We start from the raw sequence: 57,192 nt of genomic DNA on the forward strand, positions 1-57,192 counted from the left end.
GACGGCAGCAAGCTCTTCGAGACCCTGGTCAAAGATGGCGAGAAAGCTGAAAAGCTCACCAAAAGCGCAGTTGGCAAAAAAGTCGACGCCGCCAAAGACTCCGCCTCCACGGCCAAATCGCGCATCAGCGATGTCAAAGACCGCGCCCTGGGCAAGTGGGATGAGCTGGAAGGGGCTTTCGACAAGCGCCTGAACAGCGCCATCTCGCGTTTGGGCGTTCCTAGCCGCAATGAGGTCAAGGCGCTGCACAGCAAGGTCGATACCCTGACCAAGCAAATCGAAAAACTCACCGGCGCCAAGGTCGCCCCGGTTGCGGCCAAAACCGCAGCGGCCAAACCCGCTGCTGCTACCAAGCCTGCGGCCAAACCGCTGGTTAAAGCCGCGGCCAAACCGGCTGCGAAACCTGCCGCCAAGGCACCTGCCAAACCGGCCGCTAAAACCGCTGCAGCCAAGCCTGCGGCCAAACCGGTCGCCAAGCCGGTGGCAGCCAAACCCACGGCCAAACCTGCAGCCAAGCCAGCAGTGAAAGCCGCAGCGGCCAAACCTGCAGCCAAACCCGCCGCCAAACCGGCAGCGGCGAAAAAGCCCGCAGTGAAAAAACCTGCCGCCGCCAAGCCTGCAGCTGTGGCCAAGCCGGCAACACCCGCAGCGACCAGCCCAGCGAACTCCGCTGCCGCTCCAGCCCCTGCTGTGACCCCGACTGCCGCGCCGGCTCCAACGACGCCAACCAGTCAGTCCTGATTGCTTCAGGGCTAATGAAAACGCCCCGGCCTGCAAAGGTCGGGCGTTTTTTGTTGGTGCCGGTTGCTGATTATTCGTGTTCTTCCAGGTAGCGCAGGGCCATCTGTTCCGTGGCCTGTTTGGCGGCGGGCAGCAGGTGTGGGGCCACCAGCATCATGATCTGGTAGACCACCAGGCGCACTTCGCCTTCCCGGTCGAGAATCCGCTGGTAGTCCAGGGAGAACAGCAGGGTCATGGTGATCTGCTCCACCAGTTGCCCCAGCGCCTGGGTATCACTGACCAATTGCCCCGAGGCCTTGAGGCGGGCCAGCAACGACGCCAGGGTGCGCTTCAGGGCGTTGAGCAGGTTGCGGATGCCCTTGGCCAGTTTCGGCAGGCGCCCGGCCAGGTTGGACAGGTCCTGGAACAGAAAGCGGTAGTGGGCCAGGCGCTCGACGATCAGGTGCAGGAACAGCCAGTAATCTTCCGCGGCCAGGAGCACATCGGCGGGCGGATCCAGCAGCGGCGCCAGCTCATTCTGAAAGCGCTCGAACAACCCGAGGATCAACGGCTCCTTGCCGTGGAAGTGGTAGTACAGGTTGCCGGGGCTGATGCCCATCTCGTTGGCAATTTCCATGGTGGAAACGTTGGGCTCGCCCTTGTGGTTGAACAACTGCAGGGCACATTCGAGAATTCGGTCGCGGGTTTTCATCCGGTCTTCTTGTCGTCCATTGCGGCCACGGCTCCCTTGGAGCCGTGGGGCCAGAGAGGGCGTCAGCGCACGCGCACGTAGGTGCCGGGCGCGCTTCCATCGGTGGATAATTCTGGTTGCCCAGGGTGGTGAGGGTTTCGCGCTGGGCGCCGGAGTGCTCCTGAATCCAGCCCAGCCACTGGCTCCACCAACTGCCCTCGATGTGCTTGGCGTCGTAATACCAGGCCCGTGGGTCGCTACTGAGTTTTGGGTTGTCCACGTAATTGGCCTTGGGGTTGCCCGGCGGGTTGAGAATGCTCTGGATATGCCCGCTGTTGGACAGCACGAAGCGCCGATCCCCGCCCAGCAATAGGGTCGAGCGGTAGACCGCGTCCCACGGCGTGATGTGATCGTTGATCCCGGCGACGTGGAAGCTGTCGACATTGACCTTCTGCAGGTCGATCGGGGTGCCGCAGACTTCCAGGCCCCCGGGATGGCTCAACGGGTTGTGCTTGAAGAAGTCCAGCAGATCGCCGTGCAGGGCGGCGGGCAGGCGGGTGTTGTCGTTGTTCCAGTAGAGGATGTCGAACGCCGGTGGCTCTTTGCCCAGCAGGTAGTTGTTGACCCAGTAGCTCCAGATCAGGTCGTTGGGCCGCATCCAGGCGAAGACCTTGGCCATGTCCCGACCGTCCAGCACGCCCTGCTGGTAGGAGCGGCGTTTGGCGGCTTCCAGGGTCTGCTCGTCGGCGAACAGGGTGGCCGGGCTGTCCATCTGGCTGTCCAGCAGGCTGACCAGGTAGGTGGCGCTGGCGACTCGACGCAACTGGCGCTTGGCCTGTAGATGGCCTTGCAGCGCGGCAATGGTCAGGCCGCCGGCACAGGCACCGACCAGGTTCACTTCACGGCTGCCGGTAATCGCCCGGCAGACGTTCATGGCTTCTTCAGTCGCTTCGACGTAGCTCGATAGGCCCCATTCGCGGTGCCTGATGTCCGGGTTGCGCCAACTGATGATGAACACCTGCAGGCCGTTCTTCAGGGCGTACTGGATGAAGCTCTTGGGCGGGCTGAGGTCGAAGATGTAGTACTTGTTGATTTGTGGCGGCACGATCAGCAGGGGCTTGGCGTACTGCTTTTCACTCATGGGCTTGTACTGGATCAGCTCCAGCAACTCGTTGCGAAACACCACCGAACCCGGGGTGGTGGCAAGGTTACGGCCCACTTCAAAGGCGTGCTTGGTGACCTGGCTCGGCAAGCCGTTGTTGTGCAGCAGGTCATCGAGCAAGTGGCTCATCCCGCGAATCACGCTGTTGCCGCCGGAGTTGAAGAGTTCCTTGATCGCCAGGGGGTTGAGCAGGGTGTTGGACGGTGCCACGGCATCGTTGAGCAAGGCGAAGGCAAAATGCGCCCGGGCCTTGTCATCGCTGTTCATGCTGCTGTCGTCGATCCAGCTGCGGATTTGCTTTTGCCAGCTCAGGTAGGCCTGCAGGCTACGTCGGTAGAACGGGTTCAGGGTCCAGGTGGGGTCGGCGAAGCGATTGTCGTCGGGGTTGTGCTTGTGCAGGGTCTCGCCCAGCAGCACACGACCCAACTGGCCACCCAATGCCAGCGCGTGACGTGCGCTGTGCAGCGGGTTGCGCAGGCTGTGGGCGGCCACGCTGCGCAGCGTCGAGAACAGATCCCGGCCGCGCAGACCGGTGATCGCGCTTTGCGCATTGATGTACGCAGCGGGGGTGGGCAACGAGCCCGCCGCAGGTTTGTCTCGCATGAGTCCACACTCCTTCGTCAAACCAGCCACCAGCAGCCAATCCAAGACAGACAACATAGTCGGTCCTGGCCCTTCTTGCGCGCGACGGTCCTGTCGATGGCGCCTTTCTCTCAGTGTTTGCCGAACGGTGCCGGATGCGGATGCATGACTGCTCGCTGCCGTTCTTCTTCAAGAAATTTCATGATGATGGGGGCGACGGCCTCGGCCCGGGTGATCAGGAACAAATGGCCGTCGTCGATTATGTGTAGCTGGGCGTTGGGAATTCGCCAGGCCAGCAAGCGCATATTGATCAGGGGAATCAGCGGGTCATCGTCGCCCGCCAGCACCAGGGTCGGCTGATGGATCTTGTGCAGCCAGTGGATGCTGGTCCAGCCCATTCCGGCGAACAGTTGCCAGTAGTAGCCCAGCTTGCCGGCCGAACGCACCTTGCCGCGTGTTCAGCGGCCAGGCTTGGGTCGCGACGAAAGGAGCCGCCGTAGATCAGTGGCGCAATACGGATCACATGGGAGGGCTGTATGTAACGCCGAGGGCTGGCCATCAGCATCAGCACCTTGGGTTTGCCCGGCACCATAAACGCGCCGGCAGCCGTGGCGGCCAGCACCAGTTTCTTGCAGCGCTCGGGGTAGTCGTAGGCAAACTGCTGCGCCAGCGCGCCACCCCAGGACACGCCCACCACATTGACCTGACCGTAGTCGAGGTAGTCGAGCATGCGCGCGGTCAATTTGGCCAGGCCGGGGAAGCGATACGGCCGGCTTGGTGTGGATGAGCCGCCGACCCCCGGGACGTCGAAGGCGATCACCTCCAGGTCGGGGTCCAGTGCCTGGACAAAGGGGAACACCAACTCCAGGTTGGCGCCGATGCCGTTGAAAATCAGCAGCGGCGTCAAATGGGGTTTACCGGGCCGGACTGCGGTGCGGATGGTTTGGCCATCCAGGTCGACGGTGCGGAATATGAAAGGTTGAGGCATGCCGTAGCCCTGTGAATTAAACCGCCGGCAAAGCCCTGGGGGCTTCGTCCGGATGACTCGAGGCCGAGCCTCGTTCCGCTAAAAGGGCTGGCGGCACAGCCCTGTGCCGCTTGGTTGAGCGCTGGGTCGACGACTCAGCGCTCGTGTACGTAGGTGCCTGGCGCCGCTTCGGCGGCCGCATGCTTCTTGTTCCCCAAGCTGGTTGGCGAAGGTTTGAGATCCCCCGAACGCTGCGCTTGCCAGGCCTGCCAGTGCAGCCACCAGGAGTCGGTGTGCTTGCTGGAGTTCTCTTGCCAATCTTCGGCCTTGGCCGGCATGTCCTCGCTGGTCATGTAGCGGGATTTCGGATTGCCCGGCGGGTTGAGGATGCTCTGGATATGGCCACTGCTGGACAGCACGAACTCCACGTTGCCACCAAACAGCTGAGCCGATTTGTAGCAGGACTTCCACGGCGTGATGTGGTCGTTGGTGCCGGCCAGGGAAAAGATGTCGGCCGTGACTTGCTTGAGGTCGATTGGCGTGCCGCACACTTCCAGTGCATTGGGCCGGGTCAGTGGGTTGTTCTTGAACATTTCGATCAGGTCGCCGTGGAACGCCGCCGGCAGCCGGGTGGTGTCGTTGTTCCAGAACAGGATGTCGAACACGGGCGGCTCGTTGCCCAGCAGGTAGTTGTTGACCCAGTAGTTCCAGATCAAATCGTTGGGGCGCATCCAGGCGAACACCTTGGCCATGTCGCGTCCTTCCAGGACGCCGGCCTGATAGGAATGGCGCTTGGCCGCTTCCAGGGTCTGCTCGTCGACGAACAGCGCGACCTGGGTATCCAGGGTGGTGTCCAGCACGCTGACCAGCAGGGTCAGGGCGTTGACCTTCTTCTCTCCCAGCGCCGCGTAGTGGCCCAGCAGCGCGGTGCAGGTGATGCCGCCGGAGCAGGCGCCGAGCATGTTTACATCTTTGCTGCCGGTGATCGCGGTGACCACGTCGACCGCTTCCTTGAGGGCTTCGATGTAGGTGGACAGGCCCCACTCGCGCTGAGCCTTGGTCGGGTTGCGCCAGCTGACGATAAAGGTCTGCACGTTGTTGCGCAGGCAGAAGCGCGCCAGGCTTTTATCCGGGCTGAGGTCGAAAACGTAGAATTTGTTGATCTGTGGCGGCACCACCAGCAGGGGGCGCTCGTACACCTGTTCGGTGATGGGGCGGTACTGGATCAGCTCCAGCACATCATTGCGGAACACCACGGCGCCCTCGCTGGTGCCGAGGTTCTTGCCGACTTCGAACGCATCCATGTTGACTTGGCTGGGCATGCCGCCGTTGTGCACCAAGTCCTTGGCCATATGGGAGAGGCCGTCCAGCAGGCTCTTGCCACCGGTTTCGAAGAAGCGTTTGACCGCCGCGGGGTTGGCTGCGCTGTTGGTCGGGGCCATGGCTTCGGTCATCAGGTTGATCACGAAGTGGCCGCGGCTGATGTCCTGGGCAGACAGGCTGCTGTCGTCGATCCAGTCGTGGAGCTCCTTGCGCCACGCCAGGTAGGTTTGCAGGTAGCGTTTGTAGAGCGGGTTCTGGCTCCAGGCCGGGTCGTTGAAACGGCGGTCGTCGCTTTCTGGCTGGAGGGTCGATTTGCCGAAGATCACGTTCTTCAGCTCGATGCCGAAGTGAGCCACGTGCTTGACGCTATGGATGGGTTGTTTGATGGCCTGGGTCAGCACCATTCGAGCAGAAGTCAGCAGATCCTTTCGACGCAAGCCAATGACCGGATTGAGCCCCAGGGTGTTTTCCGAGGCTTGATTTTTCAGGTCATCGTTATTCTTGTTACTCATCTACGACGCTCCATTGTCCTGAGACGAGTACCGGACCTGCTGTGTAGTGACACAGCGCAATGCCAGGTACTACTGCTCGGGTAACCGTTAATTCCGCATCGCTGCTTTTAGTTCAGAAAGCATTGCAGGGAACTTGCCAGCTCCATTGGTTACCCGAGTTTAATTTTTTTCGCAAGCAGGCCAATCGTTGGCTGTGCAGCGGAGCATTCAAGCAGATGGAATTAGAAAATGCGCTCTAAAGGGTCCGAGCCTTGAGCTAGAGCATCAGTTTGACCACGGACTCGTTGGGGTCGCGGGATTTTCCGGCGGCTTTGAGTTCGTCGATATAGTCCTGCCAGAGCGCGTCCTGGCGTAAGGCCAGCTGGTACAAATAGTCCCAGGTGAACAGGCCGCTGTCGTGGCCATCATCGAAGGTCAATTTCAGTGCGTACTGACCGGCTGGTTCCACCTTGCTCAGGCCGACGCCGATCTTGCCAAATTGCAGGATGGGTTTGCCGTGGCCCTGGACCTCGGCGGAAGGAGAATGCACCCGCAGGAATTCGGCAGGCAGGTGATAGACCTCGTCCGGCGCATAAGTCAGCGTCAGGGTTTTCGAGGCTTTGTGCAGGTTGATGGCAGTAGGGAGTCTGGTCATCGCAGCAGATTACAGGTGGGGAGCTGCAAGCTTCAAGCTGCAAGAGGAGCGGCTCCTGCTTGCAGCTTGGCGCTTCAAATGTGCCGCTTACAAAATGTACCGCGACAGGTCTTCGTTCTCTGCCAGTTCGCCGAGGTGGCTGTTGACGTAGTCGGCGTCGATGCGGATCGGCTCTTCGCTGTGGGCGCTGGCCAGGTCGCCAGCGCTGAACGACACCTCTTCCAACAGGCGCTCAAGCAGGGTGTGCAGGCGACGGGCACCGATGTTCTCGGTCTTCTCGTTGACCTGCCAGGCGATCTGCGCCAGGCGCTTGATACCGTCCGGCATGAACTCGATGGCCAGGCCTTCGGTTTTCAGCAGCTCGCGGTACTGCTCGGTCAGGGACGCGTGAGGCTCGCTGAGGATGCGCTCGAAGTCTTCCGGCGAGAGAGCCTTGAGTTCGACGCGGATCGGCAGGCGGCCTTGCAGCTCGGGCACCAGGTCGCTCGGTTTGCTCAGGTGGAAAGCACCGGAGGCGATGAACAGGATGTGGTCGGTCTTGACCATGCCCAGCTTGGTGTTGACGGTGCAGCCTTCGATCAACGGCAGCAGGTCGCGCTGCACGCCTTCGCGGGACACATCGACACCACCGGCGTTACCGCGCTTGGCCACTTTGTCGATTTCGTCGATGAACACGATGCCGTGCTGCTCAACGGCTTCCAGGGCCTTGGCCTTGAGTTCTTCGTCGTTGACCAGGCGGCTGGCCTCTTCGTCGCGCACCAGTTTCAGCGCTTCCTTGACCTTGAGTTTGCGGCTCTTGCGCTTGCCCTTGCCCATGTTGGCAAACAGGCTTTGCAACTGGTTGGTCATTTCTTCCATGCCCGGTGGCGCGGAGATGTCGACGCCGCTGACTTCCGCGACTTCGATTTCGATCTCTTTGTCGTCCAACTGGCCTTCACGCAGGCGCTTGCGGAACAGTTGGCGGGTGTTGGAATCCTGGGAAGGGGCTTCGTCGTTGTTGAAGCCCATGCGTGCTGGTGGCAGCAGGGCATCGAGGATGCGCTCTTCGGCGGCGTCTTCGGCGCGATGGCGAACCTTGACCATTTCCTGTTCGCGCAGCAGCTTCATGGCCGCGTCGGCCAGGTCACGGATGATCGATTCCACGTCACGGCCGACATAGCCGACTTCGGTGAACTTGGTCGCTTCGACCTTGATGAACGGAGCGTTGGCCAACTTGGCCAGGCGGCGGGCAATTTCAGTTTTGCCGACGCCGGTAGGGCCGATCATCAGGATGTTCTTGGGGGTGACTTCAACACGCAGCTCAGCCGGCAGCTGCATGCGGCGCCAGCGGTTGCGCAGGGCGATAGCGACGGCGCGCTTGGCATCGTCCTGGCCGATGATGTGGCGGTTGAGTTCGTGGACGATTTCGCGGGGAGTCATGGACATAGTAGTTGGCGGTCCTCAAGCAAGAATGAATGCCGTGGCGCAGGGGAAATAAACCCTGGCGCCGAAACAGGCTTATTCCGCGAGATCCTGCTCCTCAATGGTTTGGGTGTGGTTGGTGAATACACAGATGTCGCCGGCGATGCCCAGGGCGGTCTCGACGATTTCCCGGGCCGACAAGTCGGTTTTTTTCAGCAGGGCGCTGGCGGCGGCCTGGGCGTAAGCGCCACCGGAACCCATGGCGATCAGGCCGTCTTCGGGCTCAACCACGTCACCGTTGCCAGTGATGATCAGGGAGGCGTCTTTGTTGGCCACGGCAAGCATGGCTTCGAGGCGGCTCAGGGAGCGGTCGGTACGCCATTCTTTGGCCAGTTCGACGGCGGCGCGAACCAAGTGGCCCTGGTGTTTTTCCAGTTGGCCTTCAAAGCGTTCGAAGAGGGTGAAAGCGTCGGCAGTGGCCCCGGCAAAGCCGGCGATCACTTGGCCGTGGTACAGGCGGCGAACTTTTTTCGCGTTGCCTTTCATCACGGTGTTGCCGAGAGAAACCTGGCCGTCGCCGCCCATGACGACTTTGCCGTGGCGACGAACTGAAACGATGGTGGTCAAGGGGGTGTCTCCACGCAGCGGGGCGAAAATGCCCTGATGGAAACTCATATGGGGGTGGCGAGAGGTTTTTCAACCGGGGGGCGTTTTCAGGGACCAGCGGTATTTTCAGGAGGACTGGGGCAAGGGCGTCGCGGGCCAGCCGCTCCTACAAGGCGTTGTGTAGGAGCGGCTGGCACGCGATCAACCGCGCGGCGTTGGGCTCAGCGGCTTTGACGCTGTTGTAACAACAGATTGCTGAAGCCGGCGCCTGATAGTTGCTTCTGGGCCACGGTCAGCTGTTCGCGGTTGCTGAACGGACCGACCAATACCCTGTACCAGGTTTCGTCTTTCACCGTGCCGGATTCCACCGACACCGATTGCCCCAGCAGAATGATCTGCGCTCTTACCTTGTCGGCATCGGCTTCCTTGCGGAACGAGCCGGCCTGGAGGAAGAACTTGGTCACCGGTGCCGCCTTGGCCACGGGGGGCGCTGGCGGCGGCGTGATGCCAGCCAGGGCTGCCTGGGCCCGGGCTGTGTCGATCTTCGCCGCTTCGGCTGGGGTCACGGGCGTGGTGGGAACGTCAGGCACCTGGGGCGTCGGCAGGGTTTTTTCCGGCACGGCTTCTGGCGGCACGATGACCTCCGATTCCGGCAGCAAGGTGTAGAAGTCGTACTTGGGCTTCACTGGTTGCTGCGGGCTTGGCGGGGTCTTGTTGGCCTCGGCGATCTTGCTGGCTTTCTGCTGCTCGATCTTCTCGCGCTTGACGCTGTCGCTGCCTTTGCCCGGCTCCAGCTTCATCAGGAACACGATAAAGGCGCCGACGGTCAGGCCGATGGCGAGCCACAGCCAACCCGGAATCGGTTGTTTGGCTGGGGCTTGGTACCGGCTGGCGCCACGCTTGGGTGCAGGTTTTTTCTTGGCAGCCAACTTACATGCGCTCCAGAGTTTCCAGGCCCAAGAGTTCCAGGCCTTGCTTGAGGGTGCGACCGGTCAGGGCCGCCAGGCGCAAGCGGCTCTGCATCTGGGCCGGAGTGTCGGCACTGATGATCGGGCAGTTTTCGTAGAAGCTGGAGAACAGCCCGGCCACGTCGTACAGGTAGGTGCAGAGGATGTGCGGTGTGCCCTTGTCGGCCACGCTGTTGAGCACTTCGCCGAACTGCGCCAGCTTGGTGGCCAGTTCCTGTTCGTGGGCCGCTTCGAGCACGATCTGCCCTTCGACTTCGCTGAAGTCCTTGCCCAGTTTGCGGAACACACTGGCCACCCGGGTGTAGGCGTAGAGCAGGTACGGCGCAGTGTTGCCGTCGAAGTTCAGCATCAGGTCGAAGTTGAAGCTGTAGTCGCTGGTGCGGTGCTTGGACAGGTCGGCGTACTTGACCGCGCCGATCCCTACCGCGTGGGCGATGGCGCGCAGTTCGGTTTCGGCCACGTCCGGGTTCTTGTCCTTGACCAGGGTATAGGCGCGTTCGCGGGCTTCGGTCAGCAGGTCGATCAGCTTCACGGTGCCGCCGTCGCGGGTCTTGAACGGACGGCCGTCGGCGCCATTCATGGTGCCGAAACCCATGTGCTCCATTTCCATCGGATGGGTCACGAAGCCGGCCTGGCGAGCCACGGCGAACACTTGCTGGAAGTGCAGGGCCTGGCGCTGGTCGACGAAGTACAGGGCGCGATCGGCCTTGAGCACGTTGCTGCGGTAGCGCACGGCAGCGAGGTCGGTGGTGGCGTACAGATAGCCACCGTCCGCCTTGACGATGATCACCGGCAGCGGCTCGCCTTCAGCGTTCTTGAACTCGTCGAGGAATACGCATTGGGCGCCGTTGCTTTCCACCAGCATGCCCTTGGCCTTGAGGTCGTTGACCACATTGATCAGGTCGTCGTTGTAGGCGCTTTCGCCCATCACGTCGGCCATGGTCAGCTTGACGTTCAGCAGCTCGTAGATTTTCTGGCAGTGGGACAGCGAGATGTCCTTGAACTTGGTCCACAGCGCCAGGCAATCCGGGTCGCCGGCTTGCAGCTTGACCACCAGGCCGCGGGCGCGATCGGCGAACTCTTCGGATTCGTCGAAGCGTTGCTTGGCGGCACGGTAAAAGTTCTCCAGGTCCGAGAGTTCTTCGCTGGTGATGGGGTTTTCCTGCAGGTAGGCCATCAGCATGCCGAACTGCGTGCCCCAGTCGCCCACGTGGTTCTGGCGGATCACGGTGTCGCCGAGAAACTCCAGGACCCGCGCCACGCCGTCACCGATGATGGTCGAGCGCAGGTGGCCAACGTGCATTTCCTTGGCCAGGTTGGGGGCCGACAGGTCGACCACGGTGCGTTGGGCCGGGCCGGACTTGCGCACGCCGATATGGGCGTCGGCCAGGGCGGCGTCCAGGCGGCTGGCCAGGGCCTGGGTGTTCTGGAAGAAATTGATAAAACCCGGGCCGGCGATTTCTGCCTTGGTCACGTTGTCGTCAGCGGGCAGGGCGGCGATGATTTTTTCGGCCAGGTCCCGTGGTTTCATGCCGGCAGGCTTGGCCAGCATCATGGCGATGTTGCTGGCGAAGTCGCCGTGGGTCTTGTCGCGGGTGTTTTCTACCTGGATCGCCGGCGTCAGGCCTTCTGGCAACACACCTTCGGCGACGAGTTGGGTGATGGCTTGCTGGATGAGCTGGCGAATGGTGTCTTTCATGGTCTTCTCTTTCGACCGCAGGCGCGGCGGCGCTTCGATGCGCAGGTGGAAAAACTGGGCATTATCCGTTGCCGGAACGGGCTTGCCAACCTTGGCGGGCCGCTTATGGATATGCGGTGGCTATTCGATCATCTTCGTGGGCTGGCCCGGGAAGCACCCAGGCAATCAATACAAATCCACTGGGTCCACATCCAGCGACCAGCGCACCTGGCGCCCGCTGGGCATCTGTTCCAGCACCAACAGCCAGTTGCTCAGCAGCCTGTGCAGGGGCGCCCGGGCATTGGCTTGCAGCAACAATTGAGCGCGATAGCGCCCGGCGCGACGCTCCATCGGCGCGGGTACCGGCCCCAGCAATTCGATGCCGCCCAGGTTTTGCTCGGTCAATAACCGCTCGGCTTCACTGCAAGCTTCATCGAGAAAGGCCTCGGCCTGGCCCGGCTTGTGGGCTTCGGCCCGCAGCAGTGCCAAATGGGCAAAGGGCGGCAGGCCAGCGGCGCGTCGCTCGCTCAGGGCTTGCTCGGCAAAGGCGAAATAACCCTGTTCGGTGAGTTGTACCAGCAGTGGGTGGTCGGCCAGGTGGGTCTGGATGATCACTTTGCCCGGCTCTTCCGCGCGCCCGGCGCGGCCGGCCACCTGGACGATCAGTTGGGCCATGCGCTCGCTGGCGCGGAAGTCGCCGGAGAACAGGCCACCGTCGGCATCCAGGATCGACACCAGGGTGACCCGGGGGAAGTGATGACCTTTGGCGAGCATCTGGGTGCCGACCAGGATGCACGGCTGGCCTTTCTGGATGGTAGCGAACAGCTGGTTCATCGCGTCCTTGCGCGATGTGCTGTCGCGGTCGACCCGCAGTACCGGGTAGTCGGGAAACAGGATGCCCAGGCGCTCTTCGGCGCGTTCGGTGCCGGCCCCCACGGGGCGCAGGTCGACCTTGCCGCATTGCGGGCAGTGCCGAGGCACGCGCTCCACGTGGCCGCAGTGGTGGCAACGCAGTTCGCCGGAGCGCTGATGCACGGTCATGCGGGCGTCGCAGCGGTTGCACTCGGACATCCAGCCACAGTCATGGCACAACAGGGTCGGGGCAAAGCCGCGGCGGTTGAGAAACACCAGGACCTGTTGCCCGGCGGCCAGGGTCTGACCGATGGCTTGCTGCATCGGGCCGGAGATGCCGCTGTCCAGGGGCCGGCTTTTGACGTCCAGGCGCAGGAATCGCGGCTGCTTGGCGCCGCCGGCCCGTTCGTTCAGGCGCAGCAGGCCGTAACGGCCGGTGTAAGCGTTGTGCAGGCTTTCCAGGGACGGCGTGGCCGAGCCGAGGACGATGGGGATGTTCTCCTGGCGCGCCCGCACCAGAGCCAGGTCGCGTGCGTGGTAGCGCAGGCCTTCCTGCTGTTTATAAGAGCCGTCGTGTTCTTCATCGATGATGATCAGCCCGGGATTCTTCATCGGCGTGAACAGCGCCGAGCGGGTGCCGATAATGATATCGGCCTCGCCGTCCCGGGCTGCCAACCAGGCGTCGAGACGCTCCCGATCATTGACCGCCGAATGCACCAGGGCGATGCGTGCGTTGAAGCGCTGCTCGAAGCGGGCCAGGGTTTGCGGGCCGAGGTTGATCTCGGGGATCAGCACCAGGGCCTGCTTGCCGGCTTCGAGGGTTTCGCGGATCAGTTGCAGATACACCTCGGTCTTGCCGCTGCCGGTGACCCCGGCCAGGAGGAAGGCGTGGTAGCTGTCGAAGCCCGAGCGGATGGCCTCGTACGCTGCGCGTTGTTCGCTGTTGAGGGGCAGTTCCGGTTGCGCCAGCCAATGCTCGTGGCGCCCGCTTGGGGCGTGGCGGCGAATTTCCACTTGCACCAGGTCTTTGGCCAGCAGCAGGTCGAGGCTGTCTTTGCTCAGCATCAGCTTACTCAGCAACTGGTGAGCCACGCCGTGGGGGTGCTGGGCCAGGGTCGCCAGGGCTTCCCGTTGCCGAGGCGCGCGGGCGATACGCGGGTCGTCGAGCTTGGCGCCCGGCGTCACCGACCAGAAGCGTTCCTGACGGGCTTCGGCCAACTCGCCCTGGCGCAGCAGCACGGGCAATGCCCAGCTCAGGGTGTCGCCGAGGCTGTGCTGGTAATACTGGGACGTCCACAGGCACAGCTTGAACAGCGCGGGCGGCAGGGGCGGCGTGGCATCTAGCAGGGCCAGGGCCGGCTTGAGCTTTTCCGCCGGGACTTCGCTGTGGTCGGCAACCTCCACCAGAATGCCGATCATCTCGCGGCGGCCGAAAGGCACGCGCAGGCGCATCCCTGGGTGCAACTGGGCGCGCAAGACCCCAACTGGAGCGCGGTAGTCGAACAGGCGACGCAGAGGCGAGGGCAGGGCGAGGCGCAGAATGGCGTCGGGCACGCGGGGAAATCTCAATGAACAGGCGGTAAAGAAGGCCCGGAGCCTAGCAGACGGTCGGTGTAAGGGACAGCTTGCGTGATTGACACGGTCTGGTAGAATTCGCGCCCTAATTCGTGCGGTATTCAACAATAGTGTTGGGTGGCGGCACGCTAGCCTGAGGAAGACACCATGAAAGCCGATATCCATCCAGTATACGAAGCCATTACCGCTACTTGCAGCTGCGGTAACGTCATCGAAACTCGCTCCACCCTGGCCAAGCCTCTGAGCCTGGACGTGTGCAACGAGTGCCACCCGTTCTACACCGGTAAGCAAAAGACCCTGGACGTTGGCGGCCGTGTCGACAAGTTCAAGTCGCGCTTCGGTGCTTTCGGCGCAACGAAAAAGGCCTAAGGCTGATCGTTCTGGAAAGCCGATACAGACTTTCCTCGCTGATCAAAAAGGCGTCCCTGGTGGGCGCCTTTTTTGTGTCTGCGATTTGCCTTACAAGGGCCGAGGCGTTTTGCCCGAAGCCGGGACCGCTGAGTCCGGTGCAGGTGCAGCGGGTGGTGGATGGCGACACCTTGCGCCTCAAGGATGGCCGCAGTGTTCGTTTGATCGGCCTGAATGCGTCTGAGCTGGGCAGGCGAGGTGTGCCGGCCGAGCCCTTTGCCGTCGCTGCCCGCCAACGCTTGCAGGCCCTGGTCAAGGCCAGTGGCGGGCGTGTGGGGTTGCAGTTGGGGCGTGAGCGCCAGGACCGTTATGGGCGAACCCTGGCCCACGTCTATGGGCCGGGCGGCAATAATTTCGCCGCGCAATTGCTGGCTGAAGGCCTGGCGTTTCAGATTGCCATAGCACCGAACGTCGAGCTGATGGCTTGCCAGCAACAGGCTGAACATCGCGCACGAGCTGCCGCGCGGGGGCTCTGGCGTCGTTCGCCGGTGCTGGCAGCGCAGCACATCAAGGCGTCGGGCTTTGCGCTGGTAGGTGGTCGAGTGCGCAAGGTGCAGCGCAATCGTGGCGGGGTTTGGCTCGAGTTGTCGGGCTCACTTGTCGTGCGTATTGCACCCAATGCGCTGAAGCAGTTCGACGTTGCCACGCTCAAGGGGCTCCAGGGGCGCAGAATCGAGGTGCGGGGCTGGGTGCGGGAGCGTTTGCCCGGCGCGGGTGGAAAATCGGCCGCGTCACGCTGGATCCTGTCGATATCGGCGTCTTCCATGCTCAGAATCATCCGATAAACAAAAAACTGTAGACATTTTTTTGCTGGATTGTGAACAGTTGAGCCCTTGTGTTCCGTGCCTCTTGGCCCAAAGTCTTACGCCAGGGCCCTTGACAGGGGTGACTGGTCAGTCTTGTAGGGACTTTGCGACACGCGTATCCTCGGCGGTCCGTCTGTCCAACAGTAAAAAGCGGAATGCCCACATGTCTGATTTGAAAACTGCCGCTCTCGAATATCATGCCCATCCTCGTCCAGGAAAGCTGAGTGTCGAGCTCACCAAGGCCACTGCTACCGCACGCGATCTGTCGCTGGCCTACAGCCCCGGCGTAGCCGAACCAGTCCGCGAAATCGCCCGCGACCCTGAACTGGCCTACAAATACACCGGCAAAGGCAACCTGGTTGCAGTCATTTCCGATGGCACCGCGATTCTCGGCCTGGGTAACCTGGGTCCATTGGCTTCCAAGCCCGTCATGGAAGGCAAGGGCGTGCTGTTCAAGCGCTTCGCCGGCATCGACGTGTTCGACATCGAAGTCGACTCCGAAAGCCCGCAGGCCTTCATCGACACCGTCAAGCGTATCTCCATCACCTTCGGTGGCATCAACCTGGAAGACATCAAGGCACCTGAGTGCTTTGAGATCGAACGCGCTCTGATTGAGCAGTGCGACATTCCAGTGTTCCACGATGACCAGCACGGCACCGCTATCGTGACCGCGGCCGGCATGATCAACGCCCTGGAAATCGCCGGCAAGACCCTGGCTGACGCCAAGATCGTTTGCCTGGGTGCGGGTGCAGCGGCCATCTCCTGCATGAAGTTGCTGGTGAGCATGGGTGCCCAGATCGAAAACATCTTCATGGTTGACCGTACCGGCGTGATCCACTCCGATCGTGACGACCTGAACCAGTACAAAGCCGTCTTCGCTCACGCGACTGACAAGCGCACCCTGGCTGACGCCCTGCAAGGCGCTGACGTATTCGTCGGCTTGTCCGGCCCGAACCTGCTGAGCGCTGAAGGCCTGAAGTCCATGGCGCCAAACCCGATCGTGTTCGCGTGCTCGAACCCTGATCCGGAAATCTCGCCAGAGCTGGCTCACGCCACTCGTGATGACGTGATCATGGCGACCGGTCGTTCCGACTACCCGAACCAGGTCAACAACGTACTGGGCTTCCCGTTCATCTTCCGTGGTGCCCTGGACGTTCGCGCCAAGCGCATCAACGAAGAAATGAAGATCGCCGCGGCCAACGCCCTGCGTGAACTGGCCAAACTGCCAGTGCCTCAGGAAGTGTGCGACGCCTACGGTGGCATCAAGCTGGAATTCGGTCGTGAGTACATCATCCCGAAGCCAATGGACAAGCGCCTGATCACCCTGATCTCCGATGCCGTGGCCAAAGCCGCCATCGAGACTGGCGTGGCTACCCTGCCGTATCCGAAGAACTACCCACTGAAAGATGTGGATGACGTGTTTAACGGTTAATAGCAGCCCATAAAAAACCCGGCCTTTGAGCCGGGTTTTTTATGGGGGCGTTTCAAGTGGCAAGCTACTAGCTGCAAGTGAGGGCGTTTTACCGCTTACCGCTTATCGCTTATCGCTTATCGCTTGAAGCTTACCGCTGCTCCTCGCCCCTAAAACAAATCGATCGGGGCTGCTTCATCGGCCGGCAGCGGGCTGCCTGGTGCGCTGCCATTGCCCAGCTCATTGACCGACGGAGGCGTGTCTTCGCTCTTGAACAGTTCGAAGTACGCATTCGGCGTGCCCGGCGTTGCCGCTCGACCGCTGACCGGGTCTACGCGCAGGCTGAGGATGCCTTCCGGCTCGGCCTGGGTGTGGGGTGGCTTGCCCTTGAGGGCGGCGCCCATGTAGTTCATCCAGATCGGCAGGGCCACGGTGCCGCCGAATTCACGGCGACCGAGGCTTTCCGGCTGGTCGAAGCCGGTCCATACGGTGGTCATGTAGTCCGCGTTATAGCCGGAGAACCAGGCGTCCTTGGATTCGTTGGTGGTCCCGGTCTTGCCGGCCAGGTCCGTGCGGCCCAGGGCCAGGGCGCGGCGCCCGGTCCCCAGCTTGATCACGTCCTGAAGCATGCTGTTGAGGATGTAGGTGGTGCGACCGTCGATGATCCGTTCGGCGACGGCTGGCGCCTGTACTGCCGGCTGTGCTGCGGTTTCACCTGGCAGACTGTTGACCGTGAAGCCCTGCTCGCTCGGCGCAGCAATGCCGCTGCTGGCGCTGGTGCCGCCGGGTACGCTAGGCGGGTTGGCGGTGAACAGGTTCTCGCCGTTACGGCTTTCGATCTTGTCGATGATGTACGGGGTGATCTTGTAGCCGCCGTTGGCGAAGGTGCTCCAGCCGGTGGCAATTTCCATTGGTGTCAGCGTTGCGGTGCCCAGTGCCAGGGACAGGTTGCGCGGCAGGTCCTGCTTGTTGAAACCGAATTTGCTGATGTAGTCGATGGTGCGATCGATCCCCAGGCTCTGCAGCAGGCGGATCGACACCAGGTTGCGCGACTTGTACAGCGCTTCCCGCATGCGGATTGGGCCGAGGAAGGTGTTGGTGTCGTTCTTCGGACGCCAGACCTTGTCCAGGTATTCGTCGACGAACACGATTGGCGCATCGTTCACTAAGCTGGCTGGTGTGTAGCCGTTGTCCAAGGCGGCGCTGTAGATAAACGGCTTGAAGCTGGAACCGGGCTGGCGCTTGGCCTGTACGGCGCGGTTGTAGTTGCTTTGCTCGAAGGCGAAGCCGCCGACCAGGGCGCGGATGGCGCCGTTCTGTGGGTCCAGGGACACCAATGCGCCCTGGGCCTGTGGGATCTGGCTGAATTTCAGGGAGTTGTCTGCCTGGCGTTGCACGCGAATCAGATCGCCGACCTGGGCGACGTCGGATGGCTGTCGTGGCGCGGCGCCCATGCTGTTGGTGTTAAGGAACGGCCGGGCCCATTTCATGCTGTCCCAGGCCACGTGTTCCTCGCCGGTGCGGGTCAGCACCTGCAGGCCGTTTTTGTCCACCTGGGTGACGATGGCCGGATCAAGGCCGCTGATGCTGCGTTGCTTGGTCAGCTCCTGGGTCCAGGCGGCCTGGGTCTTGCCCGGCAAGCGCGATTCCGGCCCGCGGTAGCCGTGGCGCTGGTCATAGGTCATCAAGCCGCCGTGGACGGCGGTGTTGGCCATTTCCTGGAGGTCGCTCGGCACCGTGGTGGTGACCCGGAAACCTTCGGTATAGGCATCGCTGCCATAACGGCCGACCATTTCTGCCCGTGCCATTTCAGCGATGTACGGCGCGTTCACTTCCGGGGTCGGTACGTGATAGCTGGCGTTGAGCGGTTCATTGATTGCGGTGGTGTAGGCCGCTTCGTCGATCTTGCCGAGCTTGTACATGCGCCCGAGGATCCAGTCGCGACGCTCCTTGCTGCGTGCAGGGTTAGCCAGGGGGTTGAAGCGCGACGGGGCCTTGGGCAGGCCGGCAATCATTGCCATCTGGGCCAGGCTGGCCTCGCGAATCGACTTGCCGTAATACACCTGGGACGCCGCCTCAATGCCGTAGGCGCGGTTACCCAGGTAGATCTTGTTGACGTAGAGCTCGAGGATTTCGTCCTTGGTCAGCTGCCGTTCAATCTGCAGCGCCAGGAGGATTTCGGTGGCCTTGCGCGAAAAGCTGCGCTCGCTGGTCAGGAAGAAGTTCTTCGCAACCTGCATGGTGATGGTGCTGCCGCCGGATTGAATGTGCCCGCTCTTGACCAATTGGGTCGCGGCACGCATCAGGCTGCTGGGATCGACGCCGTAATGGTTGGCGAAGTTATCGTCTTCAGCACTTAGTAACGCATTAATGAAGTTGGGGGGAATGTCCGCGAAAAGTATGGGATTGCGCCGCATTTCGCCAAATTCTGCGATCAATTTGTTGTCGCTGCTGTAGACCCGCAGGGGAATCTGCAACTGGATACTTCTAAGGGCCTCTACCGAAGGAAGGCCAGGACTAAGATAGAGATACGCGCCGCTCAGAGCGAGGAGCAGCCCGCAGAACACAGCGACGATGGACCATCCGAAAAACTTCAGCAGACGAATCAAGGCTTTTGGATTTCCAGGGCAGGGAATGAATTAGGCGTCAGGGGATTCACGGTAATCAGGGATCGACCCACGCAGCAGGTAAAAGCGGAAAAAAACGCTGGGCATTATAAGCATTTTTCCGCCGAAGGCGTCAGTTGCCCGGGTCTCAAGGCGCAACGCTGGGTGCAATGGGCATTGAGTCACCCGTAAGTCACGGATAGACATGGGGAAATAGTGGTGCTTGGACTCATCGGTAAAAAGTCGAGTTCCCTGCTGGGAGTCGATATTGGTTCCGCCTCGGTCAAGCTGCTTGAACTGAGCCGCAGCGGCCAGGGCTTTCGGGTCGAGGCCTACGCAGTGGAGGCGTTGCCGTCCGGCGCGGTAATCGAACAGCGCATTGTCGAGCTTGAGGTCGTAGGTGCGGCCCTGTCCCGGGCCCTGCTTAAAAGTACTTCCACCCAGAGAAACGCGGCAGCGGCGGTGGCCGGGTCTGCCGTCATCAGCAAACGGATTGAGATGCCCGCCGACCTGGATGATGACGCCCTGGAAAGCCAGGTCAGGGTCGAAGCGGCTCAATACGTTCCCTATCCCTTGGAAGACGTGGCCTTGGACTTCGCGGTCCAGGGCCCCTTTCCGGGCAACCCTCAGCGGGTCGAGGTGCTGCTGGCGGCTTGCCGCATCGAGCATGTCGAGGCCCGTGAGGCGGTGTTGGGTTTGGCTGGGCTGACGGCTCGTCTGGTGGATATCGAGACGTTGGCGCTGGAGCGCAGCTGTCATCTGTTGCTCCAGTCTCTGCCGGGTGCAGCGGAGCTGCGGATGGTGGGATTGCTGGACATCGGCGCCAGTACCACGACCCTCAGCGTGCTGCACCATGGGCGCGTCATCTATAGCCGTGAGCAAGTAACTGGCGGGTTTCAACGGGCGCAGTCCGCTCTGGAGGCAGTGCCTCAGGGCCCGCTTCTCGCAAGCTTGCCGGGTGATTGTTCCCAGGCCGTGTTGCAACCCTGCGAGGCTGAGCTGTTGCAACAAGCCTCGCGTGCGTTGCAGTTGTTTGCCGAGTCCCTTGAGTCGCATCCGCTGGATTGCCTGCTGCTGGCGGGTGACAGTGCGGTGCTCCAGGGCTTGGCGCCTCTGGTTGAGGTGCAGTTGGGCGTGCAGGCCAGAGTTGCCAACCCGTTTGTTGGGATGTCGATGGGCGGTCGGGTCGATGCCGAGGCGTTACAGCGTGATGCTTCGGGGTTGTTGATCGCCTGTGGGCTGGCCTTGAGAGGCTTTGAGTGATGGCTCTGATCAACCTGCTGCCTTGGCGCGATGAACGACGTGAGCAGCGCCGCCGGCAGTTCTATGGGGCGTTACTCATGCTGCTGTTGGTGGCGGCCGGAAGCATCCTGCTTGCCGAGCGTTTTATCGGTAGCGCCATTGAGCGGCAAGTGGCGCGTAACCAGTACCTGGCCCGGGAGCATGCCCGGCTCGATGAGCGGCTGCTCAGGCTCGATGAAGTCAAGGCGCAGCGTCAGCAGTTGCTGGAGCGGATGCAGGTGATCGAAGGGCTGAAGAACAACCGACTGATCAGCCCCCGAATCTTCGATCAGTTGGTTCGCACCCTGCCTGATGGGGTGCATTTCAGGCGCGTCAGCCTGGTGGATCAAACCCTGACCCTCAGTGGTGTGGCCGAGTCCAATCATCGGGTGTCGGCGTTGCTGCGTAATCTGCAGGCCTCCGCCTGGTTCGCGGCCCCCAGCCTGTCGGAGGTTCAAGCCGCAGAGGCTTCCCCGTCTGAGTCGGCCTATGGGTTTCAACTGACGGTGCACCCAGTCCTGGCGCCTTTCACGGGGGCGACGCCATGAGCGTGTGGGCATGGTTGGGAGTGGTTAGCCTGGACAGAGAAAACATCGGCGCGCTGCCGGCCATGGGCAAGGCCGCTGTCGGGCTGTTGCTGGCGCTGCTGGTGTTAGCGGTTGGTTACGGAGTGTTCCTGGCGGTTCCTTTGGTGCAGCTCGATCAGCGTCGGGCCGAGGAGGTGGCGCTCAAGCAGCAGTTCGCCGCCAAGGCGCTGCAGGGCGCCAACCTTGAGCGCTACCAAGAGCAGTTGCAGGTCATGGCGACTGACTTCGCGGTGTTGGTGGGGCAATTGCCCAGTGACAGCGAAATACCGGGCGTGCTGGAAGACATCACTCGTGTCGGCTTGGGCAATGGTCTGGTGTTCGAGGCCTTCAAGGTGCAGCCCGGGGTGCCTCGGCCGTTTTACCTGGAGCTGCCGATCCGGATCACCCTCAGCGGTGCTTATCATGATCTGGCCGCCTTCGTCAGTGGCGTGGCCAGTCTGCCGCGGATCATCACCTTGCATGACTTCGAGATAGAGCCGCTGGAGCCCGGTAACGGCTCGCGCTTGCGCATGAGCATCCAGGCCAGGACTTACCGTTACAGCGATCGAGGCGAGTCGTCATGAAGTTCGCTCGCGTCTTGATTGCCGGATGGCTGTGCGCTGGTTTGCTTGGTTGTGGTGCCAATGACTTCAGTGATCTTGATGCTGAGATACAGCGGATGCGCATGCAGGCGCCGGGTGAGATCGAGGCCGCACCGTCAATCCGCACGTCCCCCTCTTTTGTTTATGCCGCTGGTGGGCTGCGTAGCCCCTTTCAGTCCAGGGCGTCCGTCGTGGCTCATCAGGGCGTGAACCGCTTTGGGTCCGACCCGGCGCGCCGCAAGGCCTATCTCGAGGGTTTCGATATTGAGCAGTTCGAAATGGTCGGCACCCTTGCCAATGCGGCGGGGGTGTTTGCCCTGCTGCGCGGTGCGGGTGGGGTGCATCGGTTGATGGTCGGTGACTACTTGGGACGCAATCACGGGCAGGTCGTCGCAATCAGTGAAGTTCAGGTGGAGGTGATCGAGAGGGTTCCCGATGGAGCGGGTGCCTGGCTGGAGCGATCACGGGTCATTTCCTTGAAAGAGCACGTTTAGTGGGACTTCTTTATGAACAGGTTTCTTTTCGCTCTTGGCGCAGCGCTATGGACAGCAATGCTGGTGTCGCCGAGTGCAACTGCTACTCCCCAAGTGCCAGAGGTGAGTGTGGTGGCTGGGGCATCGCGCACGATGGAGCACAAGGCGTACAGCGGGGACAAGCTGTCGCTGAACTTTCAAGGCATTGAGGTGCGGGCGGTGCTGCAACTGATCGCTGACTTCACCGGGCTCAACCTGGTGGCCAGCGACACGGTGCAAGGCGGCATTACGTTGCGTTTACGCGATGTGCCTTGGGATCAGGCCCTGGATCTGGTGCTCAAGAGCAAGGGGCTCGATCAGCGCATGGTCGGCAACGTATTGCTGGTGGCGCCCGTGGACGAGATCATCGCCCGCGAGCGTCAGGAGCTGCAATTGCACCGGCAGCTTGAAGACCTGGCGCCCTTGCGTCGCGAGTTGTTGCAGGTCAACTACGCCAACGCCTCAGACATTGCCCAGTTATTCCAGTCCGTGACCCGTGGAGGAGAAGCACCCGATGAGCGGGGTTCGATAGCCGTCGATGAGCGGACCAACAACATCATTGCCCTGCAGACCCAGGACCGTCTCGATGAGTTGCGCCGCATTCTTGCCCAGCTGGACATCCCGGTGCGCCAAGTGATGATCGAGGCGCGGATTGTCGAGGCCAACGTCGACTTCGACAAAAGCCTGGGGGTGCGCTGGGGTGGTTCGTGGCGAGGCAAGGGCGGCTGGAATTTGTCCGGAAGCCAGGGCGGTGCGGGTGGTTCGAGCATTGGCACGCCGGGCAGCGGACTGGTTAACGCCCCGTTCGTCGACTTGGGGGTTGCGGCCAGTACCTCGGGTATCGGCGTGGCCTATATCACTGACAATGTCCTGCTGGACCTGGAGCTGAGCGCCATGGAAAAAAGCGGCAATGGCGAGATCGTCTCCCAGCCCAAGGTGGTCACGGCCGACAAGGAGACCGCGAGAATTCTCAAAGGCACCGAAATTCCCTTTCAGGAAGCCAGCTCCAGCGGGGCTACCTCGGTGTCCTTCCGGGAGGCATCGCTGTCCCTGGAGGTCACGCCGCAGATCACCCCGGACAACCGGGTGATCATGGAGGTCAAGGTGACCAAGGATGAGCCGGATTACCTGAACAAGGTCCAGGAGGTGCCGCCTATCAAGAAGAACGAGGTCAATGCCAAGGTCCTGGTCAACGATGGCTCGACCATTGTCATCGGTGGGGTTTTTTCAAATACCCAAAGTAAGGTTGTAGATAAAGTGCCATTTCTTGGCGATGTGCCGTATCTTGGCCGCCTTTTCCGGCGTGACGTGGTGTCGGAGAAAAAATCCGAGCTGCTGGTATTTCTCACTCCACGTATCATGAACAACCAGGCGATTGCTGTGAGTCGTTGATTCTGTGCGAAATTTGATTCTTGTTGGGCCAATGGGGGCTGGCAAAAGCACCATTGGTCGCTTGCTGGCCAAAGAGCTGCGCCTGCCATTCAAAGATTCCGATAAGGAAATTGAACTGCGCACGGGCGCCAATATCCCGTGGATCTTCGATAAGGAAGGCGAACCCGGCTTTCGTGATCGCGAAGAGGCGATGATCGCCGAGCTGTGCGCATCCGACGGTGTGGTCCTGGCCACGGGCGGCGGCGCAGTGATGCGTGATGCCAATCGACGAGCCCTGCACGAGGGCGGTCGAGTGGTTTATCTGCATGCCTCCGTCGAGCAGCAGGTAGGGCGCACGGCACGGGACCGCAATCGTCCCCTGTTGCGCACCGCCGATCCGGCCAAGACCCTGCGTGACCTGCTGGCCATTCGCGATCCGCTGTATCGGGAAATCGCTGATCTGGTGGTGGAAACCGATGAGCGGCCGCCGCGAATGGTGGTGCTGGACATACTGGAGCGCTTGCAGCAGCTTCCTCCCCGTTAATGCCGCGGGCGAAATGCGCTATCCTCGCCGACGCGTCGCAAGCCCTCTGGGATGTGGCGCAAGGCTATCAGGCAGCGTCAGAAAACCAGGCACTGCCCGTCGTTTAATGTGGGGCAGGGCGCCTGCTTCCATCTTCATTGTGGGGACACATGCAGACACTTAAGGTCGATCTCGGCGAGCGCAGCTACCCGATTCATATTGGCGAAGGTTTGTTGGATCAGCCCGAGTGGCTGGTGCCACATATCGCCGGGCGGCAAGTGGCGATCATTTCCAATGAAACCGTCGCGCCGCTGTACCTTGAGCGTCTGACCCGCAGCCTTGGGCAATTCTCGGTGATCTCGGTGGTGTTGCCCGATGGCGAAGCCTTCAAGAACTGGGAAACCCTGCAACTGATTTTCGATGGCCTGCTCACTGCCCGGCACGACCGTCGTACCACCATCATCGCCCTGGGCGGCGGTGTGATCGGCGACATGGCCGGTTTTGCCGCTGCTTGCTATCAGCGCGGCGTGGACTTTATCCAGATCCCCACCACCCTGTTGTCCCAAGTGGACTCGTCGGTGGGCGGCAAGACCGGGATCAACCATCCCCTGGGCAAGAACATGGTCGGAGCCTTCTATCAGCCCAATGTGGTGCTGGTCGATACCGCCAGCCTCAATACTTTGCCAGCACGCGAGCTTTCCGCGGGCCTGGCGGAAGTCATCAAGTACGGCCTGATCTGTGATGAGCCGTTTCTCACTTGGCTGGAAGAAAACGTCGACCGCTTGCGGGCACTCGACCAGCCTGCGCTGACCTATGCCATCCAGCGCTCTTGCGCGGCCAAGGCGGCGGTGGTTGGGGCTGATGAGCGTGAGTCCGGGGTGCGCGCCACCTTGAACCTGGGCCACACCTTTGGCCACGCCATCGAAACTCACATGGGTTATGGCGTGTGGCTGCATGGTGAAGCGGTGGCTGCCGGCACCGTCATGGCCCTGGAAATGTCCGCGCGCCTAGGCTGGATCTCCAGCCAGGAGCGCGATCGCGGTATTCGCCTGTTCCAGCGTGCGGGCCTGCCGGTCATCCCGCCTGAGGAGATGACTGAGGCAGATTTTCTCGAACACATGGCAATTGACAAGAAAGTGATCGACGGTCGTTTGCGTCTGGTGCTGTTGCGCCGCATGGGCGAAGCCGTAGTGACCGACGATTATCCGAAAGAGGTTTTACAGGCCACGCTGGGAGCGGACTACCGCGCCCTGGCTCAGCTTAAAGGTTAATAAGATCACGATGACTAGTTTGCACGCCGACGAGGCTTTCCTCGGCCATTACCAGTTGAGCCACGACCCTTTCGCTCCACGGGTCCCGGGTTTCAAATTCTTTCCTGCGCAACGCAAGCCGGTGTTGGGTCAATTGCATCACCTGGCGCGTTACAGCCAGTTGTTGCTGGTGGTCACTGGCCCGCAAGGCAGTGGCAAGACCCTGCTGCGCCAGGCGCTGGTCGCCAGCACCAATAAGCAGTCGGTACAGAGCGTGGTAGTGTCCGCTCGTGGTGCCGGTGACGCCGCCGGTGTGCTGCGTCAAGTGGCCCAGGCGTTGAACGTCGCCCAGGCTGAGATCGGTGCGATTCTGGCCCAGGTGGTGCAGTTGGCGCTGACCGGTCAGGAAGTCTATCTGCTGGTGGATGATGCCGAGCAGTTGGATGAATCGGCCCTCGAGACCTTGCTGGCGTTGGCGGCGGGCGCACCGGAAGGGCGCCCCCATGTGTTCCTGTTCGGTGAGTCGTCGCTGATCGCCGTCCTGGACCAGTTGAGTGCCGAGGAAGAGCGCTTCCACGTCATCGAATTACAGCCCTACAGCGAAGAAGAAACCCGCGAATACCTGGCCCAGCGTCTTGAAGGTGCCGGCCAGGGTATCGAACTTTTCTCCGCGGATCAGATCAGTGATATTCACGAAAGCTCCGATGGCTGGCCTGGAACCATCAATCAGGTCGCTCGGGATGCAATGATCGAAGCCATGATTGCCAGCCGCTCCGCGGTCAAGCGTCCAAGTATGGGGTTCAACATGCCGAAGAAACACGTATTGGCCATCTCCGCTGTTGTGGTGGTCGCGGTGGCCGCCGCCTGGTTGATGCCGGGCCGCAGCAAAGCACCGACCAGCGGTACTCCCGCCACCGAGCAGGCGCAGTTGCCCCTGGGGCAGACGCCGACGCCAAACAGCGGTGGCAACCCTGCAGTCGAGTTCGCCGGCTCTTCGCAACCGATGCCGCTGCCGCTGGTAGGGCAGTCGCAACCGGTGATGCGTGGGCCGCTGGCGGAAGAAGCGGGTGGCATCACTGAGGGTGACGACGGCGTACCGGTGGAAGGCTCCAGCGCTGTACCGCCGACTGTGACCAGCACTGCGCCACCCGCGGGCGTGGCAGCAGGTCCGGCACCGACTCCGGCTGCACGTCCAACGCCGGCACCGACTCAGGTCGCCACTGCCAAGCCGGCGCCTGTCGCCAAGCCTGTTGAGAAACCGGCTGCGGCCGCCAAGCCTGCTCCTGCCGAGAAACCGGTCACCGTGGCCAAGGCCGCCGGTGGCAGCTGGTACGCCGGCCAGGCACCGGGTAACTACGTGGTGCAGATCCTCGGCACCAGCTCGGAAACCACAGCCCAGAATTTCGTCAAGGAGCAGGGCGGCGAGTACCGTTACTTCAAGAAAGTCCTCAACGGCAAGCCGCTGTATGTGATCACTTACGGTAACTTCTCCAACCGCGATGCAGCGGTAAATGCCATCAAATCCTTGCCAGCGAAGGTTCAGGCTGGTAAACCTTGGCCTCGCACTGTCGCTAGCGTTCAACAAGAACTGGCAACAACTCGCTGAAGATCCGGCGGCCTTACCCGGGCCGCCCCTCCCGGCAACCTCAAAATTTCCGCAAAGGCATGCTGCCCTCCAGGCCGCGTGCCTTGTGGTGTCTGCGTCACAGTAGTTTTTGAGTCGTAGCAGTCAAAATCAAAACTTTTTTGACTAGCACAGCGTATCGCTTTAAAACGTTCATATATGCGACATAAATTTACGACATTTCGTCGCTAAATTTGTGGGTGTTTGTGTCCGTGTGTACAATGACCTCCCTTTTGCCCCCGCAAAGCTGGCGTACGTTCGGCGTGGAAGGTAACCGGTTGAATTGAAAAGAAATTTGCCTCGATAAGGGGCAGCCTGGTGAGAAAGTGTCTATGAAAGCAGGTCTGTACCAACCAGATGAATTCAAGGATAACTGCGGTTTCGGCCTGATAGCCCATATGCAGGGCGAACCCAGTCATACCCTGTTGCAAACGGCCATTGAGGCCCTGACCTGCATGACCCACCGCGGTGGGATCAACGCAGACGGCAAGACCGGTGACGGTTGCGGTCTGCTGATGCAAAAGCCCGATCTGTTCCTGCGCGCCATTGCCAAGGAACACTTCGGCCACGACCTGCCCAAGCAATACGCTGTGGGCATGGTGTTCTTCAACCAGGATCCGGTGAAGGCCGAAGCCGCTCGCGAGAACATGAACCGCGAGATCCTGGCTGCCGGCCTGCAACTGGTGGGCTGGCGCAAAGTGCCGATCGACACCAGCGTGCTCGGGCGTCTTGCCCTGGAGCGCCTGCCGCAGATCGAGCAAGTGTTCATCGGTGGTGACGCCCTGAGCGATCAGGATTTCGCCATCAAGCTGTTCAGCTCCCGTCGTCGCTCTTCTGTGGCCAACGCCGCCGACACCGACCACTACATCTGCAGCTTTTCCCACAAGACCATCATCTATAAAGGCCTGATGATGCCGGCCGACCTGGCCGCCTTCTATCCGGACCTCGGTGACCCGCGCCTGCAAACCGCGATCTGCGTGTTCCACCAGCGTTTCTCCACCAACACCCTGCCGAAATGGCCGCTGGCCCAGCCATTCCGCTTCCTCGCCCACAACGGCGAGATCAACACCATCACCGGCAACCGCAACTGGGCCCAGGCCCGTCGCACCAAGTTCACCAACGATCTGATGGATCTGGAAGAACTCGGCCCGCTGGTCAACCGCGTGGGTTCCGATTCCTCCAGCATGGACAACATGCTGGAACTGATGGTCACCGGTGGCATCGACCTGTTCCGTGGCGTGCGGATGATCATTCCGCCAGCGTGGCAGAACGTCGAAACCATGGACCCGGATCTGCGTGCGTTCTACGAGTACAACTCGATGCACATGGAGCCGTGGGATGGCCCGGCTGGCGTGGTCATGACCGACGGCCGCTATGCCGTCTGCCTGCTCGACCGTAACGGCCTGCGCCCGGCGCGTTGGGTCACCACCAAGAACGGTTTCATCACCCTGGCATCGGAAATCGGCGTCTGGAACTACCAGCCTGAAGACGTCATCGCCAAGGGCCGTGTCGGTCCGGGCCAGATCTTTGCCGTGGACACCGAAACCGGGCAGATCCTCGACACCGACGCCATCGACAACCGCTTGAAGTCTCGTCATCCGTACAAGCAATGGCTGCGCAAGAACGCCCTGCGCATCCAGGCGACCATGGAAGACAACGACCACGGTTCGGCCTTCTACGACGTCGACCAGCTCAAGCAGTACATGAAGATGTACCAGGTCACCTTCGAAGAGCGTGACCAGGTGCTGCGTCCGCTTGGCGAACAAGGCTACGAAGCCGTGGGTTCCATGGGCGACGATACGCCGATGGCCGTGCTGTCCCAGCGCGTGCGCACGCCCTACGACTACTTCCGTCAGCAGTTCGCGCAGGTCACCAACCCGCCGATCGACCCGCTGCGCGAAGCCATCGTCATGTCCCTGGAAATCTGCCTCGGTGCCGAGCGCAACATCTTCCAGGAATCGCCTGAGCACGCCTCGCGGGTGATCCTCAGTTCGCCAGTGATCTCCCCGGCCAAGTGGCGTTCGCTGATGAACCTCGACCGCCCGGGCTTCGAGCGTCAGGTCATCGAACTGAACTACGACGAAAGCTTTGGCCTGGAAGCGGCGATCCGCAATGTTGCCGACCAGGCGGAAGAAGCCGTCCGTGCCGGTCGTACCCAGATCGTCCTCAGCGACCGTCATATCGCTCCGGGCAAGTTGCCGATCCACGCATCCCTGGCCACCGGCGCGGTACACCACCGCCTGACCGAGAAGGGCCTGCGTTGCGACTCCAACATCCTGGTCGAGACCGCCACCGCTCGCGATCCCCATCACTTTGCCGTGCTGATCGGTTTTGGTGCTTCGGCGGTCTATCCGTTCCTGGCCTACGAAGTGCTGGGCGACCTGATCCGTACCGGTGAAGTGCTGGGCGACCTCTATGAGGTGTTCAAGAACTACCGTAAAGGCATCACCAAGGGCCTGCTGAAGATCCTGTCGAAGATGGGCATCTCCACCATCGCGTCCTACCGCGGTGCGCAGCTGTTCGAGGCCATCGGCCTGTCCGAGGAAGTCTGTGAGTTGAGCTTCCGTGGCGTGCCGAGCCGCATCAAGGGTGCGCGTTTCGTCGACATCGAAGCCGAGCAGAAAGCCCTGGCCACCGAAGCCTGGAGCGCGCGCAAGCCGATCCAGCAAGGCGGCCTGCTGAAGTTCGTCCACGGTGGCGAGTACCACGCTTACAACCCGGACGTGGTCAACACCCTGCAAGCCGCCGTACAGCAGGGCGACTACGCCAAGTTCAAGGAATACACCGCGCTGGTGGACAACCGTCCGGTGTCGATGATCCGTGACCTGTTCCAGGTGAAAACCCTGGACACGCCGCTGGCAATCAGCGAAATCGAACCGCTGGAATCGATCCTCAAGCGTTTCGACTCCGCGGGTATTTCCCTGGGCGCACTGTCGCCGGAAGCCCACGAAGCCCTGGCCGAAGCCATGAACCGCCTGGGTGCGCGTTCCAACTCCGGTGAAGGCGGTGAAGACCCGGCGCGCTACGGCACCATCAAGAGCTCGAAGATCAAACAAGTGGCCACCGGCCGTTTTGGTGTGACCCCGGAATACCTGGTCAACGCCGAAGTGCTGCAGATCAAAGTGGCCCAGGGCGCCAAGCCCGGTGAAGGTGGCCAGCTGCCTGGCGGCAAGGTCAACGGCCTGATCGCCAAGCTGCGTTATGCGGTACCGGGCGTGACCCTGATCTCGCCTCCGCCGCACCACGACATCTACTCCATCGAAGACTTGTCGCAGCTGATTTTTGACCTGAAACAGGTCAATCCGCAGGCGCTGGTCTCGGTGAAACTGGTAGCAGAAGCCGGCGTGGGCACCATCGCCGCCGGTGTGGCCAAGGCCTATGCCGACCTGATCACCATCTCCGGCTACGACGGCGGCACCGGCGCTTCGCCGCTGACTTCGATCAAGTACGCTGGCGCGCCGTGGGAACTGGGCCTGGCTGAAACCCACCAGACCCTGCGCGGCAACGACCTGCGCGGCAAGGTTCGGGTACAGACCGACGGCGGCCTGAAAACCGGCCTCGACGTGATCAAGGCGGCCATCCTCGGCGCCGAAAGCTTCGGCTTCGGTACCGCGCCGATGATCGCCCTGGGCTGCAAATACCTGCGCATCTGCCACCTGAACAACTGCGCCACTGGCGTTGCGACGCAGAACGAGAAGCTGCGCAAGGACCACTACATCGGCACCGTCGACATGGTGGTGAACTTCTTCACCTACGTCGCCGAAGAAACCCGTGAGTGGCTGGCCAAGCTGGGCGTGCGCTCCCTCGAAGAGCTGATCGGTCGTACCGACCTGTTGGACATCCTCGAAGGCCAGACCGCCAAGCAGAACCACCTGGACCTGACCCCGTTGCTGGGCAGCGACCACATCCCGGCGGACAAGCCTCAGTTCTGCCAAGTGGACCGCAACCCGCCGTTCGACAAAGGCTTGCTGGCCGAGAAAATGGTCAGCATGGCCCTGCCGGCGATCAACGACCTGAGCGGCGCTGATTTTGCCCTGGACATCTGCAACTGCGACCGTTCCATCGGCGCGCGGATCTCCGGCGAAATCGCCAAGCGCCATGGCAACCAAGGCATGGCCAAGGCGCCGATCACGTTCCGCTTCAAGGGCACTGCCGGTCAGAGCTTTGGTGTGTGGAACGCCGGTGGCTTGAACATGTACCTGGAAGGCGACGCCAACGACTACGTGGGCAAGGGCATGACCGGCGGCAAGCTGGTGATCGTTCCGCCTGCCGGCAGCGTCTACAAGACTCAGGACAGCGCCATTATCGGCAACACCTGCCTCTACGGCGCCACGGGCGGCAAGCTGTTCGCCGCCGGCACCGCAGGTGAGCGTTTCGCCGTGCGTAACTCCGGTGCCCACACCGTGGTGGAAGGCACTGGCGATCACTGCTGCGAGTACATGACGGGTGGTTTCGTCGCCGTACTGGGCAAGACCGGTTACAACTTCGGCTCAGGCATGACCGGCGGTTTCGCCTACGTGCTCGACCAGGACAACACCTTCGTTGACCGGGTCAACCACGAACTGGTGGAAATCCAACGGATCAGCGGCGAAGCGATGGAAGCCTATCGCAGCCACCTGCAGCGCGTGCTGGACGAGTATGTCGAGGAAACCAACAGCGAGTGGGGCCGTAACCTGGCCGAGAACCTCGACGACTACTTGCGGCGCTTCTGGCTCGTCAAGCCCAAGGCGGCGAGCTTGAAGTCCCTGCTCTCCAGTACTCGTGCGAATCCGCAGTAACGCAGCTGCAGGCTACGAGCCTCAAGCGACAAGCTTGACGCTCGTGCGCGGTGTGCCGACTTAATGTGATTGTCTTGCAGCTTGAAGCTTGTCGCTTGAGGCTGTCGTAAAGAGGTTCCTGAACATGGCCGAACGTCTCAATAACGACTTCCAGTTCATCGAGGTCGGACGTAAAGACCCGAAGAAGAAACTGTTGCGTCAACGCAAGAAAGAGTTCGTGGAAATCTACGAACCCTTCAAACCCCAGCATTCGGCCGATCAGGCCCACCGCTGCCTGGGTTGCGGCAACCCGTATTGCGAATGGAAGTGCCCAGTGCACAACTTCATTCCCAACTGGCTCAAGTTGGTGGCCGAGGGCAACATCCTCGCCGCCGCCGAGCTGTCGCACCAGACCAACACCCTGCCGGAAGTCTGCGGCCGGGTCTGCCCGCAGGACCGTCTGTGCGAGGGTGCCTGCACCCTGAACGACGGTTTCGGCGCGGTGACCATTGGTTCGGTGGAGAAGTACATCACCGACACCGCCTTCGCCATGGGCTGGCGCCCGGACATGTCCAAGGTCAAGCCGACCGGCAAGCGCGTGGCCATCATTGGCGCGGGCCCGGCCGGCCTGGGCTGTGCCGACGTGCTGGTGCGTGGCGGTGTGACTCCGGTGGTGTTCGATAAGAACCCGGAAATCGGCGGCCTGCTGACCTTCGGCATCCCCGAGTTCAAGCTGGAAAAAACCGTACTGAGCAACCGTCGTGAAGTGTTCACCGGCATGGGCATCGAGTTCCGCCTGAACACCGAAATCGGCAAAGACGTGACCATGGAGCAACTGCTCGCCGAATACGATGCCGTGTTCATGGGCATGGGCACCTACACCTACATGAAGGGCGGCTTTGCCGGTGAGGACCTGCCGGGCGTCTACGACGCGCTGGACTTCCTGATCGCCAACGTCAACCGCAACCTGGGCTTTGAAAAGTCGCCGGAAGACTTCGTCGACATGAAGGGCAAGAAGGTTGTGGTACTGGGCGGTGGCGATACCGCGATGGACTGCAACCGCACCTCGATCCGTCAGGGCGCCAAGTCGGTGACCTGCGCCTATCGTCGTGACGAAGCGAACATGCCCGGCTCGCGCAAAGAGGTGAAGAACGCCAAGGAAGAAGGCGTGAAATTCCTCTACAACCGCCAGCCGATCGCCATTGTTGGCGAAGACCGCGTCGAAGGCGTGAAGGTGGTCGAGACCCGTCTCGGCGAGCCGGACGCCCGTGGCCGTCGCAGCCCTGAGCCGATCCCCGGTTCTGAAGAGATCATCCCGGCCGACGCCGTGGTCATCGCCTTCGGCTTCCGCCCAAGCCCGGCGCCGTGGTTTGAGCAGTTTGAAATCCAGACCGACAGCCAGGGCCGCGTTGTAGCCCCGGAACAAGGTCAGTACAAGCACCAGACCAGCAACCCGAAAATCTTCGCCGGTGGCGACATGGTGCGCGGTTCCGACCTGGTGGTGACGGCGATCTTCGAAGGCCGCAACGCCGCCGAAGGCATCCTGGATTATCTAGGGGTCTAAAGACCCCAGCGGCAAGTTTCAAGCTACAAGCTGCAAGTGAAGCAACCGCGCTTTGAACTTGCAGCTTGTAGCTAGTCACTTGTGGCTGTCCTTCTGCATCTCGCTCTGAGAAAATGCCCCCACTTTTTTTCCGGATGCCGACATGACTGCCCTGAAGAACGACCGTTTCCTTCGTGCCCTGCTCAAGCAACCCGTAGACGTCACCCCGGTGTGGATGATGCGTCAGGCCGGGCGATACCTGCCCGAGTACCGCGCCAGCCGTGCCAACGCCGGTGACTTCATGAGCCTGTGCATGAACCCGGAGTTCGCCTGTGAAGTCACTCTGCAGCCTCTGGACCGCTATCCACAGCTGGATGCGGCGATCCTCTTCTCCGACATCCTGACCATTCCCGACGCCATGGGCCAAGGCCTGTACTTTGAAACCGGCGAAGGTCCGCGCTTCAAGAAAGTGGTCAGCACCCTGGCCGACATCGAAGCCCTGCCGATCCCCGATCCGCACAAAGACTTGGGTTATGTGATGGACGCGGTCAGCACCATTCGTCGCGAACTCAATGGTCGTGTGCCCCTGATCGGTTTCGCCGGCAGCCCCTGGACCCTGGCCACCTACATGGTCGAAGGCGGCTCGTCGAAGGATTTCCGTAAATCCAAGGCCATGCTCTACGACAACCCGCAAGCCATGCACCTGCTGCTGGACAAGTTGGCGCAATCGGTCACCAGCTACCTCAATGGCCAGATCATGGCCGGCGCGCAGGCGGTGCAGATCTTCGACAGCTGGGGCGGCAGCCTCTCGGCGGCGGCCTACCAGGAGTTCTCCCTGGCCTACATGCGCAAGATCGTCAACGGCCTGATCCGCGAGCACGACGGGCGCAAAGTGCCGGTGATCCTGTTCACCAAAGGCGGCGGCCTGTGGCTGGAAAGCATCGCCGATGCCGGTGCCGACGCCCTGGGCCTGGACTGGACCTGCGACCTCGGAGAGGCCCGTCGCCGCGTCGGTAGCAAAGTCTCCCTGCAAGGCAACATGGACCCCACCGTGCTCTACGCGAACCCGCAAGCCATCCGTACCGAAGTGGCACGCATCCTCGCCAGCTACGGCCAAGGCAGCGGCCACGTATTCAACCTGGGCCACGGCATTACCCCGGAAGTGAAACCGGAGCATGCAGGGGCCTTCCTGGAGGCGGTTCACGAGTTGTCGGCGCAATACCACGTATAAGCGCCACCCAATAAAAAAACGCCCGGCTCATGCCGGGCGTTTTCATTGGCGGTCACTTTTGTCGGCGCCGGCTTGCCAGCGAATGGGCCTTTGAAACGTGTATCTACCTGGCGGACGCCGTTGCTGGCAGGCCAGCCCCTATACAGGCCGGGTCTTACAACGGCGGCAACTTGGCCAGTTTCAACGCGACCAGCAGCGCCACCAGCAGCAGGGCGCCGATAAACAGGCCGATGCCATTCCAGCCCGCCATGTGCCAGAACACCCCGCCCGCGGTGCCGGCGATGCTGGAGCCGGCGTAGTAGCTGAACAGGTACAGCGACGACGCCTGGCCCTTGGCTTGGATGGCGCGGCGGCCGATCCAGCTACTGGCCACCGAATGGGCGCCGAAGAAGCCGAAGGTGAAGATCAGCATGCCGATGATCACCAGTGGCAACGGCGTGACCAGGGTCAGGGCCAGGCCGGCGAGCATCAGGGCAATGGTTGCCCAGAGCACTTTGCGGCGTCCGAGTTGGTCCGCCAGGGCACCGATTTTCGCCGAGCTGTAGATGCCCGACAGGTACACCACCGACAGCAGGCCGACGAAGGCCTGGTCCATGTGATACGGCTCGGCCAGCAGGCGATAGCCGATGTAGTTGAACAAGGTCACGAAGGCGCCCATCAACACAAAGGCTTCAAGGAACAGCAGCGGCAACCCGGCATCGCGAAAGTGCAGGGTGAAGCCTTCCAGCAGGCTGCGCGGGTGCAGCGAACGGGCGCGGAAGTTGCGGGATTCGGGGAGGATTTTCCAGAACACGGCCGCGGCGATCAGCGCCAGCCCGCCGATCACCAGCATCGCGGTGTGCCAGCTGACGAAGTCGATCAAGACCCCGGTGATCAGGCGTCCGCACATGCCGCCGATGGCGTTGCCGCCAATGTACAGGCCCATGGCCAGGCCGATGTGCTGCGGGTGGATTTCCTCGCTCAGGTAGGTCATGGCCACCGCCGCCAGGCCGCTCAGGGACAGGCCCACCAGCGCGCGCATCAACAGCACCCCGTGCCAGCTCGGCATCATGGCGCTGGCCAGGGTGCACAGCGCTGCGGCGAACAGCGCGGCAACCATCACGGGCTTGCGGCCGATGCGATCGGAGATGGGCCCGGTAATCAGCAGGCCGATGGCCAACATGCCGGTGGCCACTGAAAGAATCAGGCTGCTTTGCGCTGCGTTGATCGCGAAGTCCTTGGACAGCAGCGGCATCATCGGCTGCACGCAGTAGAGCAGGGCGAAGGTGGCAAAACCGCCGGAGAACAGCGCCAGCACCGTGCGCATGAACATCGGCGTGCCTTTCTCGATGTAGCTTTCCTTGAATGGCGCGGCCGGCTCGTCCAGGGGCCTGTGGGGAATTTCGTGGGACAGGGGGGCGACAGCGGTTTTCACGGGGGACCTCGGGGAGACGCAGCCGGTCAGGCAATGGAAAAAAGCATATAGCTGGCTAATGATTCTTTCCAATATATTGTTCGACCTGTTTGATAGGTTTTACGACTGATTGAGGTTCTTATGGAATTGCGTCACCTGCGCTACTTCATCGCCGTCGCCGAAGAGTTGCATTTCGGCCGTGCGGCCCAGGTGCTGGGTATTTCCCAGCCGCCTTTGAGCCAGCAGATCCAGGCCTTGGAGCAAGAGGTGGGGGCGCGGCTGTTTGAGCGTACCAATCGTCGGGTCGAGCTCAGTGAGGCCGGGCGGCTGTTCCTGGAAGAGGCGCGTTTGGTCCTGGCTCAGGTCGACAAGGCGGCGGACGTGGCGCGGCGGGCGCAATTGGGCGAGTTGGGCGAGCTGAAGATTGGCTTCACCTCGTCGGCGCCGTTCAATTCAACCATTCCCCAGGCGATCTTTTCCTTCCGCCAGCGCTTTCCGGCGGTGCACCTGAACCTGCAGGAAATGAGCAGCACCCAGGTGGCGGACGCCCTGGTGGACCAGTCGATCCAGGTCGGCATCATGCGGCCCTTGCCGTTGCCCGATTCCTTGAGTGTGGTGGAGTTGCTCCGCGAGCCACTGGTGGCGGTGCTCAGTTCCAAGCACCCGCTGGTGATCGGCAGCGAAGACGGTTTGCAGCTCTCGGTGTTGGCCCACGAGCCCTTTGTCTTCTTCCCGCGCAGCTATGGCAGCGGCCTGTACGCGCAGTTGTTGAGCCTGGCCCGGGCGGCCGGGTTTACCCCGCATTTTGCCCAGGAAGCAGGTGAAGCCATGACCATCATCGGCCTGGTGGCAGCCGGGTTGGGGGTGTCGGTGTTGCCGGCGTCCTACCAGCGCATGCGCATCGACGGCGTGGTCTATCGCAAGTTGCTGGACCCGGCGGCCATGTCGGCGGTGTGGCTGGTGCAGCGTACGGATCAGAACTCGCCCATGGCCAAGGCGTTTGTCGAGTTGCTCACGCGCAAGACTGAAATCAGCGCCTAGGGCACGTTCGCCCCGCGGCTGCTTGCCGGCAATCGGCCCGGCGATCAGCACCGGGTCGTTGCGGCAAGCCGTGGGCTCAAACCGTCTTACTGCACCTTGGACAGGTCGCCGCGCAGGGCAACACCGGCGATGACCGCGCCGGCGTGGCATTCGTAGGTCTTGGCGTCTTTACGCTCGTTGCTCTTGTAGAAGCTGGCGATGTCGGTCACGGCATTGGCGCCGACTTTTTTCGCCGCCTGGTGCAGGGTGATCAACGCCGACTGCAGGGCCCATTCGCAAGCCACTTGGTCGGACTTGTTGAAGGCGTTGGTCTTTTTGTTGGTCACGGCGCCAGGGCTGATCACGCTGACTTTGCCGGCGGGCTTGTTGCCGGCCAGGTAGAACTTCACGCTGCCATCGATCTTGCCGGTGCTGATGGCTTCAGCGACAACCTTGTCGAATGGCAGGTACAGCGCCGTATCACGGGCCTGGCTGACGCCGGGCAGGGTGCAGAGCAGGAGGGTGGCGGCAGCTGCCAGAGTCTTGAATTGCATGGTGATGTCCTTGACGTGGTAGAGGGGGCGAAGCACGTATCTATCGCCGCTGCCCCGGGCCGTGACCAGCCCGGGGCAACGGCGAGCGATCAGTTGGGCGCGGGGCTGGCTTGGGCCGCATCGGACAGCTGCTGGGCGGTCCGCTCGTTCTGCTTGTCACGCAGATCCCGCAGGATGCCCTTGTCCAGCAGGCGCACCCAGCGAATGTAGTTTTTGTGGATCTTGCCGTCCTTGTAGTCCATCCCGCGGCTGTCGCGGTAGACGATCTTGTAGTCCGTGGCGCTGTAGTCGATGTCGATCTCGACGTGGAATGTCTCGCGCACGGTGATCTCGGCCTGGATCAGGTTCGGGCTGATGCGCTGCACCGTCCACTTGCGCGCCACCAGGTTTTTCAGGATCGACTGTTTCACCTGTTCCTGGTCGGCGTGAATGCTCGCCGGGATGACCCGGTTCGGGGTGTACAGCGGTTTGCTGGTGCAGGCCACAGTGCTCAACAGGGCCAGGACCATCAGGGTTGCGCGCAGCAGGGAAGACATTCCATTTTCTCCAGTGGGTTCGTGCGTATCAGGACCAGCGGCGGAAGATCAGCGAGGTGTTGACACCGCCAAAGGCAAAGTTGTTGTTCATCACGTACTCGTTGCTCATCCGCCGAAACTCGTTGCGCAGGTAGTCCAGTTCGCCGCAGCGCGGGTCGACCTGATCGAGGTTGAACGTGTGCACGTACAGGTCACGGTTGAGCATCTCGATGCTGAACCAGGACTCCAGGGCCCCGCAGGCACCCAGGGTGTGGCCCAGGAAACTCTTCTGCGAACTGATGGGCATCTGGCTGCCGAACAGGCTGCTGGTGGCCAGGGTTTCGGCGATGTCGCCCTGTTCGGTGGCGGTGCCGTGGCCGTTCACGTAGCCGATGGCCGAGGGCGCGAGGCCGGCGTCTTCGAGGGCCAGCTCCATCGCTCGGCGCATGGTTTTCTGTTCCGGGCGCGTGGTGTGCTGGCCGTCGGCATTGCTGCCGAAACCGACCAGCTCCGCGTGGATATGTGCACCCCGGGCCAAGGCGTGTTCCAGCTCTTCCAGCACCAGCATGCCGCCGCCTTCACCGATCACCAGGCCATCGCGGCCGCTGTCGTAGGGGCGCGGGCTGGTCTGTGGCGCATCGTTTTTCAGGCTGGTGGCGTACAGCGCGTCGAACACCATGGCTTCGGTGGGGCAGAGTTCTTCGGCGCCGCCGGCGAGCATCAGCGGCAGGCGGCCGAACTTGATCGCCTCATACGCATAACCAATGCCCTGGCTCCCGCTGGTGCAGGCGCTGGACGTGGGGATCAGGCGCCCGGTCAGGCCAAAGAAGATGCTGATATTCGCCGCCGTGGTGTGGGGCATCATGCGCACGTAGGAGTTGGCGTTGAGCCCCTCGGCCACCGAGTTCAGCAGCATATTGCCGAATGCCTTGATCTCGTCGGTGCTGCCGGTGGATGAACCACAGGCAACGCCCATGCGCCCGTCCTTGATCGATTCGTCACCCAGCAAGCCCGCGTCCTGCAATGCCTGCTCCGCCGCCCACACGGCCAGGCGCGACACGCGGCCCATGCTGCGCAGTTGCTTGCGCGTCCAGTGGCCCGGCACGACGAAGTCGTCGATAGGCCCGGCCAGGCGCGTGTTCAATTCAGTGAAACGGTCCCACTCGTCCATGCGCCGAATGCCGCTGCGGTTGGCGCGAAAGTTCGCCGAGATGGCGTCCCAATCGCCGCCCAGGGACGTCATGCCGGCCATGCCGGTGACTACGACACGCTTCATCAGCACAGGCCTCCGTTCACTGCCAGCACCTGGCGGGTGATGTAGGCGGCTTCGGCGGACATCAGGAAGTTCACCGCACCGGCGACTTCTTCCGGGGTGCCCATGCGCTGCGCCGGGATCATTTTCATCAGTTCTTCCACCGGTACGTTCTCGTCGAGCATCGCTGTGTCGATCAACCCTGGAGCCACGCAGTTGACGGTGATCTTGCGCTTGCCCAGCTCGATGGCCAGGGCCTTGGCGGCGCCGATCAGGCCGGCCTTGGAAGCGCTGTAGTTGACCTGGCCACGGTTGCCGATCAGCCCCGAGACCGAGGTGATGCAGATGATTCGCCCGGCCGCGCGACGGCGAATCATGGGCATCATCACCGGGTGCAGCACGTTGTAGAAACCGTCGAGGTTGGTGCGCAGCACTTCATCCCAATCGTTTTCGCTCAGCGCGGGAAAGGCGCCATCGCGGGTCAGGCCGGCATTGAGTACCACGCCGTAGTAGGCGCCGTGGGTTTCCACATCGGCTTCGAGAATGGCCTTGCAGGCAGCCCGTTCAGCCACGTCGAATTGCAGGATGCGCGCCGTGCGGCCCAAGGCCTCGACTTCGACCTTGACCGCTTCGGCGTCGCTGCGGCCACTGCGGCAATGCAGCACCAGGTCATAGCCGGCCTGGGCCAGGCGCAGGGCGATGGCGCGACCGATGCCGCGGCTGGAGCCGGTGACCAGTACGGATTCAGTCATGACGAGGTTCCTGTAGAAGAAGCGGGTGATTGCTCAAGGTATTGGGCCGCCTGGGGCGGACGGAAGACGTTCAAGCGGGCCGACACCTGAATGCCGGGGCCGGTGATGTGGCATTCGAAGACGCCCATGCCGTTTTCGTCTTCCAGGGAGCGCTGGGCGTGGATCAGCAATTCGCTGCCCGCCGGGAAATGCTCCACATTGCAGTCGAACTTGCGTGTGCCCAGGAGGAAGCCCAGGGCCACGGGTTCGCCCAACTGGCGGGCCCGGCAACCGGCGTAGGCGGCCACGCTCTGGGCCATCAACTCGACGCCGACCCAGGCCGGCAGGCTGCCGTCGGCGCGGTTGAACAGGCCGCCGGGGCGTACCTGCAGACGGGTGTGGATCTGCTCTTCGTCAAACGACAAGACCTGGTCGATCAGGATCATGTCGCCGGCGTGGGGCAGCAGTTCGGCGAGAGGCCAGTCAATCATGGCGCGTCTCCGATAATCAGGCTGACGTTGTTGCCGCCGAAGGCAAACGAGTTGCTCATCAGGCGGCGCGGTGTGCCGGGTGCCAGCTGGTCGGCCGGGGTTACCCAGCGCAAGGCTGGCAACTGGGTATCTGCTTGCCCATCCCAGACGTGGGGCGGCAGGCGCCGCCCGGGGTTTTCGTGGCCCAGGCTCAGCCAGCAGAAGGCTGCTTCCAGGGCCCCAGCAGCGCCCAGGGTATGGCCGCTCATGGGCTTGGTCGACGAACAGGCCACGCCGTCCGGGAACAGCTCAGCCACCGCCAGGCTCTCCATGGCGTCGTTGTGCTGCGTGGCGGTGCCGTGCAGGTTCAGGTAGTCGATCTGCGCCGGTTGCAGGCCAGCGTTGGCCAGGGCTTTGCGCATCGCTTGCAGGGCGCCGCGGCCACTGGGTTCCGGGGCAGAAATATGGTGGGCGTCGGAGCTTGCGCCGCCGCCAAGCAGGGCGATGGCCGGTTGCTCGTGGCACTCGCGGGTCATCAGGAACAGCACCGCTGCCTCGCCAATGTTGATGCCATTGCGGTTGGCCGAGAACGGGTTGCAGCGTTGTTCGGACACCGCTTCCAGGGCCGAGAAACCGTTGAGGGTCAGCTTGCACAGGCTGTCCACGCCGCCGCACAGCACCGCGTCACACAGGCCCAGGTCCAGCAGGCGCCGGGCGCTCAGCAGGGCGCGGGCGCTGGAGGTGCAGGCGGTGGAAATCACATAGGCCGGGCCGCTCAGTTGCAGCCAGTCGGCGAGGAAGTTCGCCGGCGCGCTCAGCTCCTGCTGCTGGTAGTCGTAGCCCGCCGGGAAGTGCTGGTCACGCAGGTAGTGGGCGATGCCTCGGCTGGCTTCATCGATCCCCGACGTGCTGGTGCCCAGGACGATGCCGACGCGCCCACGGCCATGGCGCTGGATCGCTTGCTCGATGTCGTCGCGAATCTGCAGCGCGGCTTCCAGCAACAGCTGGTTGTTGCGGCTGTTCTGCGGTGAAAGGTGGGGCGGCAGGCTGGCCAGGGGGCCGCGTACGGCGGCCACCGGCAGTCGCCGTTCGGGCACCCAGCCGGCTTCTTCGCGCAGGCCGGAGCAGTCGCCGGCAAACAGGCTGCGGGCTACTTCCTGCGGGTTTCGACCCAGGGCACAGATCACCCCGAGGGCATTCAGGTAAGCCGTCATGGGGTGCTTCCGGCGCTGAGCGCGGTAATGTGGTAACGCAAGCCTTGGGGCAGGTTCAACTGGAAATCCAAAGGTTGTTGATAGTGGACCCGCCAGCGTTGGCCGAGGTCACGCCGGCTGCCTTGCTGGTGCGCCTGGGGGTAGTTGCCGGGCACCTGAGCCTCAGGCGTGAGGGCAAACAACAGGGCGGCGAACAGCTCGCGGGCTTCCGGGTTGGGCGGCAGCAAGCCATCGGCCTGCCACTGTCCGTCGAGCAGTTTCTGGCGCGCCAGGGGGATGCCCAGCGGGTCCATCAGCGACCAACGCAGGCCCGGGCCCTCGGCTTGGACCACCAGCAGCCAGTCCTGACGCTGCTCGGCCTGCTGGCGCTGGATAAGCAACTGCAGGGGCAAGGCCAGGGACGGGGTGCTGGCAGGCAGCGGTGCCTGACTGACGCAAGCGCTCAGCAGCAGGACACAAGCGGCCAGCAAGACGCGAATCATGGCGCGGTACCTTCCTCGGAAATACTCGGCAGGGGTTTGCGTGCGACCACGTTGACCAGGGTCTCTTCACGCTGGCCCACGGGCGGCGGTTGGCGCAGGCGCAGACGTTCCAGCAGGCCGAAATCCTTGGCGCGGCTCCACCACAGGTATGGATAAGACACGTTCTGCGGGCCGAATTCAAAACCTTGTTGGCGAATCATGTCCAGGTACTGGGCGGCGCTTTTCTGCACGTGCATCGGGTGGCGGAACAGCCAGCGAATCACCCAGGTGTCGATGTAGGCTTCGGTGGATTCGGCGAACAGCAGATAGCCCCCGGGCTTGAGCACGCGGTAGAACTCGGCCAGGGCTTTTTCCTGCTCCACCAGGTGGTGGAACGTCTGGTGGCAGAACAGCAGGTCGACGCTGGCGTCCGCTACTTGCAGGGTTGCGCAGTCGCTGCCGATCAGTTCCACCGGCAGGTTGTGCCGGGCGGCTTCCTCGCCGCTGAGAGTCAGGCTGTGAGGGTCGGCATCCAGGCCGATCAGGCGCTGCGGGGCGAACACGTGTCGCAGGTACTGGAACGACTTGCCCTGGCCGCAACCGGCGTCCAGCAGCACCGGGTTCTCGGGCAGCGGGGTGTCGAACAGCGAGCGCAGGTCATTGATTGCCACCCGCAACACGTGATGCTGCCAGGTGTGGCTGCGCAGGAACCAGAAGCCGAAGCGGGTTTCCTCGACGTAACTGCTGCTCAGGTAAGGCGATGAAGAACTGTTCATACCGGCTCCCGTGCGCAGATTTCCGAGAGCATGCGCAGACGGCGGCGAGCTTCGCTGACGAACGGGTTGCGCTCGTCCCAGGCGTAGCCGGCGAGGATCGAACTGATCATGCGGCGGATTTCCGGTGAACTGCCCGGGTGAAAGATCACGTCCTGGAAGGTGCCGGCGTACCAGCCTTCGACGTAGCAGCGGAAGGTGTCGACGCCGCGTTTCAGGGGCACGGCGAACTCGTTGTTCCAGTCCACGGTTTCACCCTGCAACTGCCGATGCAGGACCCCGGCGGCCATGCTGGCCGAGCGCATGGCGATGGTCACGCCCGAAGAGAATACCGGGTCGAGGAATTCCGCCGCGTTGCCCAGCAAGGCAAAGCCTGGGCCGTGCAAGGTGCTGACGTTGGCCGAGTAGCCGCCGATGGTCCGCGCCGGGGTATCCCAGACGGCGTTCTCCAGGACTTTGGCCAGGCTCGGGGTTTCGGCGATAAAACCCTGCAGCAGGGCATCCAGGTCGGCGCCACGATCGTCGAAGTGCTCCTTGGCCGCGACCACGCCCACCGAGCAGCGGCCGTTGCTGAAAGGGATGGTCCAGAACCAGACATCACGATGGATTGGGTGGGTGGTGATGAGGATCTTTTCGCGCTCGAAGCGCGGGTGGTCGATGTGATCCTCGACGTGGGTGAACACCGCCTGGCGCACCGGGAAGTTGGAAGGCGCTTCCAGCTCCAGCAAGCGTGGCAGGACCCGGCCATAACCGCTGGCGTCGAGGACGAAGTCCGCGCTCACGCGGTACTCGCTGCCGTCTTCGCGACGGGCCAGCAACTGCGGTTGCGGGCCGCTGAAATCGACGCTGACGATCTCCTCGCCGTAGCGTACTTCAACCCCTTGCAGTGCCGCTTGCTCGGCCAGCAACTGGTCGAAGTCGGCGCGCTGCACCTGGAAAGTGGTGGGTTTGCCGTGGCTGAAGGTGTCGCCGAAATCGAAGGCGCTGTACTGCTCGCCCCAGGCAAAGGCGGCGCCATTCTTGACTTGAAAACCGGCGGCATTCACTGCGTCGAGCATGCCCGCTTCTTCGACGAAATCCAGGCAGTGGGACAGCAGGCTTTCACCGATGGAGAAGCGTGGGAAATGCTGGCGCTCGATGATCAGCACATCGTGGCCTTTGCGCTTGAGCAGCGCGGCTGCGATAGCGCCTGAAGGGCCGGCGCCGATCACCACGACTTGGCGACGTTGCATTTCAACTGTTGGCACTGGGGCTCCTTGCCGGGTCGGCGATGTTCAGGTTCAAAGGGGGGCGATGCAGGCCGGCCAGGGCCGGCATCAGGGTGGCGATCAGGCCCATGAGCATCAGCGCGAAGTACAGCGCCGGGCTGATCAGCTGTTGTTGCAGCAGCAGGTTGAGAAACACGATCTCGCTCAACCCGCGGATATTCAGCAGCAGGCTTTCGCGCCAGCGGCTGGCGCCGACGAACGAGGCGCCGGCCCAACCCAGGCCCAGCCAGTTGCCCAGCAGTTTGCTGGCGATGGGCAACAGCAGCAGCGCCGCCCATTGCACCGCACCCAGGCTGCTGACGGCGCTGTGCACATCGATCTGCACGATACCGAACGTGAGGATCAGCGGGATGGCGACAAAGGTCTGCAAGGCGTTCATCCAGGCTGCCTTTAACGGCAGCACCAGGGGCCGCTTGAGGGCGGCCATGCACAGCAGGTAGCCGATGCCGAAAATCAGCGCATTGAGCTTGTAGTGCTCGGCCACCACCAGCAGGCCGAAGAACCCCAGGCTGTGTAGCAGCGGCTGGCGCAAGCCCAGGCAACGCAGCAGCAGTGGCAGGCAGGCGCCGGCCAGGGGCAGCAGCAGGCTGCTCAGGTGCAGGCTGCCCTGGGCCAGGGCGAACAGGCTCCAGCAGGTCAGGTCGATGAGGATCGCGGTCTGCACCAGGCGCCGGGTGGCGGCGGGCGGGTACTGGATGTGCCGCAGGTACAGGTAGAGCACCGGGATCGCGGTGATGGCGAACAACAGGCCCACCGCCAGGGAGCTGATCCAGGGCTGGGGTGGCAGCAGCCAGAACGCCGCCGCCAGGCCACAGGCGAAGGGAATGCAAAAGCTTGGCAGGGCAATCTTCAGGCTCTGGCGATCCAGGCGCAGGTCGATCACGTCACTGAGGATGTGCCCCAGCAACAGGGCGAAGCTCAGGCTGTAGAGATTTTTCAGCCAGGTCGGCGACACCAGCTGGGCGCCGCTCAGCTGCCAATGGGGCTCGACCCACAGCAGCATCAGCAGCGGCAGGCCGAAGGTCGCCAGGAGCAACTGGCTGACGATGGGGATTAGCCCGAAGCGGCGCCCAAGCAGAGTGGCCAGGGCGAACAGGGCCAGGGCCATAAGCCAGAACAGCAGGGTCAGCATGGGTTGCTCTCCACGGCGGCGGCATGTTTCTGCTGCCCGGCCCAAGGCGCGAGGATAAAGCTGAAGGCCAGCCCCAGGCTCACCGACAGGCCGAAGTTGCTGACCGCCGGGGTGCTGGAGATTGCCAGCAAGCCGAAGGACAGCCACGTGGTCAGCGCCGCCAGCAAGGTGCCCAGCAGGCTCACCGCGGCACCGCCGATCTGCTCGCGCATGAGGATCGCGTAATCGACGCTGATGGCCGTCACCAGCAACAGGCCGAACAGGCTGAAGAGGGTCAGGGGTTGGCCCAGCCAGCCCAGGCTGGCCAGGCTGCACAGGGCCGCCAGCAGTGGCAGGGCAACGATGCGCAGGGCACCGCCGAGGCCGAAGGGCAGGATCAACAGCAGCACGATCAAGACGCAAGACGCCAGCTTGAGTTCGGCGGCGCTGATCTGCGTGGCGGCAAACACCCGGTTCAGCTCACCCAGTCGATCCACCAGTTGCACCCCGGGCAGGTCCGCTGCCTGGACCCGCAGCAGGGCGGCGTCATTCAAGCCCTGCAGGCTGACCATGGCGGCCACGCCCTCGGCACTGGACCCCAGCCACAAGGGGCGATACGGCTCGGCCAACGGGCCGCTGAGGGCCGCGTCAATGTCCTGGGTCGGCAGGTTTTGCAGCTGCATCAGCTCGCTTTGCAGGGCCGTAGGCGGCACGCCCAAGTCCAGCAGTGGTTGCCAGAAGCGCGGCAGTTGCCCAAGGGCATCGCGCACTTGCTGTTGCTCGCTCGGCAGGCTGAGCAACTGGTTCAGGGCCAGGTAGCCCTGGAGCTTGCCCAGGTTGACCAGGGCTTGCAGGCGTTCGCTCAGGGCGGCTTGGCGCTCCAGCAGTTGCTGTTGGTCGGCGGCGCGCACCAGGAAGAACTGGCTGGTGGGCTGGTAGCCGGTGATCCGTGCAATGGCCTGGGCCTCGCTCTGCAATTGCGGCGGCGCACCGACCCATTGGCGGATGTCGTTCTTGGTGCTGAGCTGCCACAAGCCGCCGGCACAAAAGGCCAGCAGCAGGACCAGCAGCACCGGGCTTGGCAGGCGCTTGAGCAACGCCTCGCGCAGCGTGAGCAAAGCCGCCGCCAGGCGCAGCGGCCATTGGGCCGGGCGCAGGTCGGCTCCCTTGAGCAGCGCCGGCAGCAGGCACACCGCCGACAGGTAGGCGCCCAGCAGCCCGGCCGCGGAGAACACGGCGATCTGGGTCAGCGCCGGGAAGGGTGTCCAGGCCAGGGCCAGGTAGCCGATGCAACTGGTGGCCAGGCTCAGGCTCAGCCCGGGCAGGGTCAGGCGCAGGGCCGGCCAGCTGTGCCAGGGTTTCAGGCTCCAGCTTTTCGACAAGTAATGCAGGGGGTAATCCACGGCGACGCCGATCAGGCTCGACCCCAGCACCAGGGTCATTACGTGCATGTGGCCGAACAGGGCGACACAGGCCACGGCACCGAACAGCATGCCCACCAGCACCGGAACGAACGCCAGCAAGACTCGCCAGCGCCGGAACGCCAGCAACAGCAGCAACAGAATGCCCACGGTGGCGCCGCCGCCGACCCAGGTGATTTCCCGGGTGGCTTGTTGCTGGCCATTGGCGGCATACAGCAGGCCGCTGGCGGCGAGCAGTTGCACATCGGCTTGGGCGGCCTGGGCACGGCTCTGTTGCAGCAGCTCGGCGACCTTCAATGGCAGGTGCATGTCGAAGGCGTCGCCGGTGGTGCGAGCCCGCAGCAGCACCCAGCTTTTGCCGTCGGCATCGGCCACCAGCGCGCCGCTGCCGATGTCCAGTTGCACCGCGCCGCGTTGTGGCTGGCTGTTCTGGATGCGTCCGGTCAAACCCAGCCAATCGTCCTGGCTGGGCACCAGGCTGAAGCCGCTGAACGGGTCGAACAGGGCCTGTACCCGCTGCTGGATAAACGCCACGGGCTGTTCTGTCAGTTGCTGGCGATCAGCGGGCGAGAGCATCGCCAGGCGGCCCTGGAGCAACTGCTGACGCAAGGCCGGAAGGTCGGCCTGGAGGTTCCACTGGACCTTCTCGAACAGGCCGCTGGCGACAAAGTTCGCGCTCAATTGCTGGGCCATTGCAATCGCTTGCTGGCGCTCGGCGTGGCCCACCAGCACCAGCATTTCGCGGTTCAGCGGTTCCTGCATGCGCTGTTCGGCCTTGAGCTCCAGGGCGTCGGGCGCGGTGCCGGGCACCAATTCCATGAGGTTGGCCGACAACGGGGCGCCGTGGCGCCATTGCCAGCCGGCCAGGGCCAGCACGGCCACCAGCAGGATCAGGAACAGCCGTGGCAGCCAGCGTTCATTGAGCAAAGTCATGTTGCTCCGCCGGGCTCAAAGGTAGCGCGCTGCTGCTGTCGTGCAGGGTCAGCAAGGTGCTGTCGCCCTGGGTTTCCAGCAGTTCGATGCGTTGCACCAGCTCGCCGCCGTCGATGCGGATCTCGGTGAAGATCTGTTTGAGCAGTAACGAGCGTGGCGTCAGGGTCAGTTGCCAGTCGTTGGCCTGGCCTTTCAGGGCCAGTTCGAAGTCGCGCTGCAGGCCGCTGCTGTCGCCTTGCAGCACGGCGAGGAACAGGCGGTTCTGTTCGGCGCCGGCGCTTTTGTTCGGCAGCAGTTGCCAGCCGCTGGGATCGCGGCGGGCGATGCCTTGGCCGTTGATGCGGTAGTCCTGCTGCAACGGGGTTTTCAGCAGCCAGAGCAGGCCGTGGTTTTTCGCCAGGACAAAGGTGCCCTTGCTGGTCAGCGGTTGTGGCAGGGCGCGCAGGTGTTTTTCCTGGATGAAGTGGCCGTGGATGACGTCAGGCTTGGCCAATTGCTCGCTCAGTTGTTGCAGGTCGAAAGCCTGGGCCTGGCTCGGCAGCGCCCACAGCGCGAACACGACAGGAGCGAGCACGCTCGTGAAAAACCCGAGCACGCGGCGGCGCATCAGGCGGGCCGGCCTGTCGTTGAGGCTTTTCGCCGGCAGGTTCATGACAGGGCCCTTGCGACGGCGTCGGTGAACACCCTGGGTGACGCCAGCTGCATCTCGCGGCTGGCCATGTCCACCGCCACCTGCACCGAGCTGGCGCGGGTCAGGCGTTCGCCGCTGGCCAGGTCGGTGATCAGGTAGTTGATCTTCAGCCGGTTCTCCCACTCCACCAGGCTGGCGCGCACGTTCAGCGTCTGGCCGAACACCGCGCCGCGCACGTAGCGCAGTTGCAGGTCGATTACCGGCCAGGCGTAGCCCGACTCGACCATGGCCGTGTAGTTGTGGCCGATCTTGTCGAGCAGCGCGCAGCGCGCCACTTCCAGGTATTTGACGTAGTGCCCGTGCCAGACGACGTGCATGGTGTCGACGTCGAAAAACGGCACCAGGATCTCGGTGTCGGCGTGCAGAAAGCCTTTGCTACGCATGCAGCCTCCAGTGTTGCTCGGCGATGCGTTGCAGGCACAGGCGCAGCTCGCTTTCCAGGGCGCGGTCTTCGATGACCGGCGGGAAGTCCTTGGCCAGGTCGACATGCATGGCGGCCAGGGCCGGTGGCAAGGGTCGGGCATCCTCGGCCTGGGCTCGCAGCCACACACCTTGATGGGCGGCCAGCAGGGTGGCGGCGGCGACCTGTTCGGTCAGCTCCAGTACGCGGATCGCATCGCGGGCGGCGATGGTGCCCATGCTCACCTTGTCCTGGTTGTGGCACTCGGTGGAGCGCGAGAACACGCTGGCCGGCATGGTGTTTTTCAGGGCCTCGGCGGTCCAGGCGCTGGTGCCGATCTGCACCGCCTTGAAGCCGTGGTTGAGCATGGCGCGCTCAGCGCTGGCGCCCGACAGGTTGCTCGGCAGGCCGTGGTTGTAACGCACGTCCACCAGCAGGGCCAATTGCCGGTCCAGCAGGTCGGCGACGTTGGCCACCAGGGTCTTCAGGCTGTCCATGGCGAACGCGATATGCCCGCCATAGAAGTGCCCGCCGTGCAGCACGCGCTCGGCTTCGGCGTCGATGATCGGGTTGTCGTTGGCGCTGTTGAGCTCGGTCTCGATAAACGAGCGCAGCCAGTTCAGGCTGTCCGCCAGCACCCCCAGCACATGGGGCGCGCAGCGCAGGGAATAGCGGTCCTGCAGGCGGTGCAGGGGCGCGGTCGGTGCGTCGATCGCCAGGTCCTGGCGCAGCCAGGCGGCCACTTGCATCTGCCCCGGGTGCGGCTTGGCGGCGAACAGGCGCTCGTCGAAGTGCTCGGGGTTGCCTTGCAGGGCTACCACGTTCAGCGCGGTGATGCGGGTGGCCAGTTGCAGCAGGTAATCGGCGCGGGCAAAGGCCAGGCACGCCAGGCCAGTCATCACTGCCGTGCCGTTCATCAGCGCCAGGGCTTCTTTCGGGCGCAATACCAGCGGCTCCCAGCCCAGCTCACGGTGCACGTCGGCCGCCTGGCGGCGTTCGCCGCGGAACATCACTTCACGCTCGCCGGACAAAGTCGCGGCCACGTAAGACAACGGCGTCAGGTCACCGCTGGCGCCGACCGAGCCCTCTTCCGGGATCAACGGCAGGACGTCGTGGTGGAGGAAGGCCTGCAGGCGCTCCAACAGCTCCACGCGGACCCCGGACACACCGTGGCACAAGGACTGCAAACGGGCCGCCAGCACGGCACGGGTGGCTTGGGCGTCCAGCAGCTTGCCCAGGCCGCAACCGTGGAAGGTGTACAGATGACGTGGCAGCGCCTCGACGTGCTGCAGGGGCACTGCCACCACGCAGGAGTCGCCGTAACCGGTGGTCACGCCGTAGATCACCCCTTCCTTGTCCAGCAGGGAGTCGAGGAACTGCGCGCCCTTGGCGATGCGCTGGCGGAACTGGGGGGCGTCCTGCAGCTGTGTCGGGGCCTGGCGGTTGGCCAGGGCACGGACGTCTTCAATGCGCAGCGGGCGTTCGCCGAAGGTTACCGGCTCAAACGGATGGGTCGTCATCGGTCTTCCAGAATGGGTAAAAGTTGAACCATTGTTGCGGTGCTTCCAGGCAGTACTGGGCCAGGCGTTCGGCGTAGCGCGCAGTCCACTGGGCAATCACCTGTTCGCGGTCACTGCGCTTCCAGACCACGGCCTGGGTAAAGGGTTCGAGGATCACCCGGTAGCGCCCGTTGTTTTTCAGGCACAGCAGCAGGTTGACCGGGCACTTCAAGAGCCCGGCGAGCAACCAGGGACCCTGGGGAAAGGCCGCCGGATGGCCAAGGAAGTCCACCCGTACGTTACGCCCGCCATGCAGCGGCACGCGGTCGCCGGCGATCGCCAGCCACTCGCCACGGTCCAGGCGCTGGCTCAGCTGCAGCATGATTGCCGGGTCCAGCTCGCTGACCTGGATCAGCCGCAAGTTGGTGGCTCCAGCCTCGCCCAGCAGGCGGTTGAAGCGTTCGGCGTGCTTGGTGTGCACCAGCACGTTCATGGTCACTTGTTCGCCCAGCTCGGCCAGGGCGCGGCAGACCTCCAGGTTGCCCAGGTGCGCACCCACCAGCATTTGCCCGCGCTCGCCGCGCAATTGGTTGCGCAACAGGGCCGGGTCGACGATTTCAATCTGCTCCAGGCGCAGCTTGCCGTTCCATACGTCGAGCTTGTCCAGCAGGGCGTCGGCAAACGCCATGAACTGGCCAAACACTCGCCAGTGAGTGGGGCGCAACTCGGCGCGGCCGCTCCAGCTCGCCAGCCGTTCCTGGTACTGCCAGGCGCTGCGCCGGGCACTGCGGCCGAACAGGAAAAAGTACAGCACGATGCCGTGCAGCACCGGGCTCAGCACCCGGCGGCCCAGCACCCGGACGCCGAAGGCGGTGAGCTTCATCAGCCAGAAGCTGCCGCGCTCCTCATGCTTGGCCCAGTGCTGCGGTGTCTGTTCCTGGCTCATGCCTGCCACCGCCGCCAGAGAATCTTCGGCGCCCGCAGCAACATGCCGAAGAACAGCTTGGCGTGCATCTTGGAGATCAGCGCGTTGTCGTGGAACAGGCGGAAGTGCGACAGGCCGTCCTGGGGGTAATGCACGTGGGTCGGCAGCCAGCGCATCGGCTGGTTGCGCCAGGACAGACGCACGAGAATCTCCGGGTCGAAGTCCATGCGCTTGCCCAGCTTGACCGAGTCGATCAGGGCCAGGGTCGGCGGCAGCGGATAGACCCGGAAGCCGCACATGGAGTCGGGGATCTGCAGCGACAGGCTGTTGATCCACACCCACACGTGGGTCAGGTAGCGGGCGTACAGGCGGCCCTTGGGCACGCTCCGGTCGTACTGTGGATAACCGCAGATCAGCGCTTCGGGGTGCGCCCTGGAGCTGGCAATGAAGTTATCCACATCGCGCAGGTCGTGCTGGCCGTCGGCGTCCACTTGCAGGGCATGGCTGAAGCCCAGTCGCGAGGCGTGGCGCAGGCCGGCCATGACCGCGCCGCCCTTGCCCTGGTTGACGCCCAGCTTGACCAGAAACACCTGGTCGCGCTGTGCCAGTTGCTCCAGCACCCGGGCGCAGGCCGGGCTACTGGCATCGTCCACCAGCACGCAGGGCAGTTGGCTGGCCAACAGCGCCTCGACCACCGCCGGTACGGCGCCTTCATGGTTGTAGACCGGGATCACCGCGCAGGGCTTATGCATGGGCAAGGCTCCTGGGGCGGGCTGGCGGGTGAGCCGGTGGCGCCGGGTGAGAAAAGTTATCCACAAGCCGTCTCCAGCACGATGCGGCCACTGGAGCAGGCGGCGCTTTGGTTGCGATAGGCAAAGTACAACTTGCCGCGTTCCTGATCGAAGCGCAGGTGCAATTGAACCTGGTCGCCCGGGCGCAGCAATTGTTGGAATTTCAGCACTTCCATGCCGGCGAACCGGCCGGGCAACTGCAGCAGTTGCTGGCCCAGGGCCAGGGCCCAATCCACTTGCACCACTCCCGGCAGCACTGGGGCCTCTGGGAAGTGCCCGCTGAAGTAAGCCAGGTCCGGTGGGATGGCCAGTTGCAGGAGCCACTCGCCGTCGGTCTGTTCCTGGGTCAGGACTTCCGGGGTTTGCGGGCGTGGTGCCAGCAGCAGGGCGTCGACCTCGGCCTGGGGCAGCTTGCCCTGGGCGTTCAGCGGCAGTTGCCGTACCAGGCGCCAGCGTCGTGGCAGGGCCAGGGCTTCGCAGTGCTGGGCCAGGTGCTGGCGCAAGGTTTGGGTCAGGCGTCGACGGCCTTGCTGGCACAGGGCGCCGAGGCCTTGTTCACTGAGCACCAGCAGGGCGCCAAGTGACGCGCGATTCTCGGTGATCACCCCCAGGCGCGCTTCGGCGACCCATTCGTGGCTGACCAGGGCCTGTTCCAGCATGGGCAGGGAGATGCGTTTCTCTTCCAGTTTGACGATGCGGTCCAGGCGCCCGAGCAGTTCGAAGCGTCCGTCGGCCTGGATTCGTGCGGCGTCGGCGCTGTGTTCGACATGCCCCGGCGGCAGGTACGGCGAGGCGATCAGCAGGGCGCCGTTGTCGTCCAGGCTCAAGCGCACGTCAGCGAACGGCTGCCAGAGGGTGTCGCCCTGGCGCCAGGCGATGCCGCCGGTTTCCGAGCTGCCGAGGATCTCGGTGGGCCATTGTTGCAGGCGCTGGTGCAGGCTCTGTGCGGCCTCGGCGGGCAACGCGCCGCCCGAGGAGAACACCCGGCGCACCGGGCTCAGGGCCGGCCAGTCGAGGTTGTCGCCCATGCGCTTGAGCAGCGCGGGGCTGGCGACCCAGGCAAAGGCCGGGTGCTCGCGACTGGCCCGCTGCAGGTCCTCCGGGAAGGGCAGTTGCCGGCGCACAAATGGGCGCCCGGCGCACAGCGGCCACAGCACCCGGAACAGCAAACCGTAAATGTGCTGGGCCGCCACGCTGCCGATGATGCAGGCCGGGCCCAGGTCCGCGCCCCAGAGCTGCTCCAGGGCCTGGACCTCGTTGGCCAACTGGCGCAGGGTTTTTTCGATGCGCTTGGGCTCGCCACTGGAGCCGGAAGTGCACAGGCTCAGTTGGCATAGGTCCGGGTCGAGCGCGGCGGCGTCCAGGGGCGGTTGTTGAAAGTCGTCCGGGTGGGCATCGCCCGGCTGATCGCTGAGCCACAGGTCCACCGCGCTCGACCAGCGCTGGCGGGTCTGGGCTTGCAGGTCGGCGGGCAGCAGCACATTGACCCCGGCGCGCCAGGCGCCGAGCAGGGCAATGGCCAGTTCGGCGGCGTCTTCCAGGTGCAGGGCGAGGCGTTTGACGCCTTGGGCCTGCAGGCCGGCGGCCAGGCTCAGGGCCCGGGCTTGAAAGGTTTGCAGGTCAAGTGCCGGTTGCACGGCCACCGGGCGCTGCGTTTGGGTCTTGAGCAGCAGGTGCTCAAGTTTGATCCAGTTCATGGGCGGCCTCGTACCCTTTGTCGTAAGAGCCATTCAATGGCAAACAGCAAGCCCATCAAGCCGTAGGCAATCAGGCCGTTGTACAACATCCACCAACTCAGCGGCGCCCACAGGGTCAGGGCCGCGGCGAGCACACCGTTACACAGGAAAAACACACTCCAGGCGATCGTCACCTGGCGGGTATAGCGAATGGCCTTGTCCGGCAGTTCCGGCTCGCTCAACCGGGCCAGGCGTTCGGCCACCGGCGGGCCGTATTTCAGGCTCAGGCTGAACAGCGTCAGCATGAAGGCGCTGATCAGCACCGGGTACCAGCGCAGCAACAACGGGTTGTCGAGCCAGGCCAGCAACAGGCAGAACGTGATCGCCACGGCGGCCATCCACAGGTCACCGGGGCGGCATTCGCCGGTCAGCGCCCGAGCCAGCCACAGGCCGCCCAGGAGCAGGCCGAACTGCCAGGGGGCGAAGTGCTCCATGCCGAAATACACCGCAAAGGGGTACAGCAAGCCTGCCAGCAGCAGGCCAAGGCCAATCAGCCGGCTCATGCGGCCGGTTGGACCAGACGGTAGACCGCCTCGACCACGTCATTCACGGTGCGCACGATTTGAATTCTTCGGCGGCGATTTTCTTGCCGGTCTGACGCTTGATGTGGTCGATCAGGTCGACGGCGTCGATGCTGTCGATTTCCAGGTCCTGGTACAGGTTGGAGTCGAGGCTGATGCGCGCAGGTTCCAGCTCGAAGAGTTCGACCAAGGCATCGCGCAGGGTGTTGAAGATATCGTCACGAGTTTGCATGGTCCGGTCTCAAGCTGCCTGTTTTGCAGTGACGAATGCCGCAAGGCTCGCCACGTTACTGAAGTGGTTACGGGTGTCTTTGGCGTCGGCATCGATCTTAATGCCGTATTTTTTCTGAATCGCCAGGCCCAGTTCCAGGGCGTCCACCGAATCCAGGCCCAGGCCTTCGCCGAACAGGGTCTGGTCGGTGCCGATGTCCTGGGCGCCGATGTCTTCGAGGCCCAGGGCGTCGATGATCAACAGCTTGATTTCAAGAATTAAGTCCGGGTGCAGATCGCTCATCTTCGGCGAGCTCCTTAATAAAGTAGTGATGCAAATGATCGTTGAGCTTGCGCGAGGCCTGAGGCGCAGGGCCTTGGGCAGCAAAGGTCTGTGGGTCTATATCGGCCCCCACGCGAAAACTGAAGTGCACGCGCGAGCGCGGGATGCGATACCAGGGCTCGGCCTTGGTCAGGGTGGTGGGGCTGACCTTGATCACCACCGGGGTGATGATTCTCGCACCGCGCAAGGCAATCGCCGCGCCGCCCCGATGAAAGGCCGGCGCCTGGCCCGGCTGGGTGCGGGTGCCCTCGGGAAAGATCACCAGGGACTGGCCGTCCTTCAATGCCTGGCTGGCGGCATCGAGCATGTCCATGCTGCCGTCGTTGCTGACGTAACCGGCTTCGCGCACCGGCCCGCGGGTAAAGGGGTTCTGCCACAGGCTCTGCTTGACCACGCAGTTGGCATTGCGCACCAGGCCGATAAGAAACACCACGTCGATCAGCGACGGGTGATTGGCGATGATCATTTGCCCGGGGCGGCCGAGTTTTTCCGCGCCTTGCACGTCGTAGGTGAGAACGCCGGTGCGGGCCATGAAACGGATGAACAGCCAGAACAGCTGGCTGATGGTCTTGCGCGCGCGGCGGCGATGGGCCTCGACATTGCCCGGCAGGCAGCCGAGCAGCGGAAAGATCACCAGGCGCAGGCACAGGCCGCCCAGGCCGAATAGGGCAAAGCTCGCCGCGGTGGCGAGCAGGCGCCAATAGTAGGCGTCGCGATTTTTGGCCCTTACGACGGGCGTTGCCAAGTCCATACACGGTTCTTCCAGGCATGTTGGCAGGAGGTCTGCTGGGTCAGCAGGGTACGCAACAGATTCAGGGCATGGGGCCACTCGGCCTTGGGGGCCTGGCCTTCGGCACAGCTCAGGGATAGCTGCCAATCGTTGCCGGGAGTCAGTAGCAGGCCGAGCGCATAGGGAAAGGGCACATCGTCGATCCAGCGGGCGTAGGCCTGGGGCGGCTGTTCTTCGGTGATCACCAGCAGCACCGCCGGGGCGCCGTCGCCGAGCAGGGTGGCAGCTTCCAGCACGCCATGTTCGAGGCCGTCGCCCGCCGCCGCCAGGGCGCTCATCTCGCTGGTTTCACCGCGCATGATCGACCACAGGCCGATCACCGCGTTGTGCACCGAGAGGCTGAATTGGGTGGGCGAGAGCGGTTGCTCGGCGGCCAGGTCGCAGAGGATTTCAAAGGTCCTGGGGGTTTCGCCGTGGCGCGAGACAAACACCAGCGGCAGCTGTTCCCGGCCCTCGGCCAAGGGCCAGCCGACGCTGAAGGCCATGCGCGCCAGGCGGCTGAGGCGGCGGCGCTGCATGGCCGGCAGGAAGGACACGTCGGGGGCGGCATCGCTGCGCTCAAGCACGGTCGGTTGCCGGCTCCAGGCCTGCCAATCGTCCACGCTTTCGAGCCCAGGGGCCCATGCGCGCCATTGAGCGATGTTGAAGTTGATCACGTGATTTCATCCCGCCCCTGCGGGCTTCCTTGACGCGGTTTGGCGCTCCGATTGGCGCCCGACCCTATATAGGCGCTGGGCCTGAGTGGCGCGCATTATCCGGGTGCGGCTGACTTGTAGCAAATACTGGTTACATTTCAATCAATAAAAACGACGAATCCGATGAAGGGTGGAGAGGCACTTTGCCTCGTGCTGGATTTTGCAGAGTGTTCCCAGCGCTATTGCGTCGCCGATGCCCCATGGCTTGAGCCTTGGCGGCAAAGTCCGTTGCCTGCGAGGTAGCGAAGGAAGGAGCAGGGCAACTACACTCGGGCATCTTTGATACACGGAGGTTTTGTCATGCGGCGTGTGGTGTTCAATCAGAAAGGTGGCGTGGGTAAATCCAGCATCGCCTGCAATCTGGCGGCGGTCAGCGCCAGCGAGGGCTATCGCACCTTGTTGGTGGACCTCGATGCCCAGGCCAACTCCACCCAGTACCTCACTGGCCTGACCGGCGAGGACATTCCCATGGGGATCGCCGACTTCTTCAAGCAGACCCTGTCGTCCGGGCCGTTCTCGAAGAAGAACAAGGTGGATATCTACGAAACCCCCTTCGACAATCTGCATGTGATCACTGCGACGGCAGAGCTGGCGGACCTGCAGCCCAAGCTTGAGGCGAAACACAAGATCAACAAGCTGCGCAAATTGCTGGACGAGCTGGCCGAGGATTACGACCGGATCTACCTCGACACCCCGCCGGCGCTGAATTTTTATGCGGTGTCGGCGTTGATTGCCGCCGATCGGGTGTTGATCCCTTTCGACTGCGACAGCTTCTCCCGCCAGGCCCTGTATGGCCTGCTGGCAGAAATCGAAGAGTTGAAGGAAGACCACAACGAAGACCTGCAAGTCGAAGGCATCGTGGTCAATCAGTTCCAGGCGCGGGCCAGCCTGCCGCAGCAGATGCTCGATGAGCTGATCAGTGAAGGGTTGCCGGTGCTGCCGGTGTACCTGGCCAGTTCGGTGCGCATGCGTGAATCCCACCAGGCCAACCTGCCGCTGATCCATCTCGACCCCCGGCACAAGCTGACCCAGCAGTTCGTCGACCTGCACAACCTGCTGGAAAACGCCTGACGCGGCGTCCTTAGATTCCCTGGCTGCGCAGCCAGCTCAGCAATTGCGGCAACGGGAAGGCCCCGCTCTGGCGAGCGACCTCCCGACCGTTCTTGAACAGAATCAGGCTGGGTATGGAGCGAATGCCCAACTGGGCCGAGAGCTGCGGGTTGGCCTCGCTGTCGAGCTTGGCCAGGCGGCACTTGCCGGCCAGTTGCGCCGCCGCCTGTTCGAACACGGGGGCAAAGGATTTGCACGGCCCG

At 63.0% G+C, this 57,192-nt stretch carries 48 protein-coding genes and 4 pseudogenes (2 of these 52 running past the window's edge); 17 read left to right on the forward strand and 35 right to left on the reverse strand.

Annotated elements, in window-relative coordinates:
- Positions 1 to 741, forward strand: partial view of a phasin family protein gene (locus M1B34_RS22805; RefSeq protein WP_268266285.1) — the 3' portion only. 114 nt of this gene lie to the left of the window's left edge; 741 of the gene's 855 nt are visible here — the last part of the coding sequence; its start codon lies off the left edge, out of view; it ends in the stop codon at positions 739 to 741.
- Between the two features lie 70 nt (positions 742 to 811).
- Here M1B34_RS22805 and M1B34_RS22810 read toward each other — a convergent pair whose 3' ends face one another.
- The 10 genes and pseudogenes from M1B34_RS22810 to M1B34_RS22855 form a co-directional block, all read right to left on the reverse strand.
- Positions 812 to 1,432: a TetR/AcrR family transcriptional regulator gene (locus M1B34_RS22810; protein ID WP_123329322.1), complete on the reverse strand. Its 621-nt coding sequence runs from the start codon at positions 1,430 to 1,432 to the stop codon at positions 812 to 814.
- 62 nt (positions 1,433 to 1,494) lie between these two features.
- Positions 1,495 to 3,176, reverse strand: a pseudogene (gene phaC / locus M1B34_RS22815) (class II poly(R)-hydroxyalkanoic acid synthase).
- 110 nt (positions 3,177 to 3,286) lie between these two features.
- Positions 3,287 to 4,143: pseudogene (gene phaZ / locus M1B34_RS22820) on the reverse strand (poly(3-hydroxyalkanoate) depolymerase).
- 134 nt (positions 4,144 to 4,277) lie between these two features.
- Positions 4,278 to 5,957: a class II poly(R)-hydroxyalkanoic acid synthase gene (phaC, locus tag M1B34_RS22825; RefSeq protein ID WP_268266286.1), complete on the reverse strand. Its 1,680-nt coding sequence runs from the start codon at positions 5,955 to 5,957 to the stop codon at positions 4,278 to 4,280.
- A 256-nt stretch (positions 5,958 to 6,213) separates the two neighbouring features.
- Positions 6,214 to 6,591, reverse strand: coding sequence for a gamma-butyrobetaine hydroxylase family protein (locus M1B34_RS22830; RefSeq protein WP_268266287.1), 378 nt, complete (start codon positions 6,589 to 6,591; stop codon positions 6,214 to 6,216).
- 87 nt (positions 6,592 to 6,678) lie between these two features.
- Entirely contained in the window at positions 6,679 to 8,016 is a 1,338-nt protein-coding gene (gene hslU, locus M1B34_RS22835; protein ID WP_123329332.1) for an ATP-dependent protease ATPase subunit HslU, read from the reverse strand.
- Between the two features lie 72 nt (positions 8,017 to 8,088).
- On the reverse strand, positions 8,089 to 8,619 hold the full coding sequence (gene hslV, locus M1B34_RS22840) for an ATP-dependent protease subunit HslV (RefSeq protein ID WP_003186641.1): 531 nt from the start codon (positions 8,617 to 8,619) through the stop codon (positions 8,089 to 8,091).
- A 200-nt stretch (positions 8,620 to 8,819) separates the two neighbouring features.
- A complete protein-coding gene (locus tag M1B34_RS22845; RefSeq protein WP_268262943.1) occupies positions 8,820 to 9,527 on the reverse strand; it encodes an SPOR domain-containing protein in 708 nt (235 codons plus the stop codon).
- A 1-nt stretch (position 9,528) separates the two neighbouring features.
- A complete protein-coding gene (gene argS / locus M1B34_RS22850) occupies positions 9,529 to 11,265 on the reverse strand; it encodes an arginine--tRNA ligase (protein WP_268262944.1) in 1,737 nt (578 codons plus the stop codon).
- Between the two features lie 165 nt (positions 11,266 to 11,430).
- Positions 11,431 to 13,650 carry a primosomal protein N' gene (locus tag M1B34_RS22855; protein WP_268266288.1) on the reverse strand — a complete coding sequence of 740 codons (2,220 nt, stop codon included), beginning with the start codon at positions 13,648 to 13,650 and terminating at the stop codon, positions 11,431 to 11,433.
- Positions 13,651 to 13,818: 168 nt separating this feature from the next.
- Between M1B34_RS22855 and rpmE the strand changes: the two genes are divergently transcribed.
- The 3 genes from rpmE to M1B34_RS22870 all read left to right on the forward strand — a co-directional run bounded on the left by rpmE (position 13,819) and on the right by M1B34_RS22870 (position 16,317).
- Positions 13,819 to 14,040: a 50S ribosomal protein L31 gene (rpmE, locus tag M1B34_RS22860; protein ID WP_011058815.1), complete on the forward strand. Its 222-nt coding sequence runs from the start codon at positions 13,819 to 13,821 to the stop codon at positions 14,038 to 14,040.
- Between the two features lie 41 nt (positions 14,041 to 14,081).
- The gene (locus M1B34_RS22865) at positions 14,082 to 14,864 is read left to right on the forward strand and encodes a thermonuclease family protein (protein WP_268266341.1); all 783 of its coding nucleotides are present in this window, start codon (positions 14,082 to 14,084) and stop codon (positions 14,862 to 14,864) included.
- Positions 14,865 to 15,048: 184 nt separating this feature from the next.
- Entirely contained in the window at positions 15,049 to 16,317 is a 1,269-nt protein-coding gene (locus tag M1B34_RS22870; RefSeq protein WP_123329343.1) for a malic enzyme-like NAD(P)-binding protein, read from the forward strand.
- 149 nt (positions 16,318 to 16,466) lie between these two features.
- On the opposite strand, the gene M1B34_RS22875 is transcribed toward M1B34_RS22870, so the two are convergent.
- Positions 16,467 to 18,902, reverse strand: a complete 2,436-nt coding sequence (locus M1B34_RS22875; protein WP_425273536.1) for a penicillin-binding protein 1A — start codon at positions 18,900 to 18,902, stop codon at positions 16,467 to 16,469.
- 219 nt (positions 18,903 to 19,121) lie between these two features.
- Between M1B34_RS22875 and pilM the strand changes: the two genes are divergently transcribed.
- The 11 genes and pseudogenes from pilM to hemE all read left to right on the forward strand — a co-directional run bounded on the left by pilM (position 19,122) and on the right by hemE (position 34,162).
- On the forward strand, positions 19,122 to 20,165 hold the full coding sequence (gene pilM, locus M1B34_RS22880; RefSeq protein ID WP_268266289.1) for a type IV pilus assembly protein PilM: 1,044 nt from the start codon (positions 19,122 to 19,124) through the stop codon (positions 20,163 to 20,165).
- Positions 20,165 to 20,731: a PilN domain-containing protein gene (locus M1B34_RS22885; RefSeq protein WP_268266290.1), complete on the forward strand. Its 567-nt coding sequence runs from the start codon at positions 20,165 to 20,167 to the stop codon at positions 20,729 to 20,731. The genes pilM and M1B34_RS22885 overlap by 1 nt, the downstream gene beginning before the upstream one ends.
- Positions 20,728 to 21,333, forward strand: a complete 606-nt coding sequence (locus M1B34_RS22890) for a type IV pilus inner membrane component PilO (protein ID WP_268266291.1) — start codon at positions 20,728 to 20,730, stop codon at positions 21,331 to 21,333. Before M1B34_RS22885 ends, M1B34_RS22890 begins: the two co-directional genes overlap by 4 nt.
- Positions 21,330 to 21,845, forward strand: coding sequence for a pilus assembly protein PilP (locus M1B34_RS22895; protein WP_123329351.1), 516 nt, complete (start codon positions 21,330 to 21,332; stop codon positions 21,843 to 21,845). The genes M1B34_RS22890 and M1B34_RS22895 overlap by 4 nt, the downstream gene beginning before the upstream one ends.
- 141 nt (positions 21,846 to 21,986) lie before the next feature.
- Positions 21,987 to 23,255 (forward strand): annotated as a pseudogene (locus M1B34_RS22900) (type IV pilus secretin PilQ); the annotation flags it as partial.
- Positions 23,256 to 23,259: 4 nt separating this feature from the next.
- A complete protein-coding gene (gene aroK / locus M1B34_RS22905) occupies positions 23,260 to 23,778 on the forward strand; it encodes a shikimate kinase AroK (RefSeq protein WP_123329356.1) in 519 nt (172 codons plus the stop codon).
- Positions 23,779 to 23,927: 149 nt separating this feature from the next.
- Positions 23,928 to 25,028: a 3-dehydroquinate synthase gene (gene aroB / locus M1B34_RS22910; protein WP_268266292.1), complete on the forward strand. Its 1,101-nt coding sequence runs from the start codon at positions 23,928 to 23,930 to the stop codon at positions 25,026 to 25,028.
- Positions 25,029 to 25,038: 10 nt separating this feature from the next.
- Positions 25,039 to 26,613: an SPOR domain-containing protein gene (locus M1B34_RS22915; protein ID WP_123329360.1), complete on the forward strand. Its 1,575-nt coding sequence runs from the start codon at positions 25,039 to 25,041 to the stop codon at positions 26,611 to 26,613.
- A 350-nt stretch (positions 26,614 to 26,963) separates the two neighbouring features.
- Positions 26,964 to 31,409, forward strand: coding sequence for a glutamate synthase large subunit (gene gltB, locus M1B34_RS22920; RefSeq protein ID WP_268266293.1), 4,446 nt, complete (start codon positions 26,964 to 26,966; stop codon positions 31,407 to 31,409).
- 124 nt (positions 31,410 to 31,533) lie between these two features.
- Positions 31,534 to 32,952, forward strand: coding sequence for an FAD-dependent oxidoreductase (locus M1B34_RS22925; protein ID WP_123329364.1), 1,419 nt, complete (start codon positions 31,534 to 31,536; stop codon positions 32,950 to 32,952).
- A 142-nt stretch (positions 32,953 to 33,094) separates the two neighbouring features.
- A complete protein-coding gene (gene hemE / locus M1B34_RS22930) occupies positions 33,095 to 34,162 on the forward strand; it encodes a uroporphyrinogen decarboxylase (RefSeq protein WP_123329366.1) in 1,068 nt (355 codons plus the stop codon).
- Positions 34,163 to 34,316: 154 nt separating this feature from the next.
- Here the strand turns inward: hemE and M1B34_RS22935 are convergent, their stop codons facing one another.
- Positions 34,317 to 35,576: an MFS transporter gene (locus tag M1B34_RS22935; protein ID WP_123329368.1), complete on the reverse strand. Its 1,260-nt coding sequence runs from the start codon at positions 35,574 to 35,576 to the stop codon at positions 34,317 to 34,319.
- A gap of 120 nt (positions 35,577 to 35,696) precedes the next feature.
- Here M1B34_RS22935 and M1B34_RS22940 point away from each other — a divergent pair, with 120 nt between their 5' ends.
- Positions 35,697 to 36,596, forward strand: a complete 900-nt coding sequence (locus M1B34_RS22940) for a LysR family transcriptional regulator (protein ID WP_268266294.1) — start codon at positions 35,697 to 35,699, stop codon at positions 36,594 to 36,596.
- Positions 36,597 to 36,682: 86 nt separating this feature from the next.
- On the opposite strand, the gene M1B34_RS22945 is transcribed toward M1B34_RS22940, so the two are convergent.
- The 22 genes and pseudogenes from M1B34_RS22945 to M1B34_RS23050 all read right to left on the reverse strand — a co-directional run bounded on the left by M1B34_RS22945 (position 36,683) and on the right by M1B34_RS23050 (position 55,840).
- Positions 36,683 to 37,129: an excinuclease gene (locus M1B34_RS22945; protein ID WP_123329372.1), complete on the reverse strand. Its 447-nt coding sequence runs from the start codon at positions 37,127 to 37,129 to the stop codon at positions 36,683 to 36,685.
- 89 nt (positions 37,130 to 37,218) lie between these two features.
- Positions 37,219 to 37,665, reverse strand: coding sequence for a hypothetical protein (locus tag M1B34_RS22950; protein ID WP_123329374.1), 447 nt, complete (start codon positions 37,663 to 37,665; stop codon positions 37,219 to 37,221).
- Positions 37,666 to 37,693: 28 nt separating this feature from the next.
- Positions 37,694 to 38,920: a beta-ketoacyl-ACP synthase gene (locus M1B34_RS22955; RefSeq protein WP_123329376.1), complete on the reverse strand. Its 1,227-nt coding sequence runs from the start codon at positions 38,918 to 38,920 to the stop codon at positions 37,694 to 37,696.
- Positions 38,920 to 39,648 carry a 3-oxoacyl-ACP reductase FabG gene (fabG, locus tag M1B34_RS22960; protein WP_123329378.1) on the reverse strand — a complete coding sequence of 243 codons (729 nt, stop codon included), beginning with the start codon at positions 39,646 to 39,648 and terminating at the stop codon, positions 38,920 to 38,922. The genes M1B34_RS22955 and fabG overlap by 1 nt, the downstream gene beginning before the upstream one ends.
- Positions 39,645 to 40,118 carry a hotdog family protein gene (locus tag M1B34_RS22965; protein ID WP_123329380.1) on the reverse strand — a complete coding sequence of 158 codons (474 nt, stop codon included), beginning with the start codon at positions 40,116 to 40,118 and terminating at the stop codon, positions 39,645 to 39,647. The genes fabG and M1B34_RS22965 overlap by 4 nt, the downstream gene beginning before the upstream one ends.
- Entirely contained in the window at positions 40,115 to 41,311 is a 1,197-nt protein-coding gene (locus tag M1B34_RS22970) for a beta-ketoacyl-[acyl-carrier-protein] synthase family protein (RefSeq protein ID WP_268266295.1), read from the reverse strand. Before M1B34_RS22970 ends, M1B34_RS22965 begins: the two co-directional genes overlap by 4 nt.
- Positions 41,308 to 41,793, reverse strand: a complete 486-nt coding sequence (locus M1B34_RS22975; protein WP_268266296.1) for a hypothetical protein — start codon at positions 41,791 to 41,793, stop codon at positions 41,308 to 41,310. The genes M1B34_RS22970 and M1B34_RS22975 overlap by 4 nt, the downstream gene beginning before the upstream one ends.
- The gene (locus tag M1B34_RS22980) at positions 41,790 to 42,548 is read right to left on the reverse strand and encodes a class I SAM-dependent methyltransferase (protein ID WP_268266297.1); all 759 of its coding nucleotides are present in this window, start codon (positions 42,546 to 42,548) and stop codon (positions 41,790 to 41,792) included. Before M1B34_RS22980 ends, M1B34_RS22975 begins: the two co-directional genes overlap by 4 nt.
- Positions 42,545 to 43,792, reverse strand: a complete 1,248-nt coding sequence (locus M1B34_RS22985; protein ID WP_123329388.1) for an NAD(P)/FAD-dependent oxidoreductase — start codon at positions 43,790 to 43,792, stop codon at positions 42,545 to 42,547. The genes M1B34_RS22980 and M1B34_RS22985 overlap by 4 nt, the downstream gene beginning before the upstream one ends.
- Entirely contained in the window at positions 43,779 to 44,945 is a 1,167-nt protein-coding gene (locus M1B34_RS22990) for a cation:proton antiporter (protein ID WP_268266298.1), read from the reverse strand. The genes M1B34_RS22985 and M1B34_RS22990 overlap by 14 nt, the downstream gene beginning before the upstream one ends.
- Positions 44,939 to 47,278, reverse strand: coding sequence for an MMPL family transporter (locus tag M1B34_RS22995; RefSeq protein WP_268266299.1), 2,340 nt, complete (start codon positions 47,276 to 47,278; stop codon positions 44,939 to 44,941). The genes M1B34_RS22990 and M1B34_RS22995 overlap by 7 nt, the downstream gene beginning before the upstream one ends.
- Positions 47,262 to 47,930 (reverse strand): outer membrane lipoprotein carrier protein LolA, encoded by a 669-nt coding sequence (locus M1B34_RS23000; protein ID WP_268266300.1) that lies wholly within the window; start codon positions 47,928 to 47,930, stop codon positions 47,262 to 47,264. Before M1B34_RS23000 ends, M1B34_RS22995 begins: the two co-directional genes overlap by 17 nt.
- The gene (locus M1B34_RS23005; RefSeq protein ID WP_123329396.1) at positions 47,927 to 48,352 is read right to left on the reverse strand and encodes an acyl-CoA thioesterase; all 426 of its coding nucleotides are present in this window, start codon (positions 48,350 to 48,352) and stop codon (positions 47,927 to 47,929) included. The genes M1B34_RS23000 and M1B34_RS23005 overlap by 4 nt, the downstream gene beginning before the upstream one ends.
- Positions 48,345 to 49,889, reverse strand: coding sequence for an HAL/PAL/TAL family ammonia-lyase (locus tag M1B34_RS23010; RefSeq protein ID WP_268266301.1), 1,545 nt, complete (start codon positions 49,887 to 49,889; stop codon positions 48,345 to 48,347). The genes M1B34_RS23005 and M1B34_RS23010 overlap by 8 nt, the downstream gene beginning before the upstream one ends.
- Positions 49,870 to 50,814, reverse strand: a complete 945-nt coding sequence (locus tag M1B34_RS23015; protein WP_268266302.1) for an LpxL/LpxP family acyltransferase — start codon at positions 50,812 to 50,814, stop codon at positions 49,870 to 49,872. Before M1B34_RS23015 ends, M1B34_RS23010 begins: the two co-directional genes overlap by 20 nt.
- Positions 50,811 to 51,545, reverse strand: coding sequence for a glycosyltransferase family 2 protein (locus tag M1B34_RS23020; protein ID WP_123329402.1), 735 nt, complete (start codon positions 51,543 to 51,545; stop codon positions 50,811 to 50,813). Before M1B34_RS23020 ends, M1B34_RS23015 begins: the two co-directional genes overlap by 4 nt.
- Positions 51,546 to 51,601: 56 nt before the next feature.
- Complete coding sequence (locus M1B34_RS23025) at positions 51,602 to 53,281, reverse strand: acyl-CoA synthetase family protein (RefSeq protein WP_268266303.1); 1,680 nt, start codon at positions 53,279 to 53,281, stop codon at positions 51,602 to 51,604.
- Positions 53,278 to 53,823: a COG4648 family protein gene (locus M1B34_RS23030; RefSeq protein ID WP_268266304.1), complete on the reverse strand. Its 546-nt coding sequence runs from the start codon at positions 53,821 to 53,823 to the stop codon at positions 53,278 to 53,280. Before M1B34_RS23030 ends, M1B34_RS23025 begins: the two co-directional genes overlap by 4 nt.
- Positions 53,820 to 54,073: pseudogene (locus tag M1B34_RS23035) on the reverse strand (acyl carrier protein). The gene M1B34_RS23030 and the pseudogene M1B34_RS23035 overlap by 4 nt, the downstream one beginning before the upstream one ends.
- A 9-nt stretch (positions 54,074 to 54,082) precedes the next feature.
- Complete coding sequence (locus M1B34_RS23040; RefSeq protein WP_123329409.1) at positions 54,083 to 54,355, reverse strand: phosphopantetheine-binding protein; 273 nt, start codon at positions 54,353 to 54,355, stop codon at positions 54,083 to 54,085.
- Entirely contained in the window at positions 54,324 to 55,145 is an 822-nt protein-coding gene (locus M1B34_RS23045) for a lysophospholipid acyltransferase family protein (RefSeq protein WP_123329411.1), read from the reverse strand. The genes M1B34_RS23040 and M1B34_RS23045 overlap by 32 nt, the downstream gene beginning before the upstream one ends.
- Complete coding sequence (locus M1B34_RS23050) at positions 55,121 to 55,840, reverse strand: beta-ketoacyl synthase chain length factor (protein WP_268266305.1); 720 nt, start codon at positions 55,838 to 55,840, stop codon at positions 55,121 to 55,123. Before M1B34_RS23050 ends, M1B34_RS23045 begins: the two co-directional genes overlap by 25 nt.
- Positions 55,841 to 56,179: 339 nt before the next feature.
- On the opposite strand from M1B34_RS23050, the gene M1B34_RS23055 reads away from it, so the two are divergent.
- Positions 56,180 to 56,950 carry a ParA family protein gene (locus tag M1B34_RS23055; protein ID WP_123329415.1) on the forward strand — a complete coding sequence of 257 codons (771 nt, stop codon included), beginning with the start codon at positions 56,180 to 56,182 and terminating at the stop codon, positions 56,948 to 56,950.
- Between the two features lie 10 nt (positions 56,951 to 56,960).
- Here the strand turns inward: M1B34_RS23055 and trxC are convergent, their stop codons facing one another.
- Positions 56,961 to 57,192, reverse strand: the 3' portion of a protein-coding gene (gene trxC / locus M1B34_RS23060) for a thioredoxin TrxC (RefSeq protein ID WP_268266306.1). The gene runs 203 nt beyond the window's last position; only the last 232 of its 435 coding nucleotides appear in the window; its start codon lies beyond the right edge, outside the window; its stop codon occupies positions 56,961 to 56,963.

Origin of the sequence: Pseudomonas morbosilactucae (assembly GCF_023241715.1) — a bacterium.
GTDB classification, from domain to species: domain Bacteria; phylum Pseudomonadota; class Gammaproteobacteria; order Pseudomonadales; family Pseudomonadaceae; genus Aquipseudomonas; species Aquipseudomonas morbosilactucae.

What these genes read in the sequence shown, in the direction of transcription:
- M1B34_RS22965 (WP_123329380.1), bottom strand. Translation starts at nt 40,118, where the DNA reads ATGATTGACTGGCCTCTCGCCGAACTGCTGCCCCACGCCGGCGACATG.
- phaC (WP_268266286.1), bottom strand. Translation starts at nt 5,957, where the DNA reads ATGAGTAACAAGAATAACGATGACCTGAAAAATCAAGCCTCGGAAAAC.
- M1B34_RS22980 (WP_268266297.1), bottom strand. Translation starts at nt 42,548, where the DNA reads ATGAACAGTTCTTCATCGCCTTACCTGAGCAGCAGTTACGTCGAGGAA.
- M1B34_RS22970 (WP_268266295.1), bottom strand. Translation starts at nt 41,311, where the DNA reads ATGACGGCTTACCTGAATGCCCTCGGGGTGATCTGTGCCCTGGGTCGA.
- M1B34_RS22990 (WP_268266298.1), bottom strand. Translation starts at nt 44,945, where the DNA reads ATGCTGACCCTGCTGTTCTGGCTTATGGCCCTGGCCCTGTTCGCCCTG.
- M1B34_RS23045 (WP_123329411.1), bottom strand. Translation starts at nt 55,145, where the DNA reads ATGGACTTGGCAACGCCCGTCGTAAGGGCCAAAAATCGCGACGCCTAC.
- M1B34_RS22945 (WP_123329372.1), bottom strand. Translation starts at nt 37,129, where the DNA reads ATGCAATTCAAGACTCTGGCAGCTGCCGCCACCCTCCTGCTCTGCACC.
- fabG (WP_123329378.1), bottom strand. Translation starts at nt 39,648, where the DNA reads ATGACTGAATCCGTACTGGTCACCGGCTCCAGCCGCGGCATCGGTCGC.
- M1B34_RS22890 (WP_268266291.1), top strand. Translation starts at nt 20,728, where the DNA reads ATGAGCGTGTGGGCATGGTTGGGAGTGGTTAGCCTGGACAGAGAAAAC.
- argS (WP_268262944.1), bottom strand. Translation starts at nt 11,265, where the DNA reads ATGAAAGACACCATTCGCCAGCTCATCCAGCAAGCCATCACCCAACTC.
- M1B34_RS22975 (WP_268266296.1), bottom strand. Translation starts at nt 41,793, where the DNA reads ATGATTCGCGTCTTGCTGGCCGCTTGTGTCCTGCTGCTGAGCGCTTGC.
- M1B34_RS23010 (WP_268266301.1), bottom strand. Translation starts at nt 49,889, where the DNA reads ATGACGACCCATCCGTTTGAGCCGGTAACCTTCGGCGAACGCCCGCTG.
- M1B34_RS22895 (WP_123329351.1), top strand. Translation starts at nt 21,330, where the DNA reads ATGAAGTTCGCTCGCGTCTTGATTGCCGGATGGCTGTGCGCTGGTTTG.
- M1B34_RS23005 (WP_123329396.1), bottom strand. Translation starts at nt 48,352, where the DNA reads ATGCGTAGCAAAGGCTTTCTGCACGCCGACACCGAGATCCTGGTGCCG.
- M1B34_RS22940 (WP_268266294.1), top strand. Translation starts at nt 35,697, where the DNA reads ATGGAATTGCGTCACCTGCGCTACTTCATCGCCGTCGCCGAAGAGTTG.
- M1B34_RS22810 (WP_123329322.1), bottom strand. Translation starts at nt 1,432, where the DNA reads ATGAAAACCCGCGACCGAATTCTCGAATGTGCCCTGCAGTTGTTCAAC.
- M1B34_RS22915 (WP_123329360.1), top strand. Translation starts at nt 25,039, where the DNA reads ATGACTAGTTTGCACGCCGACGAGGCTTTCCTCGGCCATTACCAGTTG.
- M1B34_RS22995 (WP_268266299.1), bottom strand. Translation starts at nt 47,278, where the DNA reads ATGACTTTGCTCAATGAACGCTGGCTGCCACGGCTGTTCCTGATCCTG.
- M1B34_RS23040 (WP_123329409.1), bottom strand. Translation starts at nt 54,355, where the DNA reads ATGAGCGATCTGCACCCGGACTTAATTCTTGAAATCAAGCTGTTGATC.
- hemE (WP_123329366.1), top strand. Translation starts at nt 33,095, where the DNA reads ATGACTGCCCTGAAGAACGACCGTTTCCTTCGTGCCCTGCTCAAGCAA.
- aroB (WP_268266292.1), top strand. Translation starts at nt 23,928, where the DNA reads ATGCAGACACTTAAGGTCGATCTCGGCGAGCGCAGCTACCCGATTCAT.
- M1B34_RS22830 (WP_268266287.1), bottom strand. Translation starts at nt 6,591, where the DNA reads ATGACCAGACTCCCTACTGCCATCAACCTGCACAAAGCCTCGAAAACC.
- M1B34_RS22955 (WP_123329376.1), bottom strand. Translation starts at nt 38,920, where the DNA reads ATGAAGCGTGTCGTAGTCACCGGCATGGCCGGCATGACGTCCCTGGGC.
- M1B34_RS23015 (WP_268266302.1), bottom strand. Translation starts at nt 50,814, where the DNA reads ATGAGCCAGGAACAGACACCGCAGCACTGGGCCAAGCATGAGGAGCGC.
- M1B34_RS23030 (WP_268266304.1), bottom strand. Translation starts at nt 53,823, where the DNA reads ATGAGCCGGCTGATTGGCCTTGGCCTGCTGCTGGCAGGCTTGCTGTAC.
- gltB (WP_268266293.1), top strand. Translation starts at nt 26,964, where the DNA reads ATGAAAGCAGGTCTGTACCAACCAGATGAATTCAAGGATAACTGCGGT.
- M1B34_RS23000 (WP_268266300.1), bottom strand. Translation starts at nt 47,930, where the DNA reads ATGAACCTGCCGGCGAAAAGCCTCAACGACAGGCCGGCCCGCCTGATG.
- M1B34_RS22870 (WP_123329343.1), top strand. Translation starts at nt 15,049, where the DNA reads ATGTCTGATTTGAAAACTGCCGCTCTCGAATATCATGCCCATCCTCGT.
- M1B34_RS23055 (WP_123329415.1), top strand. Translation starts at nt 56,180, where the DNA reads ATGCGGCGTGTGGTGTTCAATCAGAAAGGTGGCGTGGGTAAATCCAGC.
- M1B34_RS22950 (WP_123329374.1), bottom strand. Translation starts at nt 37,665, where the DNA reads ATGTCTTCCCTGCTGCGCGCAACCCTGATGGTCCTGGCCCTGTTGAGC.
- M1B34_RS22885 (WP_268266290.1), top strand. Translation starts at nt 20,165, where the DNA reads ATGGCTCTGATCAACCTGCTGCCTTGGCGCGATGAACGACGTGAGCAG.
- hslU (WP_123329332.1), bottom strand. Translation starts at nt 8,016, where the DNA reads ATGTCCATGACTCCCCGCGAAATCGTCCACGAACTCAACCGCCACATC.
- M1B34_RS23020 (WP_123329402.1), bottom strand. Translation starts at nt 51,545, where the DNA reads ATGCATAAGCCCTGCGCGGTGATCCCGGTCTACAACCATGAAGGCGCC.
- M1B34_RS23025 (WP_268266303.1), bottom strand. Translation starts at nt 53,281, where the DNA reads ATGAACTGGATCAAACTTGAGCACCTGCTGCTCAAGACCCAAACGCAG.
- rpmE (WP_011058815.1), top strand. Translation starts at nt 13,819, where the DNA reads ATGAAAGCCGATATCCATCCAGTATACGAAGCCATTACCGCTACTTGC.
- M1B34_RS22925 (WP_123329364.1), top strand. Translation starts at nt 31,534, where the DNA reads ATGGCCGAACGTCTCAATAACGACTTCCAGTTCATCGAGGTCGGACGT.